This is a genomic window from Glaciecola sp. 33A (assembly GCF_002836745.1).
Lineage (GTDB): Bacteria > Pseudomonadota > Gammaproteobacteria > Enterobacterales > Alteromonadaceae > Glaciecola.
This window is the reverse complement of record NZ_PJAR01000025.1, coordinates 1-57,671: the sequence shown is the minus strand read 5'-3', so window position 1 is coordinate 57,671 and position 57,671 is coordinate 1. Positions and strand designations below refer to the sequence as shown.

At 41.6% G+C, this 57,671-nt stretch carries 53 protein-coding genes and 5 tRNA genes; 25 read left to right on the top strand and 33 right to left on the bottom strand.

Translation table 11 applies throughout. The features are described 5' to 3' along the window. Positions 1–196: 196 nt before the first annotated feature. On the top strand, positions 197–802 hold the full coding sequence (locus CXF81_RS03120; protein WP_101179921.1) for a Yip1 family protein: 606 nt from the start codon (positions 197–199) through the stop codon (positions 800–802). A gap of 127 nt (positions 803–929) precedes the next feature. On the opposite strand, the gene purF is transcribed toward CXF81_RS03120, so the two are convergent. From purF to CXF81_RS03065, 11 genes are all read right to left on the bottom strand, one after another. After that, a complete protein-coding gene (gene purF, locus CXF81_RS03115; protein ID WP_101179920.1) occupies positions 930–2,447 on the bottom strand; it encodes an amidophosphoribosyltransferase in 1,518 nt (505 codons plus the stop codon). 11 nt (positions 2,448–2,458) lie between these two features. After that, positions 2,459–2,950, bottom strand: a complete 492-nt coding sequence (locus CXF81_RS03110; RefSeq protein WP_101179919.1) for a CvpA family protein — start codon at positions 2,948–2,950, stop codon at positions 2,459–2,461. 156 nt (positions 2,951–3,106) lie between these two features. Continuing rightward, a complete protein-coding gene (locus CXF81_RS03105; RefSeq protein WP_101179918.1) occupies positions 3,107–3,844 on the bottom strand; it encodes an SPOR domain-containing protein in 738 nt (245 codons plus the stop codon). A gap of 46 nt (positions 3,845–3,890) precedes the next feature. Next, positions 3,891–5,231: a bifunctional tetrahydrofolate synthase/dihydrofolate synthase gene (folC, locus tag CXF81_RS03100; RefSeq protein WP_101179917.1), complete on the bottom strand. Its 1,341-nt coding sequence runs from the start codon at positions 5,229–5,231 to the stop codon at positions 3,891–3,893. A gap of 34 nt (positions 5,232–5,265) precedes the next feature. Continuing rightward, complete coding sequence (gene accD, locus CXF81_RS03095) at positions 5,266–6,120, bottom strand: acetyl-CoA carboxylase, carboxyltransferase subunit beta (RefSeq protein ID WP_101179916.1); 855 nt, start codon at positions 6,118–6,120, stop codon at positions 5,266–5,268. Between the two features lie 195 nt (positions 6,121–6,315). Continuing rightward, complete coding sequence (gene truA, locus CXF81_RS03090; RefSeq protein ID WP_101179915.1) at positions 6,316–7,095, bottom strand: tRNA pseudouridine(38-40) synthase TruA; 780 nt, start codon at positions 7,093–7,095, stop codon at positions 6,316–6,318. A gap of 24 nt (positions 7,096–7,119) precedes the next feature. Further along, on the bottom strand, positions 7,120–8,019 hold the full coding sequence (gene rluB, locus CXF81_RS03085; protein WP_101179914.1) for a 23S rRNA pseudouridine(2605) synthase RluB: 900 nt from the start codon (positions 8,017–8,019) through the stop codon (positions 7,120–7,122). A 136-nt stretch (positions 8,020–8,155) separates the two neighbouring features. Beyond that, entirely contained in the window at positions 8,156–8,755 is a 600-nt protein-coding gene (gene scpB, locus CXF81_RS03080; RefSeq protein ID WP_101179913.1) for an SMC-Scp complex subunit ScpB, read from the bottom strand. Between the two features lie 199 nt (positions 8,756–8,954). Then, entirely contained in the window at positions 8,955–9,815 is an 861-nt protein-coding gene (locus CXF81_RS03075) for a ScpA family protein (RefSeq protein ID WP_101179912.1), read from the bottom strand. Beyond that, positions 9,812–10,432 carry an L-threonylcarbamoyladenylate synthase gene (locus CXF81_RS03070; protein ID WP_101179911.1) on the bottom strand — a complete coding sequence of 207 codons (621 nt, stop codon included), beginning with the start codon at positions 10,430–10,432 and terminating at the stop codon, positions 9,812–9,814. Before CXF81_RS03070 ends, CXF81_RS03075 begins: the two co-directional genes overlap by 4 nt. Before the next feature lie 11 nt (positions 10,433–10,443). Continuing rightward, positions 10,444–11,286: a PHP domain-containing protein gene (locus tag CXF81_RS03065; RefSeq protein WP_101179910.1), complete on the bottom strand. Its 843-nt coding sequence runs from the start codon at positions 11,284–11,286 to the stop codon at positions 10,444–10,446. Positions 11,287–11,724: 438 nt separating this feature from the next. Here CXF81_RS03065 and CXF81_RS03060 point away from each other — a divergent pair, with 438 nt between their 5' ends. The 11 genes from CXF81_RS03060 (at position 11,725) to CXF81_RS03010 (ending at position 22,015) form a co-directional block, all read left to right on the top strand. Then, positions 11,725–13,368: an anthranilate synthase component 1 gene (locus CXF81_RS03060; RefSeq protein ID WP_101179971.1), complete on the top strand. Its 1,644-nt coding sequence runs from the start codon at positions 11,725–11,727 to the stop codon at positions 13,366–13,368. Then, positions 13,365–14,000 carry an aminodeoxychorismate/anthranilate synthase component II gene (locus tag CXF81_RS03055; protein ID WP_101179909.1) on the top strand — a complete coding sequence of 212 codons (636 nt, stop codon included), beginning with the start codon at positions 13,365–13,367 and terminating at the stop codon, positions 13,998–14,000. Before CXF81_RS03060 ends, CXF81_RS03055 begins: the two co-directional genes overlap by 4 nt. A 63-nt stretch (positions 14,001–14,063) precedes the next feature. After that, the gene (gene trpD / locus CXF81_RS03050) at positions 14,064–15,152 is read left to right on the top strand and encodes an anthranilate phosphoribosyltransferase (protein ID WP_369828624.1); all 1,089 of its coding nucleotides are present in this window, start codon (positions 14,064–14,066) and stop codon (positions 15,150–15,152) included. A 31-nt stretch (positions 15,153–15,183) separates the two neighbouring features. Further along, positions 15,184–16,602 (top strand): bifunctional indole-3-glycerol-phosphate synthase TrpC/phosphoribosylanthranilate isomerase TrpF, encoded by a 1,419-nt coding sequence (gene trpCF / locus CXF81_RS03045; RefSeq protein WP_101179908.1) that lies wholly within the window; start codon positions 15,184–15,186, stop codon positions 16,600–16,602. A gap of 40 nt (positions 16,603–16,642) precedes the next feature. Beyond that, a complete protein-coding gene (gene trpB, locus CXF81_RS03040; RefSeq protein ID WP_101179907.1) occupies positions 16,643–17,824 on the top strand; it encodes a tryptophan synthase subunit beta in 1,182 nt (393 codons plus the stop codon). Further along, a complete protein-coding gene (gene trpA, locus CXF81_RS03035) occupies positions 17,821–18,633 on the top strand; it encodes a tryptophan synthase subunit alpha (protein ID WP_101179906.1) in 813 nt (270 codons plus the stop codon). Before trpB ends, trpA begins: the two co-directional genes overlap by 4 nt. 33 nt (positions 18,634–18,666) lie before the next feature. Further along, positions 18,667–18,966: a YciI family protein gene (locus tag CXF81_RS03030; protein WP_101179905.1), complete on the top strand. Its 300-nt coding sequence runs from the start codon at positions 18,667–18,669 to the stop codon at positions 18,964–18,966. 77 nt (positions 18,967–19,043) lie between these two features. Further along, the gene (gene arfB / locus CXF81_RS03025) at positions 19,044–19,460 is read left to right on the top strand and encodes an alternative ribosome rescue aminoacyl-tRNA hydrolase ArfB (RefSeq protein ID WP_101179904.1); all 417 of its coding nucleotides are present in this window, start codon (positions 19,044–19,046) and stop codon (positions 19,458–19,460) included. A gap of 174 nt (positions 19,461–19,634) precedes the next feature. Next, the gene (locus CXF81_RS03020; RefSeq protein WP_101179903.1) at positions 19,635–19,901 is read left to right on the top strand and encodes a PepSY domain-containing protein; all 267 of its coding nucleotides are present in this window, start codon (positions 19,635–19,637) and stop codon (positions 19,899–19,901) included. A 62-nt stretch (positions 19,902–19,963) separates the two neighbouring features. Beyond that, entirely contained in the window at positions 19,964–20,641 is a 678-nt protein-coding gene (locus CXF81_RS03015) for a response regulator transcription factor (protein WP_006011026.1), read from the top strand. Positions 20,642–20,737: 96 nt separating this feature from the next. Then, a complete protein-coding gene (locus tag CXF81_RS03010; RefSeq protein WP_232771759.1) occupies positions 20,738–22,015 on the top strand; it encodes an ATP-binding protein in 1,278 nt (425 codons plus the stop codon). Positions 22,016–22,053: 38 nt separating this feature from the next. On the opposite strand, the gene CXF81_RS03005 is transcribed toward CXF81_RS03010, so the two are convergent. Next, positions 22,054–22,686 (bottom strand): bifunctional 4-hydroxy-2-oxoglutarate aldolase/2-dehydro-3-deoxy-phosphogluconate aldolase, encoded by a 633-nt coding sequence (locus CXF81_RS03005; protein ID WP_101179901.1) that lies wholly within the window; start codon positions 22,684–22,686, stop codon positions 22,054–22,056. Positions 22,687–22,767: 81 nt separating this feature from the next. Next, positions 22,768–23,871 carry an AI-2E family transporter gene (locus tag CXF81_RS03000; RefSeq protein WP_101179900.1) on the bottom strand — a complete coding sequence of 368 codons (1,104 nt, stop codon included), beginning with the start codon at positions 23,869–23,871 and terminating at the stop codon, positions 22,768–22,770. A gap of 204 nt (positions 23,872–24,075) precedes the next feature. Between CXF81_RS03000 and folX the strand changes: the two genes are divergently transcribed. Continuing rightward, positions 24,076–24,441: a dihydroneopterin triphosphate 2'-epimerase gene (folX, locus tag CXF81_RS02995; protein ID WP_101179899.1), complete on the top strand. Its 366-nt coding sequence runs from the start codon at positions 24,076–24,078 to the stop codon at positions 24,439–24,441. 5 nt (positions 24,442–24,446) lie between these two features. Beyond that, complete coding sequence (locus tag CXF81_RS02990; protein ID WP_101179898.1) at positions 24,447–25,337, top strand: TIGR01777 family oxidoreductase; 891 nt, start codon at positions 24,447–24,449, stop codon at positions 25,335–25,337. A gap of 49 nt (positions 25,338–25,386) precedes the next feature. Here CXF81_RS02990 and CXF81_RS02985 read toward each other — a convergent pair whose 3' ends face one another. Both CXF81_RS02985 and CXF81_RS02980 read right to left on the bottom strand, forming a co-directional pair. Further along, positions 25,387–26,868, bottom strand: coding sequence for a diguanylate cyclase (locus CXF81_RS02985; protein ID WP_101179897.1), 1,482 nt, complete (start codon positions 26,866–26,868; stop codon positions 25,387–25,389). Between the two features lie 217 nt (positions 26,869–27,085). Beyond that, positions 27,086–27,370: a hypothetical protein gene (locus CXF81_RS02980; protein ID WP_101179896.1), complete on the bottom strand. Its 285-nt coding sequence runs from the start codon at positions 27,368–27,370 to the stop codon at positions 27,086–27,088. Between the two features lie 607 nt (positions 27,371–27,977). On the opposite strand from CXF81_RS02980, the gene CXF81_RS02975 reads away from it, so the two are divergent. Next, positions 27,978–28,589: a flavin reductase family protein gene (locus tag CXF81_RS02975; protein ID WP_101179895.1), complete on the top strand. Its 612-nt coding sequence runs from the start codon at positions 27,978–27,980 to the stop codon at positions 28,587–28,589. A 35-nt stretch (positions 28,590–28,624) separates the two neighbouring features. On the opposite strand, the gene CXF81_RS02970 is transcribed toward CXF81_RS02975, so the two are convergent. Together CXF81_RS02970 and CXF81_RS02965 are read right to left on the bottom strand one after the other, a co-directional pair. Then, entirely contained in the window at positions 28,625–30,133 is a 1,509-nt protein-coding gene (locus CXF81_RS02970; protein WP_101179894.1) for an NAD(P)/FAD-dependent oxidoreductase, read from the bottom strand. Between the two features lie 416 nt (positions 30,134–30,549). Beyond that, positions 30,550–30,798, bottom strand: a complete 249-nt coding sequence (locus CXF81_RS02965) for a hypothetical protein (protein WP_101179893.1) — start codon at positions 30,796–30,798, stop codon at positions 30,550–30,552. Positions 30,799–31,055: 257 nt separating this feature from the next. Here CXF81_RS02965 and CXF81_RS02960 point away from each other — a divergent pair, with 257 nt between their 5' ends. Genes CXF81_RS02960 through CXF81_RS02945 form a run of 4 tightly spaced genes read left to right on the top strand, consistent with a single transcriptional unit; the run spans position 31,056 to position 36,246 of the window. Further along, positions 31,056–32,321, top strand: a complete 1,266-nt coding sequence (locus CXF81_RS02960) for a hypothetical protein (protein ID WP_101179892.1) — start codon at positions 31,056–31,058, stop codon at positions 32,319–32,321. Further along, positions 32,321–32,758, top strand: coding sequence for a hypothetical protein (locus CXF81_RS02955; protein WP_101179891.1), 438 nt, complete (start codon positions 32,321–32,323; stop codon positions 32,756–32,758). The genes CXF81_RS02960 and CXF81_RS02955 overlap by 1 nt, the downstream gene beginning before the upstream one ends. Beyond that, positions 32,751–34,340, top strand: coding sequence for a sensor domain-containing diguanylate cyclase (locus tag CXF81_RS02950; RefSeq protein ID WP_198556308.1), 1,590 nt, complete (start codon positions 32,751–32,753; stop codon positions 34,338–34,340). Before CXF81_RS02955 ends, CXF81_RS02950 begins: the two co-directional genes overlap by 8 nt. Further along, the gene (locus tag CXF81_RS02945; protein WP_101179889.1) at positions 34,333–36,246 is read left to right on the top strand and encodes a bifunctional diguanylate cyclase/phosphodiesterase; all 1,914 of its coding nucleotides are present in this window, start codon (positions 34,333–34,335) and stop codon (positions 36,244–36,246) included. Before CXF81_RS02950 ends, CXF81_RS02945 begins: the two co-directional genes overlap by 8 nt. A gap of 43 nt (positions 36,247–36,289) precedes the next feature. On the opposite strand, the gene ilvD is transcribed toward CXF81_RS02945, so the two are convergent. Beyond that, on the bottom strand, positions 36,290–37,969 hold the full coding sequence (ilvD, locus tag CXF81_RS02940; protein WP_101179888.1) for a dihydroxy-acid dehydratase: 1,680 nt from the start codon (positions 37,967–37,969) through the stop codon (positions 36,290–36,292). Between the two features lie 344 nt (positions 37,970–38,313). Between ilvD and CXF81_RS02935 the strand changes: the two genes are divergently transcribed. Next, on the top strand, positions 38,314–39,018 hold the full coding sequence (locus CXF81_RS02935; RefSeq protein WP_101179887.1) for a DUF445 family protein: 705 nt from the start codon (positions 38,314–38,316) through the stop codon (positions 39,016–39,018). A gap of 104 nt (positions 39,019–39,122) precedes the next feature. Here CXF81_RS02935 and CXF81_RS02930 read toward each other — a convergent pair whose 3' ends face one another. Further along, positions 39,123–41,027 (bottom strand): DNA topoisomerase III, encoded by a 1,905-nt coding sequence (locus CXF81_RS02930; protein ID WP_101179886.1) that lies wholly within the window; start codon positions 41,025–41,027, stop codon positions 39,123–39,125. A gap of 275 nt (positions 41,028–41,302) precedes the next feature. On the opposite strand from CXF81_RS02930, the gene CXF81_RS02925 reads away from it, so the two are divergent. Further along, positions 41,303–41,920, top strand: a complete 618-nt coding sequence (locus CXF81_RS02925) for a glutathione S-transferase family protein (protein WP_101179969.1) — start codon at positions 41,303–41,305, stop codon at positions 41,918–41,920. Positions 41,921–41,975: 55 nt separating this feature from the next. Here CXF81_RS02925 and CXF81_RS02920 read toward each other — a convergent pair whose 3' ends face one another. Beyond that, on the bottom strand, positions 41,976–42,974 hold the full coding sequence (locus CXF81_RS02920; protein ID WP_101179885.1) for an NADP-dependent oxidoreductase: 999 nt from the start codon (positions 42,972–42,974) through the stop codon (positions 41,976–41,978). A 306-nt stretch (positions 42,975–43,280) separates the two neighbouring features. Between CXF81_RS02920 and CXF81_RS19770 the strand changes: the two genes are divergently transcribed. Beyond that, complete coding sequence (locus tag CXF81_RS19770) at positions 43,281–43,448, top strand: hypothetical protein (protein WP_157825482.1); 168 nt, start codon at positions 43,281–43,283, stop codon at positions 43,446–43,448. Positions 43,449–43,452: 4 nt separating this feature from the next. Here the strand turns inward: CXF81_RS19770 and CXF81_RS02915 are convergent, their stop codons facing one another. Together CXF81_RS02915 and CXF81_RS02910 are read right to left on the bottom strand one after the other, a co-directional pair. After that, positions 43,453–45,969 carry an ABC transporter permease gene (locus CXF81_RS02915; protein ID WP_101179884.1) on the bottom strand — a complete coding sequence of 839 codons (2,517 nt, stop codon included), beginning with the start codon at positions 45,967–45,969 and terminating at the stop codon, positions 43,453–43,455. Between the two features lies 1 nt (position 45,970). Next, complete coding sequence (locus tag CXF81_RS02910) at positions 45,971–46,681, bottom strand: ABC transporter ATP-binding protein (RefSeq protein WP_232771758.1); 711 nt, start codon at positions 46,679–46,681, stop codon at positions 45,971–45,973. A gap of 1 nt (position 46,682) precedes the next feature. Between CXF81_RS02910 and CXF81_RS02905 the strand changes: the two genes are divergently transcribed. Beyond that, complete coding sequence (locus CXF81_RS02905; RefSeq protein ID WP_101179883.1) at positions 46,683–47,420, top strand: arylesterase; 738 nt, start codon at positions 46,683–46,685, stop codon at positions 47,418–47,420. Positions 47,421–47,552: 132 nt separating this feature from the next. Here CXF81_RS02905 and CXF81_RS02900 read toward each other — a convergent pair whose 3' ends face one another. The 10 genes from CXF81_RS02900 to gltX all read right to left on the bottom strand — a co-directional run bounded on the left by CXF81_RS02900 (position 47,553) and on the right by gltX (position 56,298). Next, positions 47,553–49,085, bottom strand: coding sequence for an acyl-CoA carboxylase subunit beta (locus tag CXF81_RS02900; RefSeq protein WP_101179882.1), 1,533 nt, complete (start codon positions 49,083–49,085; stop codon positions 47,553–47,555). A gap of 142 nt (positions 49,086–49,227) precedes the next feature. Continuing rightward, positions 49,228–49,452 (bottom strand): helix-turn-helix transcriptional regulator, encoded by a 225-nt coding sequence (locus CXF81_RS02895; protein WP_101179881.1) that lies wholly within the window; start codon positions 49,450–49,452, stop codon positions 49,228–49,230. 2 nt (positions 49,453–49,454) lie between these two features. After that, positions 49,455–49,928: a hypothetical protein gene (locus CXF81_RS02890; protein ID WP_232771763.1), complete on the bottom strand. Its 474-nt coding sequence runs from the start codon at positions 49,926–49,928 to the stop codon at positions 49,455–49,457. Between the two features lie 302 nt (positions 49,929–50,230). Further along, on the bottom strand, positions 50,231–51,523 hold the full coding sequence (locus CXF81_RS02885; protein ID WP_101179880.1) for an amidohydrolase family protein: 1,293 nt from the start codon (positions 51,521–51,523) through the stop codon (positions 50,231–50,233). Continuing rightward, positions 51,520–52,932 carry an amidohydrolase gene (locus tag CXF81_RS02880; protein ID WP_101179879.1) on the bottom strand — a complete coding sequence of 471 codons (1,413 nt, stop codon included), beginning with the start codon at positions 52,930–52,932 and terminating at the stop codon, positions 51,520–51,522. Before CXF81_RS02880 ends, CXF81_RS02885 begins: the two co-directional genes overlap by 4 nt. Positions 52,933–53,193: 261 nt before the next feature. Further along, positions 53,194–54,120, bottom strand: a complete 927-nt coding sequence (gene dusC / locus CXF81_RS02875) for a tRNA dihydrouridine(16) synthase DusC (RefSeq protein ID WP_101179878.1) — start codon at positions 54,118–54,120, stop codon at positions 53,194–53,196. Between the two features lie 159 nt (positions 54,121–54,279). Continuing rightward, positions 54,280–54,355 (bottom strand) — tRNA-Glu (locus CXF81_RS02870). Positions 54,356–54,501: 146 nt separating this feature from the next. Beyond that, positions 54,502–54,577 (bottom strand) — tRNA-Glu (locus tag CXF81_RS02865). A 140-nt stretch (positions 54,578–54,717) separates the two neighbouring features. Then, positions 54,718–54,793 (bottom strand) — tRNA-Ala (locus CXF81_RS02860). A 95-nt stretch (positions 54,794–54,888) separates the two neighbouring features. Continuing rightward, a complete protein-coding gene (gene gltX, locus CXF81_RS02855; RefSeq protein ID WP_101179877.1) occupies positions 54,889–56,298 on the bottom strand; it encodes a glutamate--tRNA ligase in 1,410 nt (469 codons plus the stop codon). A 208-nt stretch (positions 56,299–56,506) separates the two neighbouring features. Between gltX and CXF81_RS02850 the strand changes: the two genes are divergently transcribed. Together CXF81_RS02850 and CXF81_RS02845 are read left to right on the top strand one after the other, a co-directional pair. Next, a tRNA-Val gene (locus tag CXF81_RS02850) sits at positions 56,507–56,582 on the top strand. A gap of 28 nt (positions 56,583–56,610) precedes the next feature. Then, positions 56,611–56,686, top strand: a tRNA-Val gene (locus CXF81_RS02845). 447 nt (positions 56,687–57,133) lie between these two features. Here the strand turns inward: CXF81_RS02845 and CXF81_RS02840 are convergent. Continuing rightward, positions 57,134–57,671, bottom strand: a 538-nt coding sequence (locus tag CXF81_RS02840) for a DDE-type integrase/transposase/recombinase (RefSeq protein ID WP_101179876.1), incomplete at its 5' end; no start/stop codon positions are given.

Sequence of the window (57,671 nt, the reverse complement as noted above, 5' to 3'; positions counted from 1 at the left end):
CAAACTCTTGTTAAAGTTATGTTAATAAATTATATTGAACGTCACTTTTTAACAACACGCTATTGAACTGCAAGGTGCCATTGTGGCAATAACTAGAGTGATTTATAAATAAATTGGGTAAATGCCAATATCGGTGAACGGCTTTACCAGCGTCATTATTAACATTTACAACCGTTGTGTTGTAGCAGGAGTCACAATGATTTTGAATCATTTATGGGGTATTTATACTCACCCAAAGGAAGAATGGCAGACTATTGATAAACGCCATGAATCTTACTTTTACGCTTTAAGCCACATTATGTTAATTGCGCTGATCCCAGCTGTTATGGCTTATTACGCCTCTGCTTATTTAGGATGGGACATTGGTGCTGGAGCTACCGCTGATACTATTAAGCTAACCCAAGAAAGCGCAATGCTAATGGCAATCGCAATGTATTTTGGTTTGATTATTGGTGTTGTCGCGCTAGCTGTAATAATCAACGAGTTAGCCAAATCATTTGATTCATTTCCAACTTACACACAATCACTAGAACTTGCTGCATATACAGCAACACCGCTATTTATGACTGGGTTTAGTGCATTCTATCCAGAGTTATGGTTTATTATGTGTATTGGACTTATAGGCCTCTCCTATTCCGTTTACCTCTTATACTCTGGTGTACCTATCATGCTGCACATTCCTGAGGAAAAAGGCTTTATTTACAGTAGCTCCGTAGTAACTTGTGGCTTGGTGTTGTTGGTTATACTGATGGCTTCTTCAGTTATTCTGTGGAGCGTAGGTGTTGGTCCACAATATATGTAAATAGAGAAATATGAACACATAAAAAAGCCCGCTTAATAAAAGTGTCCAACTTTATGGGGTCACTTCAAATGCGGGCTTTTTCTTAACATGCGAACTTAAGTGGCGTTGGTGTCAACTCACTTAGTTTCTAATCGGTACCTATGTTATGCATTTCAAGGTTACTCAATTCTTCTTGAATAACTGGCGACTTGGCTTTTTCACTTCTTGATTTATCAATACTCTCGAGGTACTTCTGATCCACGTCACCCGTAATATAATTACCATCAAATACAGATGTTTCAAATTGAGTCAGTGCATTATTTTCCTCTCTAACTGCATCTACTAGGTCAGCAATATCCTGAAAGATTAAACCGTCAGCCTTAATACATTCACAAATTTGCTCAATTTCGCGACCGTACGCAATAAGTTCGTTAGCAGAAGGCATATCGATACCATAGACATTGGGAAACCGAATTTCAGGTGCTGCAGAGGCAAAATACACCTTATTGGCACCGGATTCACGAGCCATTTCTATAATTTGTTCAGACGTTGTGCCACGCACAATAGAATCATCTACCAATAAGACATTTTTACCTTTAAATTCAGACGAAATGGCATTTAATTTACGACGCACTGATTTTCTACGTTGTACTTGGCCCGGCATGATAAAAGTTCGGCCAATATAGCGATTTTTTACGAAACCTTGACGATAAGGCTTATTTAAGGTGTTCGCAATTTGTAACGCCACATCCATCGACGTTTCAGGAATTGGGATCACCACATCAATATCATAATCAGCCCACTCTCTAGCTATCTTCTCACCTAATTTACGTCCCATATTTACCCGCGATGCGTAAACACTGATACCGTCAATAAAGGAATCGGGACGCGCAAAGTAGACGAACTCAAAGATACAAGGGTTACAACTAGGATTTTTTGCGCATTGCTTGGTAAATAACTCACCCTTTTGATTAACGTAAACCGCTTCTCCTGGCGCAACATCTCTAACGAAATTAAAGCCCACAGAGTCCAGAGCGACACTTTCAGACGCAACCATATATTCATCTCCATGCTCTGTTTGACGTTTGCCAAGCACAAGAGGACGAATTCCGAAGGGGTCTCTAAACGCGACCATGCCGTTACCGATAATGGCAGCAACAACCGCATATGCACCTCTAATCTTACTGTGCACGGTTTCTACTGCAGAAAATATTTCTTCTGGTTTTACTTCAAACCCAGCCGCATTTTGTAAAGCATGAGCAAATATATTGAGCAGTAGTTCTGAATCTGAAGATGTATTGATATGACGTCGCGCAATACTAAAGACCTCTGCTTGTAGTTCATGTGCATTGGTCAAGTTACCGTTGTGTGCAAATGCGATACCAAATGGAGAGTTCACATAAAAGGGCTGCGCTTCGGCTGAACTTGAGGAACCGGCGGTAGGGTAGCGGCAATGCCCGATGCCAACATTTCCGGTAAGACGCTTCATGTGGCGAGTACGAAATACATCCCTTACCAAGCCGTTCTCTTTGCGTAGATGAAACATCCCATTATCAATGGTCATGATGCCAGCCGCATCTTGACCACGATGTTGCAACACAGTTAACGCGTCGTAGATGTCTTGATTGACAGGACCTTTACTAACAATACCAACGATACCACACATATAGAAACCTTCTATTCGGTAGGAGAAAGGAAGCTTGAGCTTCCTTTAACGTATTCAAAAAACCATTCAATAATGACTGAAAACTCAGGTACCAATATAGATTGCAACCACCATTTACTATCCGCAAAGGGTGTAAAAGTATCCATAAAGAAGAGCAATGCACTGACAATGAGTAGGCCTCGCAATGCGCCAAAAACCGCGCCTAGGGCTCTATCGGTTCCACTTAATCCAGTGGCTTTGACCAACTGAGAAAAAACATAATTGACGAGCGCACCGACAATCAATGTCGAAATAAATAAGATAGCAATAGCAACACCGTTTCTGAATAATTCATCTGAAATCCGGCTTAGAAATTTTGCAAGTTGAGGATATAATTGGCTAGAGACGATGAACGCAGAAAACCACACAACGAGTGAAATGGCCTCTTTTACAAAACCACGTATCACGCTGATGACTGCCGATAAGGCAATGACGCCTAATATGGTAAAATCAAACCAATTCATTTTGAGAAGTGCATCATAGGTTGAAATTCAGTCATAAACCTGTTCTAAATGTTATTACTGTCAACATTATAGTGTGATTTCTAGTATGCCGCGCATTCTATCAGAAGGTGCCATTCAGTCCAATGATAAAATAGACAAATATCGGTGTTTTTTAGCTTAATCCGAGACAACGTCGAAGGTAGTAACTTTACCCGTCAGTCCTGTCGTCTCTTTCAGGTGAGGTAAGGCTAAGTCCAATTTTTCTTTATCTAACTCGGGGCCAACAAATACTTTGGTTAGACGTCCAGCGCTCGTTTGAACTTTCCTGCTGAAAGAACGATAGCCTGCTTTTTCCAGCTTTCGTAGCAACTCGTTCACATTTTTTTGGTTACCAAAACTGCCTAATTGCACTACCCAACCGGCGTTATTGTTCGCTGTATCTGGCGTACTTTTAGCGACAGTTTGCTGAGCCAGTGAATTGTTTCTTGCGCTGCTGCCACCTGAATTATTTGTGCTGTCCACTGGCGCGCCGTCATCAGCTTTAGCTGCTTGCAGATTCTTAGCCATAAGTTGAGCCATGCTGCGTTCTTCATCAGTTTGTTCCGATTGTTGCGAGGCCTTTTCTGGGCTATCAGTTGGTTGATCCGTGCTTTGGGTATTTTGTGCTTGCTCAAACAAGGCATCAGCTGCTTGTTCGTCAATCACGACGACTTCTCTGCGCGTTGCGTTAGCTACCTTCTGTGCGGGGAAAGTATCGGGTGCGATTGCAGATAAACTTGACGTTGAGCTAGGAAAATCCACAAAGGTTTCAGTATTAGTTTGCTTTTTCCCATCCAGATAATCTGGTAGAAAAATAACCGTCACGGCGACGAGGATAACCGTCCCCACTAGCCTGTTTTGTAACGCATTTGACACTGATGATTCCTCAACGAATTAATTCGTGATGTCCGCTTAATTTTTATTATGCACTAGCATGGTATTTGAGAACAGCCGCAACGGTTAAAAAAGACCCCATAACCAGAATAATATCATCGGACTGAGCATTAATTAACGCATTTTTATATGCCATATCTACACTGCCAAAGGCATCTACTTTTGAATTTTCATTCAACTCTATGCTCGAATTTAGCGCCCTAACTAGACGTTCCGAATCTTCCCCCCTCGCGGTAGGTAAGGTTGCACAATACCAATGTGCTTGAATATCAGCAAAAGCCTGTAAACTCACTTCGATATTTTTATCTTTTAACATGCCTGCAACAATGTGACAGGTATGAAATGAATAAGTTCTAATTAAGCGACTCAACTGCCGTGCACTGTCTTCATTGTGCGCAACATCGAGTATAACAGCGCAACAGTCGCCATTTTGCTGTTGACGTAGGACATGATGACGACCTAAGACCTGAGTTTTATCGATAATTGCTTGAACGACTTTGCTTGCTGTTAAAAATGGCAATGCCGCTGCCAGCTTTCTGCTCAACACGTTATCACTGCCTGAAAACGCGCTTCGACTTAATGCATTCACTGCAGCTAAGGCTGTTGCAACATTCTGTTTTGGTATTTTGGCGTTTTCAGTTGAGAATTGCTCGCCTTGAATACTAATGAGATTGTTTGTTTCGTCAAAAATGAAGTCTTTACCGCGACATATTAATTGAGCGCCAAGGTCTTGAGCATAATCTAGCATTGATTGCTGTGGCGCTTCTTCTCCGATAATCACTGGTTTATTAGTGCGAAAAATACCGGCTTTTTCAACTGCTATTTGTTCTTTTGTATCGCCTAGCCACGCTTGGTGATCAAGTCCTATGCTGGTAATAACTGCTACATCGCTATCTATTACATTCACAGCGTCGAGTCGACCGCCTAAGCCAACTTCCAGAATAACAACATCCACTTTCTGGTCCGAAAATGCTTTAAGCGCGGCTAATGTAGCAAATTCAAAATAAGTTAGTTCAATTGCTTTTTGCGCCGTTTCTTTTCGGCTACTATCTATTTTCTCAAATATCTCACAAAGCATTGTTTGTGGAATTAACTCACCGTTCAGGCGAATTCGCTCACAAAAACTGATTAAATGCGGGGAACTGTAAACACCTACAGTGAGACCAGCATGCAAACAAATTTGTTCAATAAGCGCACACGTTGTGCCTTTACCGTTGGTGCCTCCGACAGTGACGACATATTGCTCCGTGAAGTCAATTTTGAGGCGATTTACAAGGTTCTCAGTACGCGACAAGCCCATATCAATTTCCTTGGTATGGGCCTGTTCAATATAAGTCAACCAATCAGATAGACTTGTTTTCTTGTTCATTACGGTTGTTTATCTACTGTAAATTAACTAAACGTTAGTTGGCAAGGTGATGATGATGTAGTTTCGACAACACAGAAAACAGCTTATCCCGCATTAGTCGACGGTCAACAATCATGTCAATTGCGCCTTTCTCAATCAAAAATTCGCTGCGTTGAAAACCTTCTGGCAATGTTTCTCTCACGGTTTGTTCTATAACCCGAGGACCAGCAAAACCAATAAGTGCTTTTGGTTCCGCTACATTAACATCACCAAGCATAGCCAAACTTGCAGAAACGCCACCCATTGTAGGGTCGGTTAATACCGAAATATAGGGTAATCCCTTTTTGCTCATTTTAGCTAGTGCAGCGCTTGTTTTCGCCATTTGCATTAGCGACAGAAGGGCTTCTTGCATCCGCGCACCGCCGCTTGTAGAAAAACACACCAATGGTGTATTGTTTTCCAAACATGAGTTAACCGCTGCAACGAACTTTGCGCCCACGACAGAAGCCATTGAGCCGCCCATAAAGGCAAATTCAAAACTAGCTACAACAATCGGCATACCATTTAATTCGCCTTTCATTACCACTAACGCGTCTTTCTCATTGGTCGCTTTTTGTGCAGCAGTAATACGATCTTTGTACTTTTTACTGTCTCTGAACTTCAATATATCTTGTGGTTCAAGGTCAGCTGCAATTTCTTCGCGATCGTTTGTATCTAAAAAGGCGTTTATCCGAGCTCGCGCCGTGATCCGCATATGATGATCACACTTTGGGCATACTTCTAATTGTTTTTCCAATTCAGTTTTATACAATACCGAATTACAAGAACCACATTTTGTCCAAATCCCTTCTGGGACGTTGCTTTTAATTGATGACTGCGTACGTGGAAGTATTTTCTCTATCCAACTCATGAAACATTCCTATTTTAATTCTTTTTCAATCGCAATTTGATGATTGTCAGCGTTATGTTGTACTCTATTTGTGCACGACACACCCATTTTTCTTTTTTTACGAGGTTCAACAACGCTTGTTCGCTTATTAAATCATACTATTGTTGAATGACGAAAGTAAAACTGGTCTAAGAAGTACTAAAACCGTCCTACTTTCTATAAAAAGATAGGTCCCAATTGGCTTATTGGCATATCAAACTCTTGCGGATAAATGACATCGACTAAGTATAGACCATTCGGCCGTGCTGTCGTCCCTGCTACTTTTCGGTCTTTAGCGTCAAGAGTATCTTTCATCCAATCGACCGTTTCCTCCTTAGTTCCTACTCTTATCAACGAACCCACAATATTACGCACCATATGATGTAAGAAAGCATTAGCAGCCACTTCCACGATGATGTAATCGCCTTTTCGAGTCACTGATATTTCTTCCATACGACGCACCGGTGAATTCGATTGGCAATTAGCCCCGCGAAATGATGAGAAGTCGTTACTTCCGACTAAGCACTGCGCTGCTCGATGCATTCTATCAACATCCAAGGGATAATAAACATGCGTAATGCCAGCGTGTAATATAGCTGTACGCAATGGATTATTATAGATGATGTAGCGATAACGTCTAGAAGTAGCTGAGAATCGAGCATGAAATGCTGTTGTTGTCACTTTTGCCCATTTTACACTGACATTCTTTGGTAGGTGAGTGCAAACGCCACGAGTCCATGCTTTATTTGGCCTATGTACGTCAGTGTCAAAATGCACGACCTGATAGGTTGCATGAACGCCCGCATCAGTGCGTCCAGCGCAGGTCACAACAATTTTCTCTAAGGCGATTTTCTCTAAGGCTATTTCAAGCTTTTCTTGCACACTAATAAAATCATTTTGACGTTGCCAACCATAATATTTTGAGCCATCATATTCTACGCCTAGCGCTATTCGCATGGTATTAAAATCATTATCTTCAGCTTACTTCTTGGTTCTTGCTTGAGCGGCATTTCGTCTTCCCTGCCCTGCTTTATTTAGTTTGTGCTTCTTAACCGAACGACGCATTCTGCTCAACCGAGTGTGATCCAGTTTATCGTCTTGCATAGTCAATCCAGATTCAGTTTCGTTTGGCAACTGCACCATCTTTCTTAGTTGATTGACTCTGACTAGATCTAATTCAATCCAAGCGCCCTGAGGTAAGCGCTTTTGCAGTTCTAAGTTACCGTAGCGCACGCGCATTAAACGACTAACTTGAACGCCTTGCGATTCCCACAAACGTCTGACTTCACGGTTGCGACCCTCTGATAAGGTCACATTAAACCACTGATTTTGGCTCTCATCGTCGGTTGGTCGCACATGAATGTGAGTGAACTTTGCGATACCGTCATCAAGTTCGACGCCTTTTTGCAAGAGTCTCAGCATCTGCGGTGTCACTTCACCGAAAATTCTAACCGCATATTCACGCTCAATTTCATGGCGGGGGTGCATCAAACGGTTGGCTAGCTCGCCATCATTTGTAAACAACAATAGTCCGCTGGTGTTGATATCTAGTCTGCCCACAGCGATCCAACGATCAGCTATTATTTTTGGTAACCGTTCAAATACAGTGGCTCTCCCTTCTGGGTCATTACGCGAGCAAAGTTCACCTTCAGGTTTATTGTACATCAATATGCGACAAGTGGATTTTTCAACACTACGCGCAATCAGGTGTCCATCGACACGAATTTGGTCAGCTGGCGCAACACGGTCGCCCAAGGTTGCCATTTTACCGTTAACTGAAACCCGCCCGTCTTGGATCCAACGTTCCATTTCTCTTCTAGAACCCACGCCATTGTTCGCCAGCGCCTTTTGTAACTTTACTGTATCTTGACTATCCGTCATGTTTTTTCTTCACTTAATTTAATGTTGAACTCCATATTGAAATTCAATAAAACGTATAGGCCGTGCAGACTTCTATATCCCAATTTTAGTGCTTCTAAATTTAGTGCTTCTAAAAAGCAGTAAAAGTCATCACGTCTTAATGTCGCTTTTCGTTATCTAGTGTATTATCTTCGATGTTAGATGCAGTCATTGCCTGCTCTAAACTATCAACAAAGTTGTCAGCTGAGGGTAGTTCGGCTAGCGTTGATAATGAAAAATAATCCAAAAATGTTTTTGTTGTTGCTAGAAGTGCCGGTCTGCCGGGTACTTCTTTATGTCCAATTACTTTTACCCAATTTCTTTCTACCAGTGACTTCACAATGTGACTACTCACTGAGACACCTCTTATCTCTTCAATTTCACCGCGTGTAATAGGCTGACGGTAGGCAACCAGTGCTAGTGTTTCCATCATAGCACGGCTGTATTTGGGCGCGTTTTCTTGCCATAACTTACTGAGTAGAATGCCCAGTCCTTCGTCTGACTGAAAGCGATAACCACTTGCCACCTTGACTAAATGAATACCACGAGGCGAGTAGTCTAATTCAAGTTCTGCTAGGGCTTTCTTAATTTGTGCCGTTGAGACCGAGAAATCAGCTAAAAACGTAACCCTCATTACATCAATACTCAGCGCACCATCCGCCACAAAAACGCCAGCTTCTATTAGCTGTTTTAGTTGAGCTTCATTCAGTTTTTGCATTTGCGTTATCCACCGTCACAATGCGTATCATCATGCCTACAAAAAATAATTCAATTCAAAGACTTTGCGCAATTTACGTAAATGCAGCACGCTCAATACCGTATTTTACCTTATTTTAAAGCAAACCACTGAGGTAATTGTCGGTACCTAGTACTTTTAACCGTTATCATGCAATCCCATCGCCAGCGTTAAGCCCATTTTACACTTCTGCATATTCAATTTCACCCAACTTAACGTGAATATTTGTAAATACATCCTCTTGTGAACACAAAATTAACCCGCTCTTTACCAATTCTAAAATCGCAATAAAAGTGACCACAACGCCGGCTTTGCCCTCGGACAATGTAATAAGACTGGAAAGTTCAGTATAGGTCTGATGGTTGAGACGTTGTAAAATATAAGACATGCGTTCACGCGTTGATAACGCTTCTTTTTTAATTTGATGATGTTCGAATGCTTGAACGCGCCGCATAACGCCATGAAAAGCAAGGGCAATTTCTTGTAGCCTCACTTGAGGAAGGTGTTTAATAGCTTGCACATTGTCGCTTGTTTGTGCTGTCGCTGTAAAATTATCACGCTCCATTCTTGGAATTACGTCGAGTTGTTCTGCCGCTTTTTTGATTTTTTCATATTCTTTCAAACGACGAATTAATTCTGCGCGGGGATCCTCTTCATCTTCCGCAGCGTCGCCACGTTTAGGTAGCAATAAACGAGACTTTATTTCCGCTAACATGGCGGCCATTAACAGATATTCGCCTGCCAATTCGAGTTTTGCATCGGTCATCACATCTACGTATTTCATATACTGCTGCGTGATCTGCAATACCGGTAACTCAACAATATCGAACTTTTGACGACGGATAAGATACAACAACAGATCAAGTGGCCCTTCAAACCTATCTAAAATAACTTCAAGTGCATCGGGTGGAATATACAGGTCTTCCGGCTTTTCAATAAAAGCTTGACCATTAACAAAGGCCAATGCCAGCGGTTGCTGCTCCTTTATTTGAGCAACATCTAAGGCTGGCTTATTCTCGGTAGGCGTGCGGTTCTGACTCATTGAAAAGGCGAAGGATCGCCATTTCCAAACCGAATAACCTGCGTTGCTCCGTCAGACATATCAATAACGGTGGTTGGCTCTTCACCCAAGTAGCCGCCATGAATAATCAAACCAACGAGTTTTTCAAGCTTGTCTCTGATTTCCTCTGGGTCGGTTTCAGCCATCGATGCATTTCGCAATATTAATGTCGTAGACATTATCGGCTCGCCGTGTTCCTCCAACAAAGCGAGGGCGATAGGATTGTTTGGTACACGAATACCAATGGTTCTGCGTTTTGGGTTTTGCAGGCGTTTAGGTACTTCTTTTGTCGCTTTTAAAATAAATGTGTAAGGCCCTGGGGTGTTGTTTTTTATTTGCCTAAATGCCGCGTTATCCACTCTTGCATAGACTGACAATTCAGACATGTCTCTACACATAAGCGTAAAATTATGGTCCTTACCAATATCTCGAATACGACAAATTTGCTCTAGGGCCTTTTTGTTTTCCATCTGACAGCCAATGGCATAACCCGAGTCGGTTGGATAAACAATCACTTCGCCCGCACGAATGATTTCGCAAGCCTGTTTGATTAGCCTTACTTGAGGATTGTCTGGATGAACGTAAAAAAACTGACTCATTGAATTCGCTCTTAAGTTGTCGCTAAATTCCAGCTGTGCCACACCGGTTTGCAAGATAAAGGAATGTCTAAACGACGGCCTAATTCAGTAAAACGACTTGGAAAATGAAAGTCAGATCCTGCCGAAGCAAGCAAGGCATTGTCGAACATAATTTCTTGTAATAATTTTTTCTTGTCAGCAGCCATATTGGGATGCGTTATTTCCATCGCATCTCCACCTGATTGAGCAAATTCAGCAACTAACTTGCGTAACCATTTTGTGGTCATATCATAATGCCCAGGATGCGCTAATACTGCTTGTCCACCGGCGTCATGTATCCATTGAATGGCTTCTTCAATACGGATCCAGTTTGGCGTTACATGTGCCTTTTTATTCTTACCTAAATACTTAGTAAAGGCTTGCTGTGGATGCGTGCAAATTGATCTTTGTACCATCGCCCTGGCAATATGGTTTCGTGAAATTTGTGCACCATCTGCAATTTCTAAGGCAACATTATAGATGCCTTCATGACCACATTTGGCTAATTTTTCACAAATCCGTTCAGCTCGTTTATCACGTTCGGCAAGTTGCCCTTCCAAGCGTTTCAAAAAAACACAATCATCTTTATCAACTCGCAATCCAACGACATGGATGTCAAATCCGTGCCATGAAGTAGAGAGTTCAATACCCGCAATGATATTTAATTTAATATTACTATTTTTAGCGTAATCGCGCGCGGCAGAGATACCTGCCACCGTGTCATGATCGGTTATAGCCAGAACGTCAACTTGCATTTGCTGTGCACGTTGGACCAATTCAACAGGCGTCAACGCGCCATCTGAGCAAGTTGAATGACAGTGTAAATCTATTTTCAAAGCACCTTCTTCTTAAATATAACAACTAAAATAGTCACTATGCTTGACATAAAGACCGATTTGTTTTCTTCTATGCATCATACATGAAAGCAAAACGTATACATACGTCTTATGCAAAAATACGCTGAGCGACAATATAAATTTAAAAATTAACATTTACATATTAAGAGAACACGTTGACAACAACTCAAATTCAAGCAAATGATATTGGCTTTGCAAACGCGAGCTGCATTACGCAGAAAAATATTTGGTGGTGGCACAACCTCAACTAAGGGCTGTGTGAACGTGTTCGTTTCGCCATACTTAAGCCCGTTTAACGGGCTTTTTTTTTGATTAGTTTTTACCCAAGAATAAATAATAAAAATCAAACGAGTAAGAATGAGATAATAATTTGAAGCCAATCCAGCGGCTTCCAGTAGCCATAGAACGAGAATGAAAATGAGTTTAGCAGAGTTAGGACAACAATCCGGTCAGGTTGAAAGTATTATTGTTGATGGCCCCTATGTTAGCAATCCGCTGTTGGCATACCAAGCGCTTGGAAAAGAAAACAGCTTATTGCTGGAATCTGCCGAAATTGAAAGCAAAGCAAACTTAACAAGTCTGTTGTTAATTGACGCTGCTATTCGCATTGAATGTAACGACCAAAGTGTCACGATTACCGCACTTACAGCGAATGGACGTTCTGTTTTTCCAATTTTAATAGAAAAATTAGCAGCCTATCATTCGAGCCAGCAAGTGTCAGAGAATAACATTCGTTTTGAATTCCCGCCGGTTGATCAAAATTTAGATGAGGATTCTCGGCTTAAGCAAGCCAGCGTATTTGATGTATTGCGCACCTTAACTGAGAATATTCAAACCTTGCGTGACCATCCCAACGCACTTTTTTTAGGTGGTGTATTTTCATACGACTTGCTAGGTACTTTTGAAAAATTACCGGAGGCGATATTCGGTAACAACAATTGTCCTGAATATGTTTTTTATCTGGCTGAAACCTTGTTATTGATTGATCATCAAAATGCACACACGCAGATAATCGGTTCGGTATTTAGTGGCCCGCACGTTGCTCAGCATTATTTTAGTATTCATCAACGCTTAGAACAAATAAAACAAGAATTAGGGTCTCTTCCTACCCAGATATCAGTTGCAGAGACAATTAAAAACATGGAGTTAAAAGTAGATAAATCTGACGCTGAATTCTGTGCTGACGTTGTTGCATTAAAGGAACACATACTCGACGGTGACATTTTTCAAGTTGTTCCCTCGCGTACATTTAGTTTACCATGCCCATCACCCTTAGCCGCATATCAGCAGTTGAAAATACAGAATCCGTCTCCTTACATGTTTTATTTAAATGATCAAGATTTTACGATGTTCGGCGCATCACCGGAGTCAGCATTAAAATATGACAAACACAGCAACGTGGTTGAAGTATATCCAATAGCTGGCACCAGACCCAGAGGCAAAAGAACCAACGGCTCAATTGACTATGATTTAGACAGTCGATTGGAGCTCAATTTACGCCAAGATGAGAAAGAAAAATCAGAGCACATTATGCTGGTTGATTTGGCCAGAAATGACGTTGCTAAAGTCAGTAAAGCTGGCACCCGACACGTAAAGGAACTTTTAAAGGTCGACCGTTATTCACATGTCATGCACCTTGTCTCGCGTGTTGTTGGTAAACTACGCGACGATTTAGACGCACTGCATGCCTACCAAGCTTGCATGAATATGGGAACTTTAGTAGGTGCGCCCAAAGTCAGTGCGGCGTCGTTAATTAGAGATACTGAAAAACAGAAACGCGGCAGTTACGGTGGTGCTGTTGGCTATATTAATGGCAATGGTGATATGGACACCTGCATTGTGATCCGCTCCGCTTTCGTGAGGTTAAAAACAGCTTATATACAGGCAGGGGCCGGCGTAGTTAACGATTCAGTACCGCAAGCTGAAGCCGATGAAACACGCGCAAAAGCGCAAGCGGTGATTTCGGCTATTATTGCGGCCCACGCTCCTAAATCAGATAAAAAGAAAAGCGACCAGAACATGTTGACCTTTGATGATGAGCAACAAGGAGAGTCGGCATGAGCGAACAAATTAACTTAGTACTGATAGATAATATCGATTCGTTTACCTATAACTTGGTTGATGAAATTAGAAGCTTAGGCATCGAAATGACCATTTACCGCAATACGGTGGGCGCTCAAACCGTATTGGATAAATTAGCTGTATATAAAAAAGTCGGACCGACATTATTAATGTTGTCACCAGGCCCCGGTGCGCCTGCTGATGCCGGGTGCATGCCTGAGGTACTGCAACAAGTGCGCGGAAAATATCCGGTGCTTGGGATTTGTTTAGGTCATCAAGCAATCGTGGAGGCATATGGTGGGGTAGTCGCGAGGGCAACAGAGGTGATGCATGGTAAAGCCTCGCAAATGAGCTATACCGAAACCAAGGAAACCCAATCCATTTTTGCTGGCTTAAGTAATCCTTTATCTATTGCTCGGTACCACTCTTTGGTCGCCACCCAAATACCTGAAAGTTTGCAGGTTATTGCTAACATAGATGGATTGGTTATGGCAGTTTTACAGCCGAATGATAGAATGTTGGGATTCCAGTTTCACCCTGAATCTATACTCACTTGCGATGGCAGCGTCTTACTTATGCAAAGTATTGCGTTTTTAGCAAATCAGACACCAGAGCTTAAGATAATGGAATAATCGCCCGTTTTTTAGTTGCACTAACACGTGCGGGCAAACAGATAAATACAAGAGTAAAACCCAATGAATACAGAATCTAACGAGCTTGCCTTTGGGCCGAATGAAATGCTCAATGCGCTAGAAAAACTTTATACTAAGCAGTCATTGGGTTTTGCTGAAGCCGAGGCTGTTTTTAACCGCGTCATGCGCGGCAATGTGAGTGAAATTGAATTATCTGCGTTATTAGTGGCGCTAAAAATAAAAACTGAAACTACCGATGAAATAGCCGGAGCAGCGGCGGCGATGATCAGTAATGCGAAATCATTCCCGCGCCCCGATTATAATTTTAGTGATATTGTTGGTACCGGTGGTGATGGCCATAATACAATTAACGTGTCCAGTGCAGCTGCTGTTGTGGCGGCTAGTTGCGGCGTTAAAGTGGCTAAACATGGCAACAGAAGCGTCTCAAGTAAGTCGGGGTCGTCGGACTTATTTGCCGCATTTGGCTTAGCCTTGGATATGAGCCCGGACACAGCCCGCAAATGTCTTGATGAAGCGAATTTGTGCTTTTTAGCCGCTCCTTCGTATCACTCTGGTGTGAAGTTTGCGATGCCGGTTCGTTTAGCCCTCAAAACAAGAACACTGTTCAATATTTTAGGGCCATTGGCAAATCCATCTAAACCAACACATAGCTTACTAGGTGTTTATACCCCTGACCTCCTCGATACTTATGCACGAACATTAGTAACGCTAGGGCATAATACAGCCTATGTTGTGCATGGTAGCGGTCTTGATGAACTCGCATTGCATGGAGACAGCCAAATTGTGGAAGTAAATCATGGTGTTATTACTAGAAGCCAGGTGTCACCTGCAGATTTTGGTTTAACCCATTATCCGTTGGAAGCCATAGAAGGTGGCGAGCCGGAGCAAAATAGAGCACTCATTGCTGACGTTTTTAATGGCTGTGGCACACCAGCTCACACGGCAGCTATTGCGATGAATGCGGCAGCGTTGATCAAGCTAAATAATCTAGCTGATAGTTTTGCACAGGCATGTGATATGGCAATGGCATCAATAGATGCTGGTAAGCCGATGCAGACTATCGAGAAGACGGCTCAATTGAGCCAAGTACGCAACACCAACATTAACACGACAAACAGTAACAAAGTTTAATCCTATCAACTGGAAGACGTAAGAGAATATTGTGGCTAAAAACGTATTAGAACAAATTGTTGATGACAAAAAATTGGAAATCGCTCAGCGTAAAATTAATTTCCCTTTAAGCAAGTTTATCGACTCATTAACACCCTGTAAGAAAGATTTTTTTGCTGCCTTAGCTGCGCCTAACGCAAGTTTTATTCTGGAATGCAAAAAAGCATCTCCTTCTAAAGGCCTAATTAGAGAGAACTTCGACTTAGACGAAATTATAGAGGCTTATGCCCCGCATGCGTCTTGTTTATCTGTATTAACTGACGAAAAATACTTTCAGGGTAAATTTGAATATCTTAATTATATAACGTCTAGAGTATCTCAACCGGTCATCAACAAAGACTTTTTTGTTGATGAATATCAGATTTATTTAGCCCGTTATTATAATGCTGATGCTGTGCTATTAATGCTGTCCATTTTAAGTGACGAAGAGTTTACAACGCTCAGCGTCCTCACTCATAAATTGGGTATGCATGTGTTAACAGAAGTGAGTAACGAAGAAGAAGTACAAAGAGCGTTAGCACTTAATGCCAACATTATTGGTATTAATAATCGTAATTTACGTGACTTGAGTACCGACTTAGCAACAACAGAGCGTTTGGTGCCATTGATTAATAAAGATGGCTTTGATGGCGTAATTTTGTCTGAATCAGGTATTTATAAACACTCAGAAATACAACGCTTAAGTCCTCTTGTTGACGGTTTCCTGGTCGGAAGCGCATTGATGGCTGAAGCTAATTTGATTAATGCGGTTGAAAAACTCATATTTGGTGAAATTAAAATATGTGGTATAAATTCAGTCGAAAATGCGCGCAAAGTGATGGCGACACCGGCCAGTTATATGGGCCTAATATTTGCGACAAAATCACCTCGCTATGTGTCACTTGAACGCGCGATGGAAATAGCGAGCTTAGCCACGAGTAAAAAGAGAGTGGGTGTTTTTTTAGATAATCCAATAGAAGTGGTCGCAGATTATGCACGTAAGTTAACGTTAGCAGCGGTTCAGCTACACGGCAATGAATCCATTGAGTATATGCAGACATTGCGTACTTTACTGCCTGAGTCATGCGAGATCTGGGCTGTTGAGTCAGTACTTCAAACCCAAGCAGATTTGACTGTTTTTATTGCTCATACGCTGGCCCCAAAACTCGAGGTCGCAGACAAAGTATTGCTTGACTGTAAAATTGGCGATCAAGTCGGTGGCACTGGAGCAACGTTTAATTGGCGATTGTTAGAGGATGTGCCTCAAAAACACAAGCTGATATTAGCTGGCGGATTGGCCCCAAGCAATATCCAGGCAGCGAGAAAAACCCAAGTTGCTATATTAGACGTAAATTCAGGTGTTGAAGAGTCACCTGCTGAAAAATCGGAATCCAAACTAAGCAGTTTATTCGCCTCACTACGAGAGTATTAATTAAACTGTGTGGTTAAAATTAACAGAAGCGAGCCTTAAGATGAATAAGTTAGACAGTAAATTTGGTGATTTTGGTGGTATGTATGTGCCAGAACTACTTGTCCCTGCCCTTGACCAATTAGAACAGGCTTTTTTAGATGCGAAAGAAGACCCAAGCTTTCAAAAAGAATTCATGGGTTTATTAAAAGATTATGCCGGTCGTCCGACTGCGATGACGCTGACCCGCAATATAGTATCCAACCCACTGGTCAAACTTTATTTAAAACGTGAAGATCTATTACATGGCGGCGCACACAAAACCAACCAAGTATTGGGTCAGGCCTTGCTCACAAAACGTATGGGAAAGACTGAAGTTATTGCCGAAACAGGCGCCGGTCAACACGGTGTTGCAACTGCATTAGCATGCGCTTTGCTTGGTTTAAAAGCACGCATTTATATGGGTGCAAAAGACATAGAACGACAGTCACCTAACGTCTTTAGAATGCGTTTAATGGGCGCCGAAGTAATTCCAGTGAATTCAGGTTCAGGCACGTTAAAAGACGCGGTCAATGAAGCGATGCGTGACTGGTCTGCAAACTACGACAAAGCGCATTATTTACTCGGCACTGCAGCAGGTCCGCATCCATTTCCAACAATTGTACGTGAATATCATCGTATGATTGGCGAAGAGACTCGTGCGCAAATTATGGAAAAAGAAGGTCGCTTACCGGATGCTGTTGTGGCCTGTGTTGGCGGTGGTTCTAACGCTATTGGCATGTTTGCCGATTTTATTGATGAACCATCAGTTCGCCTAATCGGTGTTGAACCAGCTGGCAAAGGGCTCCATACAAAAGAGCATGGCGCGACGATCGTAACCGGCACCAAGGGTGTTTTACACGGCGCATATACGTATATTATGCAAGACAAAGACGGGCAAATTGAGGAATCTTATTCGGTGTCTGCTGGTTTAGATTATCCTGCTGTCGGTCCACAGCATGCGTTTTTAGCTGAAACAGGACGAGCAGAGTATTATGCAATTACTGATGAAGAAGCATTAAATGCGTTTCAACTGTTAGCCAAAAAAGAAGGTATTATCCCTGCATTAGAACCAGCTCATGCCCTTGCTCATGCCTTGAATATGGCGGATGAAGCAACTGAGGAAACCATTATCGTATTGAATTTATCAGGTCGTGGTGACAAAGATTTAGAGCATGTAGTTAATATTTTAGGAGACAAACTATGAGTACCACACGCTATGCTGATATGTTTGCCAACCTAAAAGCAAAAAATCAGGGCGCCTTTGTTCCATTTGTAATGGTTGGTGATCCTAACAAAGAGACATCCCTTGCTATTATCAATCAATTAGTTGAAAGCGGTGCTGATGCCTTGGAGCTAGGTATTCCCTTTTCTGATCCGATTGCGGATGGTCCTACGATCCAGAAAGCCGGTATCCGTGCTTTGCGCAGTGGCGTAAGGACGCAAGTCTGCTTTGATATACTAAGCGAAATCCGTCATAACCACCCAACGGTGCCGATTGGTTTATTGTTGTACAGTAATTTGGTGTTAGCTAATGGTATCGACAACTTCTATGCAAAAGCCGCAGCCGCCGGTGTCGATTCAATCCTTATCGCAGATGTACCATTAAGAGAAGCTGACCGCTTTATTGCTATTGCTAAACAGAACAACATACATCAAATACTAATTGCACCACCAAATGCAAGCAACGAAACCCTGAAGGCCATTGGCGAAAAGTCAGACGGCTACACCTATTTATTAGGTAGATCAGGCGTAACAGGCACTGAAACAGCGGTCGAAATTCCAGCCGCTGAGCTGATCGCAAAGCTAACACAATTCAAGGTTGCGCCTCCTTTACTTGGTTTTGGTATAAGCACGCCTGAGCAAGTAGCCAATGCGATCCAATCTGGTGCGGCGGGTGCTATTTCTGGCTCAGCTACCGTTAATATTATTGAAGCCAACTTAACAGACCCAAACAAAATGCTCGCAGATCTAGGTAGTTTTGTGGCTAAAATGAAAGCGGCCACTTTACTCTAAGCAGTTATGTAGCCTGTAAAAAAAGGAAAAGTTATGTGGTATATTATATATGCTGAAGATGTTGATAATAGCTTAGCGCTTCGAATAAAAGCCCGACCAGCACACTTGGAAAGGATCAGTGCGCTGGTTGATGAAGGCAGAATTTTAGTCGCTGGTCCGACCCCAGCAATTGATAGTGAGGACCCTGCAGAAGCGGGTTTCACCGGTTCATTGATCATCGCACAGTTTGAGTCATTAGGAGACGCAAAGGCTTGGGCTGACGCTGACCCTTATGTTGGCGCTGGTGTGTTTAAATCAGTCACCGTTAAACCCTACAAAAGAGTGCTACCCTAACCCACTCTGCGCGTTTGCAACACGGTGAATTAGTGTAGATGTAAAGTCACTAAGCAACCCGAGATAAAAGAAATAATATGGCTGTATTTATTACCCACCAAATTAGTATTGACGAGAGTGAGTTTAGTTTAACCGCTACTCGCTCTCAAGGTGCGGGAGGGCAGCACGTCAATAAAGTTGCTACAGCCATTTATTTACGTTTCGATATTAATCAATCCTCACTTCCTGAAAAAATAAAAACCAAGCTACTTGAGAGTAATGACACCCGCATCACATCCGATGGTGTAATGGTTCTTCGCGCACAAAATCATCGCACACAAGAACAAAATAAACGAGATGCGATTAAACGACTTGCCGTGGTCATCAAACAAAGCACCTATGAAAAACCGGTTCGAAAGCCAACAAGGCCGAGCCGCTCATCACAACGAAAACGTATGGATAGCAAAACCAAAAGTGGCCAACAAAAGCAGCTTAGAAAAAAAATCGATATGTAGTTATATCTCGTTACTATCACCTACTGCTTATGTTTGCCATAAACTCGTGATAATCTTAACCAATAAGGGTGTGACGAATATGTAGCTATTCAGCTTAAGTTCAGTGAGACACCGCATAATAGGCGGTATATTATCGCTAAATCGAGTTATTAATAAATAAGTAGGTACTTCACTTTGATCACGCTACGCTCTTTTTTTATAGCCGCCACGCTTGTTTTTGCCAGTCAGTTAGTAATGGCTCCTGTTGCTATGGCTAAAGACAAGCAAGAACAGCAAAGAATTAGCAAGTCACAAGCCGCGCAAAAAGCCCAAAGGGCGGTCGCAGGCAAAGTCTTAAAAGTAGAAATGCGTGGAAATGTCTATCGAGTTAAAATTCATCAGACCTCTGGGCGCGTAGTTTATGTCACCGTTGATGCCATAACAGGGAAAGTTAGCAAATAGTCTGTGTATTGAGTACATAAATGTTGGCCATATCATTTTAAGTTATATAAACGGAGTCACCCATGCGAATTTTGATAGTCGAAGATGATAGCCGGTTGCTGCTTCAACTAGACCAATATATGCAGTCACAAGGATTTAGTGTCGACTTAGCTGACGATGGTGAAAAAGCGCTATATCAGCTACAAGAATATGACTACGATTTAGCTATAATCGATGTTGGTCTACCCAGTATTGACGGCTTTGAAGTTGTTCAACGAGCTCGCGCCATGGACATCTCCTGCCCCATTATTATTCTGACCGCGCGAGACCGTTGGCAAGAAAAGGTAAAAGGCTTGGAATGCGGCGCTGATGATTATCTAACTAAGCCATTTGTGCACGAAGAGCTACTAGCAAGAGTGAAAGCCTTAATTCGACGCAGTGCGGGTCAGGCCAGCCCAATAGTGCAAAAAGGTCCCTTATCATTAGACACGAGTGCTAACCAACTTTATGTTAATGAACAAGCGGTGGAATTAACCGCATACGAATATAAGGTAATTGAATATTTGATGATGAACCCAAATAAAGTCGTTTCAAAAACTGAAATGGTCGAACATATTTACGACCAAGACTTTGATTTGGATAGCAACGTTATTGAAGTATTTGTTGGCAGACTGCGACGTAAAATTGATAAAGACAACATTATCAAACCAATTGAAACGTTGCGCGGTAGAGGTTATCGGCTCAATGTCAATTTGCAGTAAGTCCTTGTTAAAATGAAAACCTGGTCAATTACACGACGCATATTTTTAACTTGTATCTTGTTTGTTGCGATCTTTTTCCCAGCGATTATATTTTCAATGCAAAATTCATATGAACGCAGTTTAACACTGGCTAAAAAAGAAGAACTATCGACCACAGCCTTCGCTATGATTTCCGAATTTGAATTTGAAGACGGCGAAGTCGTCATGCCCTCGCGGCTCTTTGTAGAAGACTTAAACCTACCTGGGTCGGACTTAGTGGCAACAATAAAGTGGAGGAAACAACAAGTTTGGCAATCACAATCGTCTATTGATAACGATATCAACGCCAATATGTTCAACCTGCTATTTAGGCAAACTGAGAAGCACTTGCCCGGAGAGACCATCTTTTTGTCAGACTTCAATGAGGAAAATACACATTTTGCCTTATCCAAAAAGGCCGAGTTTCTGATTGACGGTAATTTTGAGGAAGTTAGCTTTTTAGTTATCAACAATAAAAATACTTATCAACGCGAACTCAGCACGTTTATTAACCGTCTATGGGGTTGGATAGTCGTTTTAAGCTTGATTTTACTTGGTTTGATTGCCTTATCCTTGCGCAGCGTATTTATGCCAATGCAGAATATTATTGCTCGTATTGGCGAAATTGAAGAAGGTAAGATTGATCAAATTAATGACAATTATCCCCTCGAGTTGCAACCGTTACAAAAAAGTATTAACAAGCTCCTTGATAGCGAGAAGCAGCAAAGAGAGCGCTATAAGAAAAGTTTAGACGATTTAGCGCATAGTATAAAAACACCATTGAGTATTATTCTCGGCCAAGCTGACTTAAGTGATGACATTAAAGAGCCTGTTCTACATATCGATAATATTGTTAAACGCCAGCTAAAACGAGCAACTATTAACGTCGTGGGGTTTTTACCGAGCATCGACGTTGCTCCCTTAACAAAATCATTACTTGATGCCATGACAAAAATACACCAACAAAAAGCATTGTCACTGACATTAGAAATGCCCGAATCAGCATCTCTTTCAATTGACCCAACCGACTACATGGAAATACTCGGAAACTTGCTGGACAACGCGTGCAAAGCAGCTAAATCGACAGTCAACGTCACCTATAAGAGACAAGCAACGTCCACCTTAGTTTGTGTGGAAGACAACGGAAAAGGCATGTCTGAATTAGTAATTTCTGCTATTACAGAACGTGGTCGACGTTTAGATACCTACTCCGAAGGTCAAGGCCTAGGCTTAGCCTTAGTCGTTGATATGCTAGAAAGTTATGGTGGCGAATTACATATACAAAGTGAACAAAATAAAGGCAGCCGATTTTGTATGCAGTTGCCCCATCAACGCTTTAGCAATAGCGTCAAATAACTTACAAAATTGTAAATAAATGCTTTTAATAAATGCTTTTAATAAATGCTTTCAATAAACTGTTTTATAAAGCGAATATGCTCTGTCATCGCATGCTGACTGATTATTTCTTTCGCCAATTCGCTGCCAACGCCAACACCTTGTATTCCAGAACTCAACCAAGCGCTGGTATTGTTTGGACTTATACCGCCGACAGCGAACATTGGTGTGTCTGCAAAAGGACCTTTTAGCGCTTGATAATAGTCGATAGACAATGCGTTTGCCGGAAACAACTTAACGATGTCGGCACCATAGGCAATCGCATTTGCAATTTCGGTTGGCGTGGTGGCACCCATTAATACCGGGATATTATTAGCATGAGCTATTTGAACCACGTCGGCGTTAACGTTGGGTGTTACTAAAAACTGAGCACCTGCGGCAATAGCTTGCTTGGCTAACTCACTATTCAAAATAGTACCAGCCCCGACTAAAACAGTTGGAAACTGTTGCCTTGCTAATTCGATATGCAGACAAAAATCAGGCGTGTTAGAGGTTATCTCCAATGCCCTAACACCGCCTTGCACAAGACAATTAAGCGTCGCCTGCACCGAACAAGAATTATGCAGACGAATAATGGCAATAAGCTTATATGAAATAATTTGTTGTGCAATCTTGTTACGAGCCGATGGCATCAATTCATTCCTTGAGTTCATTAATTTCAAATAAGACTACATCAATCTATTTGGGCGCTGTTAAGCGACACGAGGCCAATACTATGCCTGTTTATCAACGTTTTTTACCTCTTTTAATTCTTCATCAGTCGCGTTTGTAGCCACCGTTTTTGTTGCATCAGTTTGTGTTTCGTCACTGGATAGCAATATTGCTAACCACTTGGTCTCCTCTCTCGATTCAAGAGCGATTTTTACTACCATCGTTAATGGAACTGAAAGTAACATGCCAACGCTTCCCAATAACCAACCCCAGAATATCAAGGATAAAAACACCACTAAGGTAGAAAGACCAAGACCACGTCCCATAAAACGCGGTTCAATGACGTTGCCCATAACCATATTTACCACCACAAAGCCTAATCCTGTCAAGCCTGCTTTGTAAAAACCGAATTCGACAAACGCCATTAATACGGCAGGCACAGCGGCGATGATTGAACCAATGTTGGGAATAAAATTAAACATAAAGGCGAGCACTGACCACAGTAAAAAGTGATCAATCCCAAGGAAATACAACCAACTACCAATGAAAATACCGGTACCCAAACTGACTAACATTTTAATACCTAGGTAGCTATTAACCGATTTTAGAAATCGGTCTATGTGTGTCATTTTCATTTCAGGGTCTGATAATGCAACGTGAAGGCGTTTTGGCATACTTTCAGCCTCAAATAGCATAAAGATGACCGTTAATAATATAAGCACTAAATTAGATAATACGCTGCCCATGCCGCTTAAAAAACCAGTGGCTACTGACATTGCCGCACCTGGATCGAGGTAAGTCAACAACAAATCTTTATCAATATTGATGTTTAACACGTTGAGTTTATTTACTATCCATGCAAATTCATCCGTCAACTGTGCTTGATAAACAGGCATGTTTTGCTGAAATTCGCTCAATGACTGTGTAATTAAGCCAGCTAACATAAAACCAATCACTAATATTATCAGTATAACTAAGGTAACCGATGCCCAACGAGGGACTCTGTATCGGCTGGCCCAATTAATCAGAGGGCTGCAGGCTATAGCGATAAAAGCTGATAAGAGAAATGGCACCATAATGACGCTTGCAGCTTTAACACCTGCAAGAACAATAATAACACAAGCCATGACAATCATAGCTTTTGCGATGGGTGATTTAATATCCATATAGCCTCGTTTGCGAAAATAATAAATGCCAGTGATACAAATTTGTCTACAGTTAGCTCAGTTGCTTGTTAGTATGAGTTAGCATTCTTAGCTAGATAGGTATCGTTGACAATTCAGTTGGAATACGTGGTTAGTATGACAAATTTCAAAAGTAATCACACAGAAAGTTTTAGACGATTAAGAATAAAGGGAAAAATTGAATAAATGAATTTAAATCAAGCAACAATAAGAATAAAAAATTTACGACTTCGTACCTATATTGGCATTAACGATGATGAAATTAAAAATCAACAAGACGTGGTCATTAACGTTAAAATTCATTATGACGCTAAAAAGGCAACCGATTCAGATTTAATGGATCATGCCTTAAATTATAAAATAATTACCAAAGCGATTATTCGACTTGTAGAAGATAATCGTTTTTATTTACTGGAAAAATTAACCCACGACATATTGAACATTGCAGCAGAGCATCCTTGGGTCACGTTTGCGGAAGCGGAAGTTGATAAACCGCATGCCCTTCGTTTCTCCGATTCAGTTTCACTATCTCTATCTTGCACTAAGGAATAAATACCATGTCAGAGCATATATTAATTACCGGAGGCACTGGTTTAATTGGTCGCACACTAATCACTGCGCTAGAAAAACAATATGCGATGACGGTGGTAACACGAGATCCAAGTAGAGCAAAGCGCTTGCTTGGCGAGCAAGTAAATTGCATCACTAGTGAAGAATTAACCTCAGTAGATAAATTTGACGCTATTATCAATTTGGCCGGCGAACCTATTGCTGACAAACGTTGGTCTGACGCTCAAAAAGAACGAATTTGTAATAGCCGTTGGAAAATAACCCAACAACTGGTTGACTTAATTAATACGTCAAGTAATGCACCGAGTGTATTCGTCAGTGGTTCCGCCATTGGGGTTTATGGACGTCAAGGTGACACTGTGGTGACCGAAGACTTCACCGATTTTCATGATGAATTCAGTCGAGCAGTATGCCAAAAGTGGGAAAATATAGCGCTTCAAGCCAACACCCGAGTTTGTATAATGCGAACGGGTGTCGTGTTATCGGGTGAAGGTGGTGCATTATCCAAGATGTTAATGCCATTTCGCTTAGGATTAGGTGGCCCCATAAGTTCCGGTAAGCAGTACATGGCATGGATACATATTCAGGATATGGTCAATGCTATTCAACACTTGCTAAGCAATGAAGACGCGCAAGGTGTTTATAACTTTACCTCCCCTAACCCTAATACAAATCACTTTTTCTCTTTAGCCCTTGCCAAACGACTAGAGCGACCTTGTATTTTTAGAGTGCCTGCGTTTGTAATAAAAACGCTAATGGGTGAGTCATCAGATCTTGTGCTATATGGTCAAAAAGTGATTCCAGAAAGATTACTTAGCGAAGGATTTGCGTTTACATTTCCGACATTGAAAGAAGCGTTAGCGGATTTAGATTTATAGCACGCTATTATCTGAGTAATTTATATGATGATGGCGAACGTAGCCGTCATTAGTAATGTTTATTAAGCTTGCCAGCTTGTTTGGCCTTATACATCGATTTATCTGCTGATTTTAACATTTCAGTAACCGAGTCAGGTGTCGATTCAAAAATAACGTGTCCGACGCTCGCACTGACTTTGACATTATCTAGTCCGTCAATTCTAATACATAACTCTCGAAGCGTCTGGTTTATTCTTGACCCAAATTCATTTGCTTCATGTGTGTTGTCAAAATGCCCTAAAGCAACAAATTCGTCGCCGCCAACTCGACCAATTAGATCCTTTGTACGTATCTGATTTCGAATGATTTTAGCAATTATCTGCAATACCTGGTCGCCACAATCATGTCCGTGAGTATCATTGACCACTTTGAAATCGTTAATATCAATGTAAAGTAAACTAAGCACACCTTTATTTTGCTCTTGGTACTGCAATAATTCATTTGCTTTATCCCCCCAACCACGCCTATTTAACACATTACACAGAACATCATTACTTGCATCGATTTGTGCTCTTATTTTATCTAACTTCAGATCTTTAATTCGCGACGACACTACGACTGCCAACATAAACGCTTCGACAGCAAAGGCTATTATCAGGGCATAACGATTTAAGAACGGGTCCACATCGGTTAAAACCAAACGAAAGATCATGGCTATTACCATCACTAACAAGCTGAACAATACTAACCACGCCATTCTTACCCCCCGATAAGATTGCATAATGAATAAATAAAGTAGGATCAACATAATAATAAGGGTTAGATTCGACATCATTTTACCCAGCCAAAACGACACTGCATTATGCTCAAGAAATGACATGGCAATAGAAGCTAACAGCACTACTGTTGCACTCCCATGTAATCCATAACGGCTTACTTTAGGCCAAGCTAAATGCAGGTCAGTGAGTCGCACAATGAATATAGTTGCAGTAAATACAGTGAGACCAGCAAAAATCAGATACATTTGATGACTTAAAACAAAAGCATGTTCAGGCACAAATAGATTAAGTTGACCCTCTTGCAATAGAAAGAATATCGCTGCACAGAACACATAAAGACTGTACAGCTCAAAGCGCTTATCGCTTAAAATTCTTCCCATAAAGAATACATAGAGAATCAACGTTAAGCATAATCCGTAAAAGGCACCCATTGTAATGTTATTGATAAGACTTTGGTTTACGTAGCTAGCAAAATCTTGCCAAACAAATTGTTGTAAATATTCATGGTGACTGACAATCTCAAAGTCTGCTGAAAATTCTCCTATCGGCAACACAAAAGAAGGTTTATTTGCTCTAATCTGACTGATTGAGCCGCCTTGAACATCCCATGTAAAGTTAACGATTTCATCACGATTAAAACTAAATACTGCTTGCTGACTTAAAGAACAGTTTAAGCGCACAACACTCTTGCCTAAAGGCAGACGAATAAGCACCTTTTCAGACTGTTGTGGTGTTACTTGTGTCACAGTCTGTTGTTCGACCAAGAGTGTCATTTGGCAACTGTGATGCTGAGTTGGGGTCGCTTGCAAGCTGCTGCTGAAGGAGAAGAAAAGGATAATCGAAAAAAACAGACAAAAAGAAGAAAAACATTTCATTTATTAATAACCGCATTTCTGAAAGTGTTGTGTATAAAAAATGTCTAGCGCGCGCAACGCAAGAACTGACTACAGACGATCAAAGCTTACAGCAATAAAAAATTGAGTTACAGCGTTATTTAATTAACGTTAGCGTCGGCACTTGAATAACAGAAATAGCACTGGCTCGATCAATTATTTTAATCAATGCAGTTTGGATAGTTTCATCTTCTCTTGCATCAGATTGACTTGCAAAGCGCTCCTCCTGAACTTCACTATCTTCCTCTAAAGTAAATTGAACCACCACTAGTGTTGCGCAACTGGCGTCCGTACCAAAATATTCTATCGAAATTTGAGGATAACCTTTAAAGCCTTTCTTCACTTGCTTTGCAATTCGCTTTTTAGCTTTATCTACGTGCATAGTAAACCCTAATAACTGTTTCCATTTTGTTGTTTTAACATTGATGTCTCTATATCGATATGATCTATCTGCAAGACTATGTCGAACAATAACACAATAAAGATTAGGATAATCATGCTAATTTTATGGATTACAATCTTTTAATTAGACCTAAATGCCCACAGAAGCGTGCCCTTCATCGTCGGCTCTTTTCCATGCATGATCATTTCCATTGGAAACAATCTACCAGCAGCGCCTCTGATTTATAAACACAGCAATACCATAAGTCCCAATGATTATTTATTGACAGCGGTCACATTAGCGTATGGCTTACTAAGCTGACTAATAACTCATTCCATGTAGAGGTCTTTATTTACTCTTTTTGCTAATTATTAGCCATTTAATTACTGGATTTCAGTCACTAAAAAACGCCATATTTTTCGTTTGTAAACTGCATCTAATAAACATCTGGACTGCGTGACTGTTGATTTATTAAATTAGCTGACCAAGACAATATTATCGATTGATAAACGCCACTATGTGGTCCAATATGTGGTTCCACATAGTATGCATTGGGCCAATAGAATAAGATTTAAAACAACAATCTGTTACAAAAGAGGAAGCACCATTGAATATACAATTAAACAACATGCCAAGCACCGCCATTTATCACTTAATGACTCAAACTATCATACCGCGTCCAATAGCTTGGGTATTATCCAACAATAGCGATGACTCCCTTAACCTTGCTCCCTTTTCTTATTTTAATGCTGTGTGCAGCGATCCGCCTTTATGTATGCTTTCAATGGGCAAAAAACCAAATGGGACGACCAAGGATACTGTCGCAAACCTGATTGAAGAAGCTTACTGTGTTGTTCATATAGCACACGCACAACAATGTGATGTGGTTACTGCCACCGCTGCCAGTTTGCACTATGGTGAAAGTGAAATTAAAGCCAATCAAATCAAATTGATTGACCATGCCGATTGGCCTTTGCAGCGCATCGAAGGTTGCCCTATTGCCTATTTGTGCAAAGTGCACAGCACTCAACAAATTGGTAACGCACCGCAACAAATAATATTTGTAGAGGCGATTGAATTGTATGTAGACGATAACGCCGTTAATCAAAGCAATAATCGTATCGAAATCGATGCACTTAAAATCAATCCATTGGCGAGGCTGGGAGCGAGTCAATATGCAAACTTAGGTGAGGTTTTTACAAAGTCTCGACCTGCTTAGAAAATCTCATAATTTAATCATAGATAGGCTGCACTTTATCGACTTGGCTGTCTTTCTTGATCTTTCAGCGCTAGCGAATTAATGCTTGAATGCGTTTCGGTAAATGTCAAAACACCGTCATTAACAGGCTCTTTTAGTAATACATTTTTTTCAAAGCGATAGTCTTGCGTTATGCGCCATGGCATTATTTTGCTTTGACGAGGTAATATGTTACTCGCCCGTTTCACATAACCCGAAGAAAAATCAAACATGGCTTCTTCTTCTAGCGCGTCAGGATCGTCCAGCTGGGGATTGGCAATAGCTAGACTGCGCTGCTGCATATGGTTAAGCAACCGGCACACATAATGAGACACAATATCTGCTTTTAATGTCCAAGACGCATTTAAGTAACCAAATACAATAGCCATGTTTGGTATATTTGAAAACATACAGCCTTTGTAATAAAAGTGCTCAGAAAATTTTATTTTGGCGCCATCGACGGTGAAGGCTACCTTCCCTGCCATCGCCAGTTTTAAGCCCGTTGCGGTGATAATAACATCTGCGTCTAGGTGTTTTCCTGAATTCAGTTGGATACCTTTTTTTGTAAAATACGCTATATGATCGGTTTCAATACTCGCCTTACCTTCGCGCATTGCGGTAAACATGTCTCCATCAGGCACTAAACAAAGCCGCTGTTCCCAGGGATTATATGGGGGTGTAAAGTCAGTAGAATTAGGCTCACTTCCTAATGCTTTGCGGACGTTTTTCATCAACAATTTGATTACCCGTTTGGGCTTACTGCGCGCATATTTATACAATATGCTTTGCAACCACACATTACGTTTACGGATAATATTGTAAGCCCATTGACTGGGCATAATCTTACCTAAACCATTTGCAATCCGATCCTCCGAACTGCGCACCGCATACCAAGTAGGCGTTCGCTGCAGCATAGTGACATGCTCGGCGGTTTTTGCCATGGCGGGCAAAAGCGTCACCGCAGTTGCACCAGAGCCTATTACCACTACTTTTTTGTTGGCATAATCTAAATCTTGAGGCCAAAATTGAGGATGAACGATTTGACCTAAAAAATCCTCACGTCCCTCAAATACGGCCTCATGACCTTGCTCATAGTCATAATATCCGGTTCCCATAAACAAAAAACGTCCGCGTTTTTTATGTTGTTCGCCAAATTTATTCGCCATGGTGAGAGTCCAAAGAGCCTCATCGCTTGACCAACTAGCGGAAACAATTTTTTGGTCAAACGCAATATGTTCGCGCAGCTTATACTTTTCAACAATGCGCGTGATATATGCAAGAATAGATGGACCATCAGCTATGGCTTTTTTGTGTGTCCATGGTTCAAAATCAAAACCGAGGGTATGCATATCGCTGTCAGAGCGCACGCCAGGATAATTAAATAAACTCCAAGTTCCGCCGATATCGTCGCGCTGCTCTAGCATAGTAAAAGTAAACCCAGAGCATTGGCGCTTAAGGTGCACACCCATGCCAATCCCCGATATACCTGCGCCAGCAATCAGCACATCCACTATTTGTTCAGTCATCCGCCACTCTCCACCGCCACTCTCCACCGCCACTATCCACAACCTATGCCCGTTATTAAAACGCAGGCGATAAGCCGAGTATCGGTCTAGCTATATATGTATTGGCTTAAGAATAAACACTAAATCTGAGCGATGCAAACAATGTGTGTGATGTGGCGCTGATTGCATCAATACAATGCTGCAACGCGGTCATAATACGCTTCTACTTATCTTCAACTTACAAACATCACTAATCGCTATCGCAGCAATAAACATCAACATAAAACAAGTGTTTCGTTGATAGCACCGTAGGATCGGTTTTTAGACACTTTTTGGATTAGATAGATAAGATTGGATACGGATGATTGTGCTGCAAGAGTCCTTTAAATAAAGCAAATAACGGGTGAATATCTACACAATTTTAACGTCTTACAGGGTCATACAAATTCGTCTAAACTGGTTCGAAGGAATCGCACTATTTTCACTCTTTTGTCGCTCTGGCTTTGGTCAAAAGTGATTATTTCTAAGTCATCTAATTGGTGGATTATCTTTCTCGCCGTTGGCATTGATACATAAGCGGCTAAGTATCTTTCAATATCACATATCTTGACTTCCTTCAGGGTTGCAAACTGTTTGACAACTCTAAAGTGGTGAATATTCAACGCCTTTCGTATTTTTGATTCCACAGACTACTTGCCTTTTTACATAGCTGCTAAAAGTAGGCTTATTACCGAAAATATAATACACAAATAAGTTAGGCAATAACTTTGGCTTTACTAAACATCACCAACGCGTCAGCATTCAAGTTGGATACTAAGGTATAATGTTAAACCATAAAAATCAGCATACTACTGATATGCTAAGGGTAGCATTAAGGAATGGTTAGACACAATGAGCGAATAAATCATCGTTTGTTTTTAAATATTTTAAGGCTTTATTAATTATGACAAAAGGTGTTTTCCTGCTGCTGCTAGTATCAAACTTCGTCTTAGCAGCGCCAGAAGTACGTGTATCTGGGTTTGGCACTATAGGGGTTGTAGCCGAGGATTCTGATCAATTTGGTTATCGCGCCGATTTTTCAAAGACCGGTAGTGTATTCGAAGGTGACTTTGATTTTGCTGAGAGTACAAATTTAGGTATTCAATTCGATGTTATAGCCTCTGAAGAGATCGATATAGTGGTTCAAGCCATCTACCGAGACCAGCAAGACCTTAATCTCAAGTCTGCACTGAACTTAGCCTTTATAAGATACTCACCAAACGCTAATTGGTCGTTTAGACTTGGCCGCACCGCTTATGACTTATTCTTATTAACCGAATATCGAGACATCGGTTACGCTTACACTTGGGCTCACGTTCCGAGTGAAATTTATGGTGTCTTACCTCACCGCTATCTTGATGGTGGCGATGTAACTTACAGTAAACCTCTAGGCGATTTAACGTTTTCAGCCAAGTTTTTCTATGGCAAGAATGAATTTGCCGTGACCGCATTTAGTGCGCCCGATGCCCCTCCATTTCGTTTTGATAATATTGTTGGCCTAGCTTTAGATTTTCAATTTATTAATTGGGATATCGCAGTTAATCACACCCAGCTAAAGTTCGATTCACAGGCTATAAAACCCTTGATTGAAGGTCTTACACAACTCAATGCATTTGTACCTAATTTTTCAGTAATCTGGCCTAACGCAGTCGATTTCGCAAATGCCGCCGACCTCGACAATAGAAAGGGCACCTACACCTCGTTAAGTGGCCAATATAGATTCAAGAAAGTCACCCTGATCTCTGAATTAGCGAAAATAAAGACCGACACTTTATCTGTTCAAGGAGTTGAAAGCGGCTACTTAAGTGGTATTTATCACACCAATGCGCATAACTTCTTTGCCTCCGTCGCCTTCAGCAAGTCGGAAAAATTTGATTTGGATAGTAGTGGTATCATCTTGCCTGCGCTTGAGCAAGTGCCTGGTGGCATAGAAGCTTTTAATGCATCGAAGTTATTGCTTAATTATTACAGTCTTAATCAAAAAACCGTATCCGTAGGTTGGCGCTGGGATTTTGACGAAAACATGTCATTCAAACTTCAATTAGATCATACTCGCATAGATGATGGAGGAAGCACTTTTTGGCAACCGCCTGCAGGGAATGCTGCGCCAGACACTAATCGAACCGGGCATGTTAACGTTTTGTTCGCCAACGTGAGCTTTTTATACTGATGCTACAATTAACTTTACTTAAAACAATGATCTTGATGGGTGGATTGAGTTTCACCACTCTTGCCATCAGCAGTGAGTTAGTGTTGGTTGTACACAAGGATAATCCTACTTCTGTGCTTTCGCGCTCTCAGGTTATCGATTTGTACATGGGCAAATATGTTGCGTTTCCTGATGGGTCAAAAGCAGTACCGGTGGATATTGAAAATGACTTAGTGGTCAGAACAAAATTCTACGATTCTTTAGTCGGTATGTCACTAGCGCGAGTTAATGCTTACTGGTCAAAAGTAAAGTTTTCCGGCCGAGCCAGACCTCCTACTCAACAAAAAGACGAAAAAGCAATTTTAGATTTTGTAAAACAAACAGAAAATGCCATCGCTTATATTCACGAAATTAACGTGACCGAGGATGTCAAAGTGGTATATCGTTTTTATGAATAAAAGTGCACTATTAGTTCGACTGGCAATAGTCATTGGTTTTGCATCTATTGCAATTGGTTTTCTTTCATCACAGTTGTTCTACAAATTGACTTTCAATCAAGAAGTGGCAATCACTCAGCAAAGTCTTGGCAGTTTGTATAAAACTATCGCGGCTACTGCGGGAACGGCAGCATATTTAGCTGAAAAAGATCTGGCCCAAGAGGTGGTAGATGGACTTGCCACTAACGAAGTCGTGCTAAATGCTAAGATGAATTTTGAGAGTATTGAAGTAGTCAGCAATACTAATAGCTTTGTTGAACCAGTGGTTTTTCCTATTCAATCCTTATTTGAAGCAGATAAATCAATTGGTACCTTGGTTATTGCACCTAATATTCAATACATAGAAGAAAGAGCTAGACAATTAGCATTAGACAATTCTAAAGCAATGATTTTGCAAGCATTCGTAGTCACAATTGTGGCGATATCCGTGGCCTTTTTTCTGATAACCAGACCCATGATTGGGATTGCTCATGCACTACACAAAACCGTTCCGGGTGAAGGAAATCGTTTGACTGTGCCTGATTTTCATCAAAACAGTGAACTAGGTGAACTAGTCAACGACGTCAATATTTTACTTGATAAAACCGAACAACAATTTACAAGAGAGAGAAAGCTTAGACAAGAAATTGAAGCTTTAGAAAAACGCTTCAGGATGCTGTTTGAAAATTCTATGTCGCCCATCATATTAATGGAACCTCGAGGTAATATTATACTTTTTAATGTGGCTTTTGAGACGATCCTTGAAAAGCTTAACCTGCAATTAAAAAAGAGCTTTGGACCATTATTAGAAAATCTGTTTGCAGAGCCTGAGAAGCTTTTGGGCTCTGTGGAGTTGGCTTTTGCGAATGATGAAATAGCAACAGGAGAATTTAAACTACAAACCTCTGAAGACTCAGCTTCAGTTTGGGTGCAAGTTGTGGTGACCTCAGTGGTAAATGAGGACTTACGTGAATATTATCAAATTACCCTGCATGATATATCTAAGCGAAAGAAAGAATTAGAATCGTTAGCTTATCAAGCCGATTACGATAAACTCACCAAGCTTTATAATCGTCAAGGTTTAGAGAAAGAGATTAATGTATTCGCTAAACAAAAACGTCCATTTTGTCTGGCTTTGATCGATTTAAACTGGTTTAAGCGGATCAACGATATCTACGGACATGAGTCGGGCGACGAAATATTGATCTTTGTCGCTGACCGCATTAAAAAGACCCTCAGGACCCAAGACTTTGGTGGTCGATGGGGAGGAGATGAATTTGTTTTATTGCTTGACGGCGCCGACGAAGCAACCACGAAAGATATTGTTACACGTTTGGTACAACGAATTTCTAAGCCATACTTCTTACGTAAATTCAACCAAAATGTGGCTGTTGGCGCAAGTGTAGGAGCTGCCTTTTACCCAGAGAATGGTATTAAAATACAAGAGATCATCAATCTCGCTGACCAAGCCATGTACATTGTAAAGAACAACAGAGACGCAGATCCTGGAAAGTCCCTAAAGTTTGCCCATGAATTAGATACTCAAGAAATAATCCATGTTTGAAGAAAGTAATAGTACGCTAACCCCCATGGGTTCTTCAGCGCCTATCTTACAAGATATAAAGTCGCGGGTTGCACAAGTCCAGTCGGTTATTTATGTATTTATTGGTCTATTTCTGATCATGTCTGCAATTGCTTGGTGGCAAGGCGATACTAAATGGTTAATTGACGGCTTGGTAGTGGTGGCTTTTTTTATTGGTCTATTAAAGCTATTAAACTCAGATACATGGAATATCGTTGCCGGAATGACACTTTGGACCGTCATTATCTTTGCATCGTCAAAAGCATTCTATTATGACGGTTTATACGACACCTCTTTGCTGCTGTATCCATGTGTGCTGATATTTGCATCCTTGCTTGGCGGGAAGACGATGATCATACCTTTGTCCTGCTATATGCTTATTAGCTTTTATTTCTTCGCTTATGCAATTTCCATCGATTTAGTTGAACCTAAAGTAATTACCGACTATTCGAGCTGGGCAAAAGCAACCGATATGGCGATAGTTCTATCCGTTTATGGCATGGGTATCATACTAATATCAGGCTATATCAAAGCGCTTATTTCGCGCTTAACTGAGCAGGGAATGCGTTATGATGTGATAAAGGAAAACGCCGAAAAACGTATTTTGTTTGATGACCTTACGCAGCTACCTAATGCAGAGAAATGCAAACTAGATCTCATTGAGCTCTTTAGTGACACTCCAAAAGACAGCTATATGCTGGGTTTTATTACTTTGCATATGAATAATTTTAGTTGGATTAATTCCACATTAGGGCACAAGTTTGGTGATGAAGTTTTAAATAATCTCGCTGAACGCTTCGTTAAATTGCAAGACGAGCATACTTTCGTATATCGGACTTCTGGTATCGAGTTTACGTTTGTCAAACGCGTGCCTGACTATGCAGCGTTGCAAGATTTTTGCCACCAGGCCATTCGTGTCGGTATATTGCCGCTGTCTATTTCTGAATATAACTTTGAATTGAGTTGTGCTCTTGGGGTTTCTGTTGCGCCATTTGATGGCAACACTTTTACCGAATTAAATAGAAAAGCAAGCTTTGCGGTCTACAAAGCGAGAGAAGAAGAACCAAACAGCTATCACTTCTATGAAAGTGACATGGAGGAGTCAATTAATAGGCGCCTGAATATGAACCATGAACTTAAAACGGCGATAGAAGAAGAACAATTCGAATTGTACTATCAGCCAAAGGTCGACTTAGCGACTAATCAATTTGTCGGTGCAGAAGCGTTAATTCGTTGGCGAAAGGGCGATACCATTATCTCGCCTGCAGAGTTTATTCCGGTTGCTGAGGAATCTGGTTTAATTATTGAAATCGGGCGTTGGGCACTCGAAACGGCTTGTGCAGAATGCGCAAAATGGCAGAACAATGGGTTAAAGGGAATGACGGTCGCCGTCAACTTGTCACCTGTGCAGTTCAAGCGCGGAAATTTACCTAACCACGTTTTTAGAGCCTTGCAAAAGGCTGGACTGGATCCGAGTTTATTGGAGTTAGAAATTACAGAGTCACTATTTATCGAGGATACGCAACATATAGAACAACAAATTTTCTTGATGGTAGAGCGCGGCGTATATTTTGCCATTGATGACTTTGGAACGGGATACTCAAACCTAAACTATTTGTCAAAATTTAATGCTTCTACTTTGAAAATAGACATGTCATTTGTTCGAGATATGGTGGGCAATTTACAACTACAGCACATTGTAAATGCGATAATAAAAATGAGTCATTTAATGGAATTAGAAAATGTCGCAGAAGGAGTCGAGGATGAAGCAACTGCTGCAATACTGAAAGCTCAGGGCTGTGTTTATGGACAAGGCTACTATTGGTCCAAACCCCTTCCAGCGAAAGAATTTATTAAGTTAGCGCAGGCACAAATTAAGCGAAGCTGATATTTAACCGGATCACCAGCCGTGGTGATCCGGTTAGCATTAATTAATTAGGCTTATCAGTAACCGCTCCAGTAGAGGCCGAGCTTACTGTTCTAGCATATTTTGCTAGCAGTCCTCTGGTATATTTTGGTGCAGGCTGTTGCCAATTGTTCTTTCTGCTAGCCATCTCTGCATCACTAATATTGAGCGTCATGACACGATTTTGCGCGTCAATTGTAATGCTATCGCCATTTTCTACCAACGCAATAGGACCGCCCTCGTGCGCTTCAGGTGTGATGTGGCCAACCACAAAGCCCCTACTGCCGCCTGAAAAGCGACCGTCAGTGATAAGCGCGACGTCATTGCCTAAGCCTTTGCCCATAATTGCGGACGTGGGACTTAACATTTCTCGCATACCCGGGCCTCCTCTCGGCCCTTCATAGCGAATGACAACTACATCACCGGCCACGACTTGACCATCAATAATAGCAGCGTAACCCTGCTCTTCTGAGTCGTACACTTTAGCCGCGCCAGTGAAGCTTAACCCCTCTTTTCCTGTGATTTTTGAAACAGCTCCCTCTGGTGCTAAATTGCCATTAAGAATGACCAAATGACTGTCTTTTTTGATTGGCTTATCCAAAGGTAAAATAATAGTCTGTCCGTCAGGATAATCTGCTACCCCAGCCAAATTTTCAGCCATCGTTTTGCCAGTTACCGTCATGCAATCACCGTGCAACATCCCAGCATCTAATAACCGCTTCATCAGAGGCTGAATCCCACCGATCTCAATTAATTCGGACATCAAATATTGACCACTTGGACGCAAGTCCGATATCACTGGTGTTTTATCACCGATACGTACAAAATCATCCAATGTCACTTCAACACCAATTGCGTCTGCCATGGCTATTAAATGCAGTACTGCATTAGTGGACCCTCCTAGGGTAATGACCATTGTGATCGCATTCTCAAACGCCTTTTTGGTCATAATATCAGACGGCTTAATATCATGTTCGAGTAAGTAAACAATCGCTTTTCCTGCATCGATGCAGTCTTGTTTTTTGTTGTCGGAAACCGCATTTTGTGCCGAACTATTGGGCATACTCATGCCCAACGCTTCGATCGATGAGGCTAGTGTGTTCGCTGTATACATACCGCCACAAGAGCCTGGACCTGGTATCGCCGTTTTTTCAATATGTTCCAACTGAGTGATCGGAATATCGCCGTTGGCATAACTGCCCACAGCTTCGAACACTGATACGATATCGGTGTGGTTTTCACCCGGCAAAATAGTTCCTCCATACACAAAAATGGAAGGGCGATTCAGACGTGCTAATCCCATCAAACAGCCGGGCATATTTTTATCGCAGCCACCGATCGCGATAATGCCGTCATGTCCCATGCCAGCCGATACGGCTTCTATCGAATCGCAAATAACTTCACGCGATACCAAAGAATACTTCATACCTTCGGTGCCCATGGAAATACCATCAGATATGGTAATAGTGTTGTAAATCACGCTTTTAGCACCGGCGCTATCGACACCCTTACCTACCTCCTCTGCCAAGGTGTTAATGTGCATGTTGCATGGCGTTACCATTGACCACGTTGAAGCAATACCCACCTGCGATTTTTTGAAATCCTCGTCGCTGAAGCCCACAGCCCTTAACATAGATCGGCTTGGAGCCTGAGCTGCACCATCTACGATTTTTTGAGAATATTTACGTGATTTATCTGTACTCATATTTTACTCTTCGTTTTCAGCTTCAGTGGATGTACTGTAGTATTGTATATGTTAATAAACAATCTAAGTTAATGAATTCGTTCGTCTTATTTACCTAACTTGTTAAAAAAGTCTGCTTTGAGCAATAATTGGGGCAAGAAAATAATTAACTACGAAATTGCTGCCATCGCTAACCCGCTTCAATGATACGATATTACAGCGTATAACTGGGTCCAATCAACTATGTTGCATACAACAAATATAGCCTTTGCGCCGTTTATAATACATTATAGCAACGGCATCTTGACAGTATTTATTTTACTGTTATCAACCTTTCTAAATTAACCAATCTTGGAGTCCTTTCTTTGAATAAAAGTATAATCACCAGTGGATTAGCCATTGCCTTAGTGCTGATTGGTTTTTTCTTAGGCAATGTCACGATCAAAACTGTCGGATTGTTTGCGGTATCAGGTGCCATCACCAATTGGATAGCGGTGCATATGCTATTTGAAAAAATACCCGGACTTTATGGTTCTGGTGTGATACCAGAACGCTTCGAAGATTTTAAGAGCGGTATTCGAACGCTCGTGATGGAACAGTTTTTTAGTGAAGAAAACATCCAGCGTTTTCTAGCTGACAACAACCAACCTCTGCAACTAGATTTATCCCCTATTATTAAAAAAGTAGACTTGGCACCCACATTTGACTCCTTGGTTGAGGTTGTCAAAGCGTCTTCATTTGGACAGATGCTAGGAATGTTTGGCGGTGTTGAAGCCTTAGAGCCGATGCGACAGCCTTTTATCGATAAAATGGGGCTAGCACTAGAAAATATTACGCAAGATCCAGAGTTTATATTATTGCTGCAAGAAGAGTTAGCTCAGCCTGATGTGCATCAGGACTTGCACGAAAAAATCAAGCAAATTGTTGAGCAACGTCTGAATGAACTAACACCTAAAATGGTCAAGGACATTATTCAGAATATGATCAGAAAACATTTGGGTTGGCTAGTTGTGTGGGGCGGCGTCTTTGGCGGATTAATTGGACTATTAGCCACGTTATTCAAGTTTTAACGTAAATAGGAATAGACCGGGCTGGGCCAACTCAGATTGTTTTAGCATCGCGCAGGATGTCTGACAATTTGTAGTTAGGCAGAACAAATCGGTTTATTTTCTTTTTAAGATTTTTTCTTAAAAAAACGTTTTTTACGGGCAGGTCGTGCACTCTTCAAGCCCACGAAGTGAGTCGTGTCCAGCTGCTGGCTGGCACTAATCAACTGAGCGATGGACTCAGTTAACGGCTGCATAAAGGCTTCATAGCGTAATTGTCGCTGAGCGATTTTATCTAGGTTGGCTTCCCAGATAGCGGTCATATCAGGATGGGTAGTTTCACTTGGTAAGGCGTTAATTAGGGCTTTACCCGTCTCAGTAGCATGGATTTCTTTACCTATTTTATGCATAAACTGACGTCTAAACAATAAATCTATAATTGAAGCGCGCGTTGCCTCCGTGCCAAGTCCATCGGTCTCTTTTAATATTTTCTTAATTTTACTGTCTTGCACATAACGCGCGATCCCGGTCATCGCACCAAGCAAAGTCGCGTCAGTAAAATGTTTAGGCGGCGATGTTTGTTTTTCCAAAAGTTGCGAATCAATGCATAGTAAAGACTCACCTTTACTTAAGTTTGGTAGTACTGTTTCTGTTTCTGTTTTGGTGTTTTCACTTTTAGTCAGCGCTAGCCAGCCCAGGTCTTTAGTCGATTTACCTTTGGCAATAAATTCACCACCCGCAATATCAATCTTCGCTACTTGTTCTTGATATTTATGTGGCCCGTAAAACTGCATCAAGTATTGGGTAGCAATGAGCTGATAAATTTTTGCTTCATCTGGCGTTAAACTCGCTAAAGACTTAGTCCGGTTTGTTGGAATAATAGCATGATGGGCATCGACTTTACTGTCATTCCAGGCTTTAGATTTTAGCTTAGGGTTGGCATTGTCGACGGCACTTTTAAAGCTCGGTAGATTCGACTTGATGACGCTTAACACCTTAGCGGCCTGCACAAACTGTTCTTTAGGCAAATAACGCGAATCGGATCGGGGATAAGTGATCAGTTGGTATTTTTCATACAATGACTGACACACATCTAGCACCTTCTTGGGCGATAAGTTAAAACGCTTAGAGGCATCGATTTGCAATATCGATAAGCTGTAGGGTAAAGGAGGAAGGCTTTGTTTATTTTGTACCTTGTAATCTGTGACCGAGGCCTGTTGACCTTGGGTTTTATTTACCACCGTTTGCGCTAATTTACGCGATAACACTCTGCCCTCTTCGTCTTGATAAGGGCCGCATGCCTCGCTGGGTTGCCATTTAGCAGTAAAAGTCACTTTGTTTAGCGTTTCCAAAGTGGCGATAACGTCAAAAAAGGGTGTCGACGTAAAATAGGCAATGTCTTGATCACGCCTGACCACTAAGCCTAACACTGGTGTTTGCACTCGCCCTACCGAAAGCACACCACTATAGCCGCCACGTTGACCCAGCAAAGTATAAGCACGAGTTAGATTTAATCCATATAGCCAGTCGGCGCGAGAACGCGCTAAGGCTGATATAGACAAGCCTAAAAACTCACGATTAGCGCGCATATTCTGCAAGGCTTTTTTCACCGCGCTGGTATTTAAGTCATTGATTAATAGACGTCCTGCGTTTTCAATAATCGACGTTTTCACCCCGCAATAAGTAATTACTTCATCTACCAGTAATTGTCCTTCACGGTCAGGATCGCCTGCATTGACGATATGCGTCGCTGTTTTGAGTAGCCGTTTCACCACGTTTAGTTGTTTTTGTGTGTTCTTTTTAGGCACCAATTGCCACTTTACGGGTACAATAGGCAGGTGTTGCAGTGACCACTTGCCATAGGCTGCATCATATTTATCTGGCTCAGCTTGTTCTAATAAATGACCGATGCACCATGTCACGCAATCGCCATTATCAAGCTCGATATAACCATCGCGCTTTTGTTGTCGACCATCAAACCCAGTGGCTATTGCACGGCCTAAACTTGGTTTCTCAGCGATATACACAATCATACAAAAACAACTGGATAGAAAAACAGTATTCTAGCAAGTTTCGACACATAAAGTTAGTCTATAGTGAAGGCGTTAACGATCATTTGCACAAAGCCCCACCAGAAACTGCGATCTATCAAGCGCGAAAACACTTATGAGCAATTTACTAGTCTCAGGCAATTTGCAGTAACCCGCTTGTTTTAGTAGATTAAGCATAATAGATGGGGTATTCACCCTCACTATACTTTTTTGATAAATTTTATTTAATTTTGTGTGTCGATAACGGAGTAAATATCGTGGTAACAATACATCATTTGAGAATTGGACGTTCCATCTTTACCGTTTGGTTGATGGAAGAGTTGGGTATGCAGTATGAACTCAAAGAATACCTGCGCGATCCAGCCACCATGCGTGCCCCAGATAGTCTTAAGGTAATCCATCCGTTAGGCAAGTCACCGGTAATTGAAGATGATGGCTTAGTTCTCGCCGAGTCAGGCGCGATCACCACTTATTTTTTAGAAAAGTTCGATACGGAACACAAATTTTCTCCTCGTCGCGAAGACCTAAATGCTTGGGCCACTTATTCGCAGTGGCTGCACTATTCAGAAGGTTCGGTGTTTGCACCGCTGTTGATTCAGATGTTATTGATGCGCGACGAATCTCCAAGTGCAATGCTGGGCGGATTTAGTCAGGCTGAAGTGACTTTGCACCTGAATAATATTGCAGCGCAACTGGGTGACAATGAATTTATCTTGGGTCAGCAAATCAGTGGAGCAGATTTTGGAATTAGTTACGCAGTGCACATGGCTAAGCGCTTAGGTAAGCTTGAAGGCCATCCTACCTTGCAAGCCTATATAAATCGAAATGTGGATCGCCCTGCATTCCGAGATGCATTAAAACGAGCTGTAGAGTAGTGCCAGCGCGCATAGCCCGCTCACGCGGGCTTGGACGATTTTGTTTGTCAGATATTTACAGCTTGACGATTAACTTACCGTTATTGCCGCCAGTAAGTAATAAATTTAAACCATCAATTGCGGATTCTAAACCATCCAATACATGCGCCCGATGCTTTATTTTACCTTGCATTACGTAAGGTGTCAGTTTGGCAATCAAGCCCGGTATCTCTGCGTAATGATCTGGCATCGTGAAGCCCTGTATGCTTAAACGCTTCTTGATGATGGGGATCCAATTAGGTCCTGCGCTTGGGGAGTCAGTGCCATAATCAGCTATCATTCCACAAACGGCTATTCGACCATGCGCATTCATCGCTTCAAAGATATGGTTTTGGATCGCACCACCGGTATTTTCAAAATAAATATCGACCCCATCCGGCGCTAGTTCGCCAAGTTTTGCAGAAATATCATCTGTCTTATAGTTGATTGCACCATCAAATCCTAACTCATCCACAATCCAGCGACACTTCTCGGCATTGCCAGCCACACCGATCACAGTTAAGCCATCAGCTTTTGCCAATTGCCCTACAATTGAGCCTACAGAACCCGCCGCACCACTGACCACAATGGTTTCTCCGGCTTTAGGTTTGGCCACACCATATAGTCCCTGCATTGCGGTTATGCCCGGCAAAGCAAATACCGATAACACCATAGTTGGATCCAAACCCGCTTGCACTTTGTTTAAGCCTGGGCCTGAACTTAAAAAATATTCTGTCCATCCCATCAAACCCATGACTCGCTCACCGACATGAAAATCAGGGTGACTACTTTCGACAATTTCGCCTAAACCTGAGGAGCGCATAACATCACCTAAAACGACGGGTGGAATATAACTTTTAGTGTCAGAACTCATCCAACCGATCATCGCAGGATCAAGTGACATATGAGTTTGTTTTACTAAAAATTGACCCGAGCCAACCTCCGGAATTTCTTTATTAACCACTTCAAATGTATCTGAGCGGATAGGTCCAGGCACTGGACGTTGTGCGAGATTAATTGCGGTGTATGTGCTCATAATAGACTCTCCATTAATGTTGTAAATGTAGATGTAGATGTCGATTTACCTAATATAGATTAGGCACTTGTATTGATTTTATTATCGACACTCAAGTGGCTCTATTATTACCGCATAAAGTACTAAAATATATAGCTAATGATGCAATAACTGCTTTTGCAGTTTTTGGTCTCTTTGCAGCTATGGTATATGAATACCGGAAATATTACATAATATCGACGTTGAAATACCCTGTTGAGGTAATTAGAGCTCAAAATCAATCAAGTGAAACGAGCCGAAGTTATATATCGACAAAAGAAGATAAACATGGAATCAGTTCAATACAATCCAGTCATTCCAACGAGCATGGCAGTCGATGATAATGACTGCCTCCTTTGTTTATCTCGAATATTTTCCAGAAATAGGTGCAAACCAGACCTGGCTAGGGATCATATTGCTGCTGGCAGTGTCGATACCCAGTACTTACTTATTTGAAAAGTTAAACCATTTTTCTTAATAACTCACCGGTATTCAAACTGAGTAGACGCCAGCAACCGATTGCACCAAGGAAACCGACGGTCAACGCGCCTACTATTGGAGCTATGACCCAATACTCGAGATGCAAGCCTGCTTCCATTTGGAATACTTGGGTTTGCAACATATACAAACTAAATTCATTTGCGATGGCCGCCATCAACCCAGCAACGAACCCAATAATAAGAAATTCATTGATAACGCTAAAGCGTATCATCCATCCCTTAGCACCCAATGTGCGAAGAATAGTGAGCTCTTGCAAACGTTCATCCATACTGGCTTGAACTTGCGCTATGAGCACTAGCGCCCCCGCAATAAGCACCAGTATTAGAATAAATTCTACGGCCATAGACACTTGGTCAATAATTTCTCTAAGTTGATTAATCCTCGCGTCCACGTCAAATAAAGTAACACTGGCAAAAGGTGCCATTAGACTGGTTATCTCTGCCTTGCGCGATTCATCTAGACTAAAACTAGTAATATAGGTAGGGACAAAGTTCTCTACCGCTTTAGGATGCAGCACAAAATAGAAATTGGGTTGCATTGTTTGCCAATTAACTTCGCGCAAACTAGTTACTGTGGATTTAATGACTTCGCTACCGATATTGAACGTCAGCTCATCGCCTAATTTAACGCCCAAACGTCCCGCAATCTGACTTTCAATTGATAGTGGATAGGGTTCGCCCTCTTGCCAAGAATCTAGCCATTCGCCTTCAACAATCTTATTACCCGTTTGCAGTTCTGTGCCCCACGTCAGGTTTGCTTCACGACCTAAACCTTGACGACCCTCGTTAGCAACTTCGGCATCTTCTTTGGTCACTTCAGTACGGATTTTTTCGTCATTAATAGCAACAAAACGTCCACGAGCGACCGGGTAGAAACCACCACCTGTAACATTGTTTTGTGCAAATTGGACTTCTAAACCAATCCGTTGGTTCTCCGTTACATTTGATACAAAGTAGTTTGGTGTGCCTTCTGGCAACTGGTCACGCCATTGTTCGACCATGTCATTTCGCATGACTAAAACAACCAGCAGCAACATGATGGTAATAGAAAAGCTAATCAATTGAACGCTGTTACCCATGGCTCTGCGGCGTATACGCGCCCAGGCCAATGTCCAAGAACCCATGCTGCCACTACCTAGCTTGCGCCCCAGCGCAATGAGAACATGAGTAACAGCCAGTAACAGCACAACTAAAATAATGCCCGATACAAATAATATGGCACTGATCATCAGGTCTTGGCTGTAAACCCACATTAATAAAAATACAGCGATGCCTGAGGTAGAAAATTGCAATACTTTTGACGATAAAGTGGTATTGATATCTCGCCTTAATACACGCAAAGGGGGTACTGAGAACAGTTGTAATAAGGGATATAGCGAGAACAAAACCGAGCAAATAATGCCAGTGAATATGGCAATAGCCAACGGACGCCAATGCCAAATATCAAGTGAAACCTCTACAATGTCCGCCAAAAACATAACCACAATTTGCTGCAAGATAAAACCGGCGGTGACCCCCAAAATAATGCCCAGTAAGGTGATAAAGCAAATTTGCAGCAAATAAATACGCTGCACCATGGACTTACCTGCACCGAGGGTCTTCATTATCGCGACGGGATCGTAGTGACGCTGGCTGTAACGCTGCGCTGCAACCGCAATAGATACGGCGGCTAGAACAATCGCTAATAAACTGGCTAGCAAAAAGAATTGTTCCGCTCGGGCAATAGATCGTCCAATAGCAGAGTCATCGTCTTCAATTGATGTCCAGCGATGAACATCTCTGTTCAGTTGTGGGCGAAGCCAATCATAATAGTCATCCAAATCACTCGTCTCGCCCGTAAAATAATACTTATAGCTCACCCGCGAACCAGGTCCGGTGACATTCGTTTTAGCCAAGTCTTCGGTCGACATCAACACAATGGGCTCAGTATTAAAAACACTAAACCCTGCGTCTGGAATTTCACTGAGCACCTTAGTAATCTTAAAACTCGCGTCACCGATATCAACATTACCGCCTAATTCAACCTGAACTAATTGAAAAAGACGCGAATCAATCCAAACTTCACCTGATTTAGGCAATTCAGCTGTTGCCTGCGGCACGCCAAACGCTTGTAGTGCCACTTTAATACTGCCTTTAAGTGGATAATTAGCGTCCACAGCACGAAGGTCTGCTAATGCCAATTCTTTTGGTCCAAATACCATCGACCTTGTACTAACTTGATAAGCACTGTTGAGATTAAATTCGGATGCTTTGCTTAGCCAAGCGTCATCAACAAGCTCTCTGGAGCGCAATTGTCTATCTGCTGCAATAAACTCTGCCGAACGGTCGGTTAGCGCACCCTGTAAACGTTCGCTGAATAAAGATAGTGACAAAACAGAACCTACAGAAAGCACTATGGCGAGCAAAATAATGGTTAATTCGCCACGTTTGGCTTCGTGTTTAAACAACCGCCAGGCTAATTGAAATACGGTAGACATGTTATTCTCCAGAAACGACTTTGAGCGGTTTGGTTTGCTCAGTCAATTCACCGGCATCCATGTGCAACTGACGCTGGCAGCGCTGCGCAAGTTTATGGTCATGAGTAACTAGCACTAAGGTCGTATTGGATTCTTTATTCAGATCAAAGAGTAAATTCTCGACCTTGGTTGAGTTGGTAGAATCGAGATTACCGGTTGGTTCATCAGCAAAAAGAATTTTAGGATTTGTAATAAATGCTCTCGCAATAGCAACACGCTGCTGCTCTCCGCCCGATAGTTGATTGGGAAAATGATTGGCTCGATGGTCAAGTCCAACTTGCTCAAGTATTTTTTGAGCGCGCTTTTTAGGCTCTGATAGCCCCGCTATTTCAGCTGGCAGCATAATATTTTCGAGCGCGGTTAAGCTCTGTACCAACATAAAGCTTTGAAAAATAAAACCGACTTTTTCACCACGTAATCGTGCTCGCTGCTCCTCATCCATAGAATGCAAAGCCTCGCCATCTATCATTATGTGCCCCCCCGAAACTTCATCTAAGCCAGCTAACAGCCCAAGAAGTGTTGACTTACCCGAACCAGATGCGCCTATAATGGCAACGGATTGACCTGGTTTTACCGTGAAGCTGATGGGTTGAAGGATCTGTAATTCGCCTTCGCTCGTAATTACTTTTTTTATAATACTTTTCGTTTCGATCATTGCAGGAGCTATTGTCATAGTGTTTTCTTTTTCAAGATCCGTAAAAATTAATTGTATTAAGCGTGCAAAAAATCAATCGCTTCTCAATGTGTGTGTGGCTTTTGCTTTACAGCAACGCGGTAATGTATCAAAAATTCTTCGCGCTAGCCTACTGGTATGTCTTTTATTCCCTTTTTATAGCTATTCAGATCAGCAAAAATTACAAGAATATAAGTTATTAGTGCTTGGCGACAGCTTAAGTGCCGCGTATGGGTTAACACAACAGCAGGGTTGGGTTTATTTGTTACAAAATGCGTGGATAGCTGAGAATAAACCAATTGTAGTCATCAATGCTGCTATCAGTGGCGACACTACCGATGGCGGCCTGTCTCGCCTTCCTCGCTTACTCGATCTACATAAACCAACTCATCTATTAATTGAACTTGGCGGAAACGATGCGCTGCAAGGCCATAATCCGAAAAAGATAAAAGCAAACATTAATAAGATGGTGCAGTTGGCTAAAAAAAGTAATGTTGTTGTTTTACTGCAAGAAATGCAGATACCTACAAATTACGGAAGACGTTATACACAGATGTTTATGCAAGTGTTTAAGGATATCGCCCAAGAGAATAATATTCCGCTAATTCCGTTCTTTTTAGAAGATATAGCACTTAACAAAGCATTGATGCAAAACGATGGCATCCACCCAACTGCAGAAGCACAACCCATGATTACTGAGTTGTTAAAGCCGCAGTTGGAGGCTTATATACTAAATTAAGTCGAGCTGAGCTATACAATTTATTATTTGCAGTGCCTTATTAATTAAGATGAACAGAACATGAAAAGCGTTACATTTAATTTGAATAAAGTAAAAAAGTGCCTGTTGATCTCCCCACTCAAGGCTAGAAAGTTAATTCAATGCAGCAAGTACTATTTTTCTGGTATTCCGAGGTTCAATTACAGCATCAATTTCAAGCACTGTTGCAACTTCTAGGGCCTTGCCTTTCTGATACTGCTGAGCCAGTAGCTTATCAAATAATGCTTGGCGCATTGCCGGCTCAGTTTGTTTTTCTAATTCTTTCTTAAAGCCTAACTTTATTGCTCCTTCAAGTCCCATGGCACCGAATTCACCGGTTGGCCAAGACAGCATATAGCTGGGACTAGATATACTGCCTGACAACATAGCTTGAGCGCCTAATCCATAACATTTACGAATAGCAACTGCGACAAAGTCGATGGATAAATTTGCGCCGGTTGCAAATAATTCACTAAGGTAGCGAACAGCCCCATTCTTTTCGTGTTCAGGGCCCACCATAAAACCAGGAGTATCACACAGAGACAGTATAGGAATAGCAAATTGATCGCATAGCTTCATAAATCGATTTAGCTTTTTAGCTGCATCAACATCAATGGCGCCGCCTAGTACTTTGCAATTGCTTGCTATTACACCAATGGGTTTACCTTCGATTCGAGCAAAGCCTTGAATAATGGCTGTGCCGTACTGCTTTGCAATCTCTATAAAAGAATTTTTATCAACAATGCCTGATATCACTTTATGCATGTCATACACAAAACGTCTGTCGTCGGGCAGCACATCATCAAGTGCATCATCTTCTGGCGCAGACCAATTAGTATGATGCCCTTGGAAAAAGCTTAGACAGTTTGTGGCAATTTCAATAGCATGGTTTTCGTTCTCGGCGACAATATCAACCACTCCGTTTTTGGCTTGCACATCAATAGGACCGATATCTGTGGGACTAAACTTACCTAATCCACCGCCTTCAATCATTGCTGGCCCTGCCATGCCGATGAACGAAGACGTTGTAGCAATGGTTATGTCGGCGGCGCCAAATAGTGCTGCGTTGCCAGCAAAACAGTAGCCATTATTGACAGCTATGCGTGGCACTTTGCCAATTAGACCAGCCCAACGACCAAATGTAGTGCATTGTAAGCCTGAATTAATCGTAGAAATATCGGTATCACCCGGACGACCTCCACCACCCTCAGTTAGCATGATAATAGGTAACTGCTTTTTCAGCGCAATCTCAATCATTCTATCGAGTTTTAGATGATGGAAATAACCTTGAGTACCAGCTAAAACCGAATAATCGTTAACAATAATCACAGTGTCGTGTGAACTAACTTTAGCCTTGTTGCCCAATGCAATGAACTCATTATTAATTGGAGAAATACCTGTAATAACCCCATCAGCAGCGGTTTCTGTTTGCAATTCCTCATAGTCACGACGCTGACGTTGAGCAGCTACCGCTAGTTGACCGTATTCTCTAAATAAGTTACCCGAGCATAATTTTTCAACGTTCTCGCGCGCCGTGTTAAATCCCTTAGCGTGTCGCTTCGCTGCTTGAGTTGAACGGACATCGTCTTGTGTATTTGCGAGCCTCGATTCTAATTCTTTTAAGGTCTGCTCAGTGTTATTTGTCATTATCATTCTTCATTGTTATTAGCGGTTATTGTTACCTGCATCAGTCGCGAATTAAAGCTAACATCGTTTTCAATTATGCTCGTAATCCAAACCCATCTTAGAACAAAAAATCAAAAACTATTTTTTGTATTTAAAAAACAACTTATTCAATAGCAGCATCATAGCTAAAAACCGCTTCAAGGGATTTTTGAAACACCAGTGCAATTTTAAAAGCGACTTCAAGAGAAGGACTATACTTACCCTTTTCTATCGCCATGATAGTTTGCCGGGTGACTCCTACTCTTTCAGCTAAGTCTTGTTGAGTCATTTCATTTGCAAAGAAACGACACTCGCGGACTTTATTATTAATCTTGTTTGCTGAGGCCATTGTTACACAGCGTCGTTTCTATAAAGATAGATTTGGTGACTAAAACGTACTATTTCAGCCACTATAAAAGTGAACAACAATAAGTGCATTTTAAACATCGGAATATTGGTGCGTTCTTCAAGCGAGAATTCTATACCGAATACATATGGCAGAATTAAATGACCAAGGGTGATAATAACGCCAATACTTAACACCCAATAACCTGAGTTATTCGAACTTAGCGTAATTAACCTATCACGCTCATCCCCGTCAATCTCCATTTTATTGCGACTACCAGCCGCAATTAATGACTGAAATATGATTTCAACAATAATGATCAGTAACACCGCTGAACCCAAATTATGCATTGCCACTTCAATCATTTCATCGGGATTGAGCACATTGGCATCCATTATGACTACGGATATTGCGTAGTCGCCAAAAATAAGCAAGGTAGCCACAAGGGATAGCCAAGTACTCTTTTCTTTAAATGACATATTCACTGATGTTCTCCAATTAAGTTAACTCTCACGCGAACAAAGTAAAACAAATTAAACTTAATGTAAAGTATTTTTAACTTAATGTTAGTTAATTTACACTTTAAAATAAAATTATTACTTTTTTATAGGCATAAAAAAACCGCTAACACATGCCTCAAGAAATGAGTGCATGTAGTAAAAGCGGCTTAATAACGCTACTTAGCCCTATTAATTGGATTAGTCTACGTTAAACAGAAACGCTGGCACACAGCACTTATCTTCTGTTCTTGAGAACAACAGTGCTCTAATTTCTTGTTGCGCTATGGTCTGGTGTAGCCAACCGGCTTTAGTGCATTGCGTTTCAAATAGCGGTCGCGTAATTTCGTTTGACGAGAAGTCATGTCAATTTGCTCACCTTGCATAAACACTTGCTCTGCCGTTTGCGTAACTTCAAGCGGATCACCACTCCAAATCACGAGGTCTGCAACCTTGCCAGGTTCTAAACTACCTATTTGATCGTCCATACCAAATATCTTAGCGATATTAATGGTTAATGCAGCGATACCAGCAGAATGAGGTAAACCATTAGCGACCGCATTACCCGCATGTTGGGTTGCCAGGCGAATATTATGAGTATCCATTCCAATCACAACCGTAACCCCTGCTTTGTGCAATCTTGCTGCATTTTCCAAGGTTGCGCCAATTTGATCAAAAGCACCGGGTAAGTTCGATTCAGGATCGAGTATGACCGGTATATTGTTTTTAGCTAACTCATCAGCGACACGCCATGCTTCAACACCACTGGCCAAAATAATATTTAAATTAGAGTAACGCTTTTTCAGTGCAATCACCTGCACGATGTCAGCGGCTCTGTCGGCATCAACAACCAATGGCATTTTGCCATCAAGCACAGGAATTAATGCTTTTGCATCAGCCATCGTAGTCAAACCGAGCCAATTTTGACTTGGATCCATAGCATACGACTTGGCAAATTTAGCTTCATCAAATGACTGATTAATGGCAACCCACAATGCGGCTCTACTGCCGCCGTTATTATCCACACCAGAATTACCCACATTTAACTTCATAAAAGCCTGTGCTTTCAGTACTGGTTGATAAGTTGTTGCTAATGTAATAAAAGCACCTTGGCCCAAAAATAATTGATCGCTACCACCTAATCCAGTTGCTGCCGAGGTAAAACCTTCAATTCGGGTTATTGGTATGAGTGTGGAGTCATTGTTTAGTGCATATTGCACGTCCAATGCTGCCCCAACTGTTGAAATAGCATGTGGTTCTGCTTGCGCATCAACCGTTCCTGCAGAGGAACTGACTTCAACGAGACCTAATGAGGTCGCTGCGCCAATAAAGCCTGGCGTGATTACCTTGCCCTCAGCATTTATTGTACGGTACCCACTGGGTACATCCGTACCCTCAATAACCTGTTGAATACGACCGTCTTTGATTAAAACAGTCCCTTTATAAATGATACCTGCAGCAGATACAGTATGGATTTTAGCACCAACAATCGCGATATTTTCAGCCCATGATGATGCACTTAAACTTAAGCCTATGACGATGCTTGAGGCTAATGCCGCTTTCTTAAATAAATTCATTTTGCATCTCCTTCAGCAATTTGTCCAAGCTCGAAATCACTCACCGGCCATGACTCAGGATTACTGCGATCGTAGACCATTGCGCCATCGATAAATACTTTATCCGCTTGTGCGTAAGTAGAAAACGGGTCTGTGCTCCACAAAACAACATCTGCATTTTTACCTGCTTCTAAAGACCCTGTTTTATCAAAAATCCCTAGCGATTTAGCCGGGTTTGCGGATAACCATTGCCAAGCATCAGCTTGACTAATATCAATACCAGCGCGTTTACCATCGGCCCATGCTTTTGCGGCTTCTTGATTCAAGCGTTGAATACCAAGGTCACTGTCAGAGTGAACAATGGCACAAGCATTTGCCGCATGTACCATGGGAATATTTTCTTTAATGCCGTCATAAGCTTCCATTTTGAAGCCCCACCAATCAGCCCACATTGCCGAGCACACGTTATTTTCCGCTAACTTGTCAGCAATTTTATAAGCCTCTATTGCATGATGGAAGGTACCAATCTTATAATTAAATTCCTTCATGACGTCCATCATGGTGCCCATATCATCAGCACGGTAACAATGCATATGCACAATAATATCACCGTCTAACACACCGGCAAGTGTATCTAAATTGAGATCTCTGCTTGGTCGCTTAGGTGACCCACCCGCTTCAAGTTCAGTTTCATATTCAGCCCATTTAGTTTGATATTCTTGTGCTTGGATCCAAGCTTGACGATAGCCAGCAACATTACCCATGCGAGTCATTGGGCCGCCCTTAGCCCCATATACGCGCTTAGGATTTTCGCCACAGGCCATTTTTATGCCGTAAGGCGCTTCTGGAAACTTCATGTCTTGTATGGTTCTATTCGGTAAGTTTTTCACAGTCACACTGCGACCACCAAATAAATTGGCAGAACCTGGAAGGATCTGAAGTGAAGTAACACCACCTGCAAGTGCACGCTGAAAACCTGGATCTTGCGGCCATATTGAATGCTCGGCCCACACTTCAGCGGTTACTGGCGAAGTCATTTCGTTGCCATCAGAATGTGAACGAGTTGATGGCGAAGGATAAACGCCTAAGTGGCTGTGATTATCTATAATCCCTGGGGTAAGCCACTTTCCTTTACCATCAATTTCAATTGCACCGGATGGCAAACGGACACTCTTACCTACTGCTACAATGACACCATCTTGTAGTAATATCTCACCGTCTTCAATTTTACCACCTATTCCATCAAGAATAGTCACGTTGTTGATGACAATCGGCTTACTATCAATCTTTTGATAAGTACTTGGGAATGGGTTTTTATCGATACCCGTTACACTTTGTTGTTTTTCCTCTTGCTTATCACTGCTACAGCCAGTAACTAAAGCAACTGAAACTGCCAGTGCAAGCCCGAGTTTTAGTTTTGTATTAAGCATATCTTTCCTTGTTGTTGGACAACGCCATTTTTGGTTTTATATAAAGATTGAATGTATTCAAGAGGCTGAAAATCCACAGAATATCTTAATTTCAGCTGTACTCACTTTACTATAAAATCAATAAAAAACGATAAAAACTGCAATCGCATATCGTTAATTAGTGTTTATTTAGGTTTTGAGCAAAGTTTACCTGCCATTAATTCACCATTGATGAAGATAGCATTAGTATCAAGCGTAGCAGATTTTTTAATAGCGGTTTATTTATGCGGCCAATATTCGCACAATGTCATCTGCGTTTTTAAACTTTTTCAACTCAACAAACATTGTCTCAGCCTCAGGATATTGTCTTTTTAGATAATTGAACCATTGCTTTATCCTATTTGGGTAATAGCGCCCTTTATCAGAATAAATTTCATACCCAGAGTATGAAACAAGTAATTCTTTTGTTTGCTGCCAAGACATCGGTGCATGATTATTTTTAATTGTTTGTGCCAAATTGGGCATTGCCAATGCGCCACGTCCAATCATTAAATTTTCGCACCCGCTGCGCTGCTGGCATAGCTTTGCATCATCAGCATTCCATATTTCGCCATTCGCAATAATAGGAATATCGGTGACTTCTTTAATTTTTGCAATCCATTCCCAATAAGCTGGGGGTCTATAGCCATCTGCCTTGGTTCTTGCATGAACGGTTAATAAATCTGCACCAGCCTGCGTGATTGCATCAACGTTTTCCAATACGAGTGAGGTATCGTCAAAGCCGAGTCGTATTTTAGCACTCACAGGCTGATCTTTTGGCACGGCATCACGCACAGCTTTAATAATTTGATAAAGCGTTTCAGGCTCTTTTAAGAGTACTGCACCACCTTTACTTTTATTCACCGTTTTTGCTGGGCATCCAAAGTTTAAGTCAATACCAGGAGAACCTAATTCGACTGCTCTTACTGCATTTTCGGCCAACCATTGTGGATGCTGACCCAATAATTGCACTCTTACTGGCACACCCGAAGACGTGACGGCACCATTCAACAGTTCAGGGCATAGCCGATAGAATGTTTTTGCAGGAAGCAGTTGCTCAACAACTCTTACAAATTCAGTAATGCACAAGTCGAAGCCACCGACTCTTGTCAGCATATCTCGCATGAGGTGATCGACAACACCTTCCATTGGAGCTAATACAATTTTCATAGCGACAAGTATGCCTCAATTGATAGTTTTTAAGGTGGTTAGTCTGAATTATTTAACTAATTTATTCGCTGTGCTGCTTATCTGGATATCTCTGGGTATCATTTATACAAGTCGAAAAGCAGATAAAAAAAAACCACCCGTTTGGGTGGTTTCTCTAATTGGCGTCCCCTAGGGGATTCGAACCCCTGTTACCGCCGTGAAAGGGCGGTGTCCTAGGCCTCTAGACGAAGGGGACAAAAAACTTTTGAGCAAAGCGAACTTTGATAGTTTTTTGTTAGAATAACCGAAAACTATAAAGTAAACGACGTTATCCTAACCTAGACCAAGCCACGACGGCTTGGATTTTTGTATTACTATTTCCCAGATTTACCACTGGGAAGATGGCGTCCCCTAGGGGATTCGAACCCCTGTTACCGCCGTGAAAGGGCGGTGTCCTAGGCCTCTAGACGAAGGGGACAAAAAACTTTTCATCAAAGCGGACTTTGATAGTTTTTTGTTAGGATAAGCGTAAACCATAAAGTAAACAACGCTATCCCAACCTAGACCAAGCCGCGACAGCTTGGATTTTTTTACTAACACGACATACTAAATAGAACTTGGTGGAGCTAGGCGGGATCGAACCGCCGACCTCTTGCATGCCATGCAAGCGCTCTCCCAGCTGAGCTATAGCCCCGTGTCCAAATAGACCTGCGAGCCATGTTTTACGCTACAGTTCCGTGACAGCGGGGCGCATTCTAGGCATCTGACTTAATTATGTCAACGATTTTTTTAAGAATTTTCTCTATTTGTTATGTAAATGAGCGCCTTGTCTATTCTTTGCACAACTTCCTCTTTATTCATGAGGTTTAAGGTCACGTCTAAAGCCGGAGAATTGCCTGAGCCAGTGGCTGCAACCCGCAATGGCATGCCAATCTTGCCCATACCAACATCTAGTTTCTCGGCTGTTGCATCAATAGCCGCTTTTATATTTTCAGGAGACCAGTCTTGTACCGCAATAAGTGCGTCTTTTACCGCTTGCAATGGCTCTCTGGCAACAACACGCAAATGTTTCTTTGCCGCTTTTTCATCAAAGTCTTCAAAGCTAGTATAAAAATAAGTACTAATCGCTGCCAATTCTTTTAAGGTCGTTACCCGTTCGGCTTGAATTTCAATAACACTTTCTAGACTCGGCCCGCTGCTGCAATCTATGCCTTGTTGATCAAAGTGCCATTTTGCATATGGAGCAACTTCAGATGGAGGCAATGTTTTAATGTAGTGCTCGTTCAGCCAATTTAGCTTTTCAGTATTAAATGCACTCGCCGACTTACTAATTGAATCAAGACTGAAGTGTTCGATCATTTCTTCAATACTAAATATTTCTTGGTCACCATATGACCAACCTAAGCGAACAAGGTAGTTTAAAACAGCTTTAGGTAAATAACCGTCATCTCTGTATTGCATTACGCTGACAGCACCATGTCGTTTAGATAATTTTTTGCCGTCATCACCTAAAATCATCGATACATGCGCATATTCAGGAACCGGCGCTCCCAAGGCATTGAGAATATTAATTTGACGCGGCGTATTGTTAATGTGGTCTTCACCTCTTACAACATGGGTAATGCCCATATCCCAATCATCAACAACAACACAGAAGTTATATGTCGGCGCACCGTCGGTTCGCTTAATAATTAAGTCATCGAGCTCAGTATTAGATATTCGGATTTCACCGCGGATGTGGTCATTGATAACGACCTCACCTTCTAACGGATTTTTAAATCGAATAACAAAAGGTTGTCCTTCAGGATGGTCCGTTCTGTTTCGCCAAGTACCGGGGTAACGTGGCTTTTCTCCTTTCTGTTCTTGTTCTTCACGAATTGCGTCAAGTTCGGCAATCGACATGAAGCACTTATACGCTAACTCTTTATCGAGTAGTTCATCAATAATTTGGTTGTAACGGTCAAAACGCTCGGTTTGATAATATGGTCCTTTGTCATGATGTAAGCCTAACCAATCCATACCATCTAAAATGGCTTGTTTTGCTTCATCTGTAGAACGCTCAAGATCCGTGTCTTCTATTCTCAACACAAATTCACCTCCTTTACTCTTAGCATACAACCAAGAATAAAGAGCAGTACGAGCACCACCAACATGCAAATAGCCGGTAGGACTTGGAGCAAAACGAGTTACCACTGTCATTATAATATTATTCCTAAAAATTAATTGCGCATAGTTTACCGTTTAATGCCGCCAGTAAATAGCAATGCACTCGAAAATAACTGATTGTTTGACCGATTTTTAAACTAACAGGACTTTTTTTTAAAAATGCGGTTGACAGATGCGGTCTCAACTCTATAATACGCCTCGACTTACTGAGGAACGCATCGGTAAGATTGTTAGATAAAATGGACGCTTAGCTCAGTTGGGAGAGCATCGCCCTTACAAGGCGAGGGTCACTGGTTCAAGCCCAGTAGCGTCCACCACTTTATTTCTAGCAAAATCAGCAACATCGGACGCTTAGCTCAGTTGGGAGAGCATCGCCCTTACAAGGCGAGGGTCACTGGTTCAAGCCCAGTAGCGTCCACCATCTTATTTATCAATGACTTACGCCACATTTACCTGTTCAAAAAATAATCAAATATTGTTTGAGTGGAACCAGTGGGTCTTGAGTGGGTCTGCAGTGAGTTTTTTGTGGGGCTAGCACTGCACGTGCCATTTCGCGAGAGCTCGCCCAGTGTAGTCTGTAGCCAAATTAAATGGGCGCCCTACCAAAACGTAAAAAACACAAGTTATTGTTCTGACATCTTCAGCAACAAATAATTTTCAGTGACAATCCAACACAGCCACTAACACCTAACTCGGAAAAGCATCGCGTACTTTGGCAATTATTTACATAGATATCTATTTTGTAAGTACGAATAAAATTTTCGATCTCGTAGTGACATTACCAGTATATTTTATTTGATTTCAATGTTGTTCAGGCGGGTTTTGTCAACTTATCGAATTTAGACGATAAAAACTAGTTTTAAACGTCTTATGTCGGATTTTGAATACAACTAACCCTATCCCATTCATCGAACAATCGTTCACGGAACATTCTGTAATTTCTGGCCTTCATAAGATGTCGACCAAGTCGAAACAAATTATTGACGATGCCATGGCAGCATAAAAATCGTTGAGCGTGCCCCTGCGATTTGAACCGCCTCATCTGTCGTTCCTGTTGCCTCGATGGCTGATGGGAAAGTTCACATCGATTATTTTCATATTGCTTAGTGAAATGTTCTGCACTTGGCATCAGCTTTCGTCTCGCTGCTGAATAACTCTTAAGTTTGTCGGTCACAATCTTGATGGGCGGCACTTGTTGGCCTTTTAACAATTTTATGAAAAATTGCATGGCAGCGCTTTTATCCTTGCGTTTCTGAACTAGAATATCAATTTCATCTCCGTCCTGATCGACTGCCCGCCATAGATAATGAAGGACACCATTTATTTTAATGAACACCTCGTCCAAGAACCATATATCGCCTAACTGACCGCGATTTTCCCTTATTTGGTTGCAGTATTGTTGACCG

Excerpts from the sequence above, each read along its gene's own strand:
- CXF81_RS02980 (WP_101179896.1), bottom strand. The coding sequence starts at position 27,370 with ATGCACGTAGATAAAGCTAAAAAGCGAATTGCAAAGCAAGTGAAGAAA.
- CXF81_RS03015 (WP_006011026.1), top strand. The coding sequence starts at position 19,964 with ATGCGAATTTTGATAGTCGAAGATGATAGCCGGTTGCTGCTTCAACTA.
- CXF81_RS03000 (WP_101179900.1), bottom strand. The coding sequence starts at position 23,871 with ATGGATATTAAATCACCCATCGCAAAAGCTATGATTGTCATGGCTTGT.
- CXF81_RS03055 (WP_101179909.1), top strand. The coding sequence starts at position 13,365 with ATGAGCGAACAAATTAACTTAGTACTGATAGATAATATCGATTCGTTT.
- CXF81_RS03110 (WP_101179919.1), bottom strand. The coding sequence starts at position 2,950 with ATGAATTGGTTTGATTTTACCATATTAGGCGTCATTGCCTTATCGGCA.
- accD (WP_101179916.1), bottom strand. The coding sequence starts at position 6,120 with ATGAGTTGGATAGAGAAAATACTTCCACGTACGCAGTCATCAATTAAA.
- CXF81_RS03075 (WP_101179912.1), bottom strand. The coding sequence starts at position 9,815 with ATGAGTCAGAACCGCACGCCTACCGAGAATAAGCCAGCCTTAGATGTT.
- CXF81_RS02930 (WP_101179886.1), bottom strand. The coding sequence starts at position 41,027 with ATGATTGTGTATATCGCTGAGAAACCAAGTTTAGGCCGTGCAATAGCC.
- CXF81_RS02880 (WP_101179879.1), bottom strand. The coding sequence starts at position 52,932 with ATGCTTAATACAAAACTAAAACTCGGGCTTGCACTGGCAGTTTCAGTT.
- CXF81_RS02895 (WP_101179881.1), bottom strand. The coding sequence starts at position 49,452 with ATGGCCTCAGCAAACAAGATTAATAATAAAGTCCGCGAGTGTCGTTTC.
- CXF81_RS03120 (WP_101179921.1), top strand. The coding sequence starts at position 197 with ATGATTTTGAATCATTTATGGGGTATTTATACTCACCCAAAGGAAGAA.
- CXF81_RS02945 (WP_101179889.1), top strand. The coding sequence starts at position 34,333 with ATGTTTGAAGAAAGTAATAGTACGCTAACCCCCATGGGTTCTTCAGCG.
- folC (WP_101179917.1), bottom strand. The coding sequence starts at position 5,231 with ATGAACAAGAAAACAAGTCTATCTGATTGGTTGACTTATATTGAACAG.
- CXF81_RS02890 (WP_232771763.1), bottom strand. The coding sequence starts at position 49,928 with ATGTCATTTAAAGAAAAGAGTACTTGGCTATCCCTTGTGGCTACCTTG.
- truA (WP_101179915.1), bottom strand. The coding sequence starts at position 7,095 with ATGCGAATAGCGCTAGGCGTAGAATATGATGGCTCAAAATATTATGGT.
- CXF81_RS03005 (WP_101179901.1), bottom strand. The coding sequence starts at position 22,686 with ATGCCATCGGCTCGTAACAAGATTGCACAACAAATTATTTCATATAAG.
- CXF81_RS02970 (WP_101179894.1), bottom strand. The coding sequence starts at position 30,133 with ATGACTGAACAAATAGTGGATGTGCTGATTGCTGGCGCAGGTATATCG.
- trpB (WP_101179907.1), top strand. The coding sequence starts at position 16,643 with ATGAATAAGTTAGACAGTAAATTTGGTGATTTTGGTGGTATGTATGTG.
- CXF81_RS02960 (WP_101179892.1), top strand. The coding sequence starts at position 31,056 with ATGACAAAAGGTGTTTTCCTGCTGCTGCTAGTATCAAACTTCGTCTTA.
- CXF81_RS02990 (WP_101179898.1), top strand. The coding sequence starts at position 24,447 with ATGTCAGAGCATATATTAATTACCGGAGGCACTGGTTTAATTGGTCGC.
- trpD (WP_369828624.1), top strand. The coding sequence starts at position 14,064 with ATGAATACAGAATCTAACGAGCTTGCCTTTGGGCCGAATGAAATGCTC.
- CXF81_RS02900 (WP_101179882.1), bottom strand. The coding sequence starts at position 49,085 with ATGACAAATAACACTGAGCAGACCTTAAAAGAATTAGAATCGAGGCTC.
- arfB (WP_101179904.1), top strand. The coding sequence starts at position 19,044 with ATGGCTGTATTTATTACCCACCAAATTAGTATTGACGAGAGTGAGTTT.
- purF (WP_101179920.1), bottom strand. The coding sequence starts at position 2,447 with ATGTGTGGTATCGTTGGTATTGTTAGTAAAGGTCCTGTCAATCAAGAC.
- trpA (WP_101179906.1), top strand. The coding sequence starts at position 17,821 with ATGAGTACCACACGCTATGCTGATATGTTTGCCAACCTAAAAGCAAAA.
- CXF81_RS02950 (WP_198556308.1), top strand. The coding sequence starts at position 32,751 with ATGAATAAAAGTGCACTATTAGTTCGACTGGCAATAGTCATTGGTTTT.
- scpB (WP_101179913.1), bottom strand. The coding sequence starts at position 8,755 with ATGCAAAAACTGAATGAAGCTCAACTAAAACAGCTAATAGAAGCTGGC.
- CXF81_RS03070 (WP_101179911.1), bottom strand. The coding sequence starts at position 10,432 with ATGAGTCAGTTTTTTTACGTTCATCCAGACAATCCTCAAGTAAGGCTA.
- CXF81_RS02920 (WP_101179885.1), bottom strand. The coding sequence starts at position 42,974 with ATGAGCACATACACCGCAATTAATCTCGCACAACGTCCAGTGCCTGGA.
- CXF81_RS02985 (WP_101179897.1), bottom strand. The coding sequence starts at position 26,868 with ATGACACTCTTGGTCGAACAACAGACTGTGACACAAGTAACACCACAA.
- CXF81_RS03010 (WP_232771759.1), top strand. The coding sequence starts at position 20,738 with ATGCAAAATTCATATGAACGCAGTTTAACACTGGCTAAAAAAGAAGAA.
- dusC (WP_101179878.1), bottom strand. The coding sequence starts at position 54,120 with ATGAAAATTGTATTAGCTCCAATGGAAGGTGTTGTCGATCACCTCATG.
- CXF81_RS02885 (WP_101179880.1), bottom strand. The coding sequence starts at position 51,523 with ATGAATTTATTTAAGAAAGCGGCATTAGCCTCAAGCATCGTCATAGGC.
- rluB (WP_101179914.1), bottom strand. The coding sequence starts at position 8,019 with ATGACGGATAGTCAAGATACAGTAAAGTTACAAAAGGCGCTGGCGAAC.
- CXF81_RS02955 (WP_101179891.1), top strand. The coding sequence starts at position 32,321 with ATGCTACAATTAACTTTACTTAAAACAATGATCTTGATGGGTGGATTG.
- CXF81_RS19770 (WP_157825482.1), top strand. The coding sequence starts at position 43,281 with ATGGAATCAGTTCAATACAATCCAGTCATTCCAACGAGCATGGCAGTC.
- CXF81_RS02915 (WP_101179884.1), bottom strand. The coding sequence starts at position 45,969 with ATGTCTACCGTATTTCAATTAGCCTGGCGGTTGTTTAAACACGAAGCC.
- CXF81_RS03060 (WP_101179971.1), top strand. The coding sequence starts at position 11,725 with ATGAGTTTAGCAGAGTTAGGACAACAATCCGGTCAGGTTGAAAGTATT.
- ilvD (WP_101179888.1), bottom strand. The coding sequence starts at position 37,969 with ATGAGTACAGATAAATCACGTAAATATTCTCAAAAAATCGTAGATGGT.
- gltX (WP_101179877.1), bottom strand. The coding sequence starts at position 56,298 with ATGACAGTGGTAACTCGTTTTGCTCCAAGTCCTACCGGCTATTTGCAT.
- folX (WP_101179899.1), top strand. The coding sequence starts at position 24,076 with ATGAATTTAAATCAAGCAACAATAAGAATAAAAAATTTACGACTTCGT.
- CXF81_RS03030 (WP_101179905.1), top strand. The coding sequence starts at position 18,667 with ATGTGGTATATTATATATGCTGAAGATGTTGATAATAGCTTAGCGCTT.
- CXF81_RS02910 (WP_232771758.1), bottom strand. The coding sequence starts at position 46,681 with ATGACAATAGCTCCTGCAATGATCGAAACGAAAAGTATTATAAAAAAA.